The sequence below is a fragment of the Streptomyces sp. LBL genome (assembly GCF_029893585.1).
In the GTDB taxonomy this organism is placed as follows: domain Bacteria; phylum Actinomycetota; class Actinomycetes; order Streptomycetales; family Streptomycetaceae; genus Streptomyces.
Genome location: NZ_JARXYX010000009.1, coordinates 115344 through 171422, shown reverse-complemented (window position 1 = coordinate 171422; position 56079 = coordinate 115344). Strand labels below are relative to the sequence as shown.

At 70.7% G+C, this 56079-nt stretch carries 54 protein-coding genes (2 of these 54 running past the window's edge); 28 read left to right on the top strand and 26 right to left on the bottom strand.

Annotated features, from left to right (window positions below; translation table 11 throughout):
* From M2271_RS13560 to M2271_RS13540, 5 genes are all read left to right on the top strand, one after another.
* Nucleotides 1-305: the 3' end of an ABC transporter permease gene (locus tag M2271_RS13560; RefSeq protein WP_280887420.1), read on the top strand. It extends 823 nt beyond the left edge of the window; the window shows 305 of its 1128 coding nt (coding positions 824-1128); its start codon lies beyond the left edge, outside the window; the stop codon is at nt 303-305.
* Complete coding sequence (locus tag M2271_RS13555) at nt 305-1591, top strand: ABC transporter permease (RefSeq protein ID WP_280887419.1); 1287 nt, start codon at nt 305-307, stop codon at nt 1589-1591. Before M2271_RS13560 ends, M2271_RS13555 begins: the two co-directional genes overlap by 1 nt.
* Entirely contained in the window at nt 1588-1980 is a 393-nt protein-coding gene (locus tag M2271_RS13550; RefSeq protein ID WP_280887418.1) for a cytidine deaminase, read from the top strand. The genes M2271_RS13555 and M2271_RS13550 overlap by 4 nt, the downstream gene beginning before the upstream one ends.
* Before the next feature lie 78 nt (nt 1981-2058).
* Entirely contained in the window at nt 2059-3342 is a 1284-nt protein-coding gene (locus M2271_RS13545) for a thymidine phosphorylase (RefSeq protein ID WP_280887501.1), read from the top strand.
* A gap of 94 nt (nt 3343-3436) precedes the next feature.
* Complete coding sequence (locus M2271_RS13540) at nt 3437-4021, top strand: Uma2 family endonuclease (protein ID WP_280887417.1); 585 nt, start codon at nt 3437-3439, stop codon at nt 4019-4021.
* A gap of 1 nt (nt 4022) precedes the next feature.
* Here M2271_RS13540 and M2271_RS13535 read toward each other — a convergent pair whose 3' ends face one another.
* On the bottom strand, nt 4023-4946 hold the full coding sequence (locus M2271_RS13535) for an AEC family transporter (protein ID WP_280887416.1): 924 nt from the start codon (nt 4944-4946) through the stop codon (nt 4023-4025).
* A 154-nt stretch (nt 4947-5100) separates the two neighbouring features.
* Between M2271_RS13535 and M2271_RS13530 the strand changes: the two genes are divergently transcribed.
* Nucleotides 5101-5487, top strand: coding sequence for an STAS domain-containing protein (locus tag M2271_RS13530; protein ID WP_280887500.1), 387 nt, complete (start codon nt 5101-5103; stop codon nt 5485-5487).
* Here M2271_RS13530 and M2271_RS13525 read toward each other — a convergent pair.
* Together M2271_RS13525 and M2271_RS13520 are read right to left on the bottom strand one after the other, a co-directional pair.
* Nucleotides 5371-6387, bottom strand: coding sequence for a sigma-70 family RNA polymerase sigma factor (locus tag M2271_RS13525; RefSeq protein ID WP_280887415.1), 1017 nt, complete (start codon nt 6385-6387; stop codon nt 5371-5373). The two genes, M2271_RS13530 and M2271_RS13525, sit on opposite strands and share 117 nt — an antisense overlap.
* Nucleotides 6388-6538: 151 nt before the next feature.
* Nucleotides 6539-7819: an MFS transporter gene (locus M2271_RS13520; RefSeq protein ID WP_280887414.1), complete on the bottom strand. Its 1281-nt coding sequence runs from the start codon at nt 7817-7819 to the stop codon at nt 6539-6541.
* 63 nt (nt 7820-7882) lie between these two features.
* Here M2271_RS13520 and M2271_RS13515 point away from each other — a divergent pair, with 63 nt between their 5' ends.
* Entirely contained in the window at nt 7883-8845 is a 963-nt protein-coding gene (locus M2271_RS13515) for a LysR family transcriptional regulator (protein WP_280887413.1), read from the top strand.
* A gap of 318 nt (nt 8846-9163) precedes the next feature.
* Here M2271_RS13515 and M2271_RS13510 read toward each other — a convergent pair whose 3' ends face one another.
* Nucleotides 9164-9925 carry a prolyl oligopeptidase family serine peptidase gene (locus tag M2271_RS13510; RefSeq protein ID WP_280887412.1) on the bottom strand — a complete coding sequence of 254 codons (762 nt, stop codon included), beginning with the start codon at nt 9923-9925 and terminating at the stop codon, nt 9164-9166.
* Nucleotides 9926-10112: 187 nt separating this feature from the next.
* Here M2271_RS13510 and M2271_RS13505 point away from each other — a divergent pair, with 187 nt between their 5' ends.
* Both M2271_RS13505 and M2271_RS13500 read left to right on the top strand, forming a co-directional pair.
* On the top strand, nt 10113-11309 hold the full coding sequence (locus tag M2271_RS13505; protein ID WP_280887411.1) for an adenosine deaminase: 1197 nt from the start codon (nt 10113-10115) through the stop codon (nt 11307-11309).
* Nucleotides 11310-11448: 139 nt separating this feature from the next.
* On the top strand, nt 11449-11793 hold the full coding sequence (locus M2271_RS13500; protein WP_280887410.1) for an ATP-binding protein: 345 nt from the start codon (nt 11449-11451) through the stop codon (nt 11791-11793).
* Nucleotides 11794-11872: 79 nt separating this feature from the next.
* Here M2271_RS13500 and M2271_RS13495 read toward each other — a convergent pair whose 3' ends face one another.
* From M2271_RS13495 to afsQ1, 5 genes are all read right to left on the bottom strand, one after another.
* Complete coding sequence (locus tag M2271_RS13495; RefSeq protein ID WP_280887409.1) at nt 11873-12076, bottom strand: PspC domain-containing protein; 204 nt, start codon at nt 12074-12076, stop codon at nt 11873-11875.
* A gap of 93 nt (nt 12077-12169) precedes the next feature.
* Nucleotides 12170-12721: a VanZ family protein gene (locus M2271_RS13490; RefSeq protein ID WP_280887408.1), complete on the bottom strand. Its 552-nt coding sequence runs from the start codon at nt 12719-12721 to the stop codon at nt 12170-12172.
* A 179-nt stretch (nt 12722-12900) separates the two neighbouring features.
* Complete coding sequence (locus M2271_RS13485) at nt 12901-13503, bottom strand: hypothetical protein (RefSeq protein ID WP_280887407.1); 603 nt, start codon at nt 13501-13503, stop codon at nt 12901-12903.
* Nucleotides 13503-15092, bottom strand: a complete 1590-nt coding sequence (locus M2271_RS13480) for a HAMP domain-containing sensor histidine kinase (protein ID WP_280887406.1) — start codon at nt 15090-15092, stop codon at nt 13503-13505. Before M2271_RS13480 ends, M2271_RS13485 begins: the two co-directional genes overlap by 1 nt.
* Entirely contained in the window at nt 15089-15766 is a 678-nt protein-coding gene (gene afsQ1, locus M2271_RS13475) for a two-component system response regulator AfsQ1 (protein WP_280887405.1), read from the bottom strand. Before afsQ1 ends, M2271_RS13480 begins: the two co-directional genes overlap by 4 nt.
* Before the next feature lie 271 nt (nt 15767-16037).
* On the opposite strand from afsQ1, the gene M2271_RS13470 reads away from it, so the two are divergent.
* The gene (locus tag M2271_RS13470; protein ID WP_280887404.1) at nt 16038-16781 is read left to right on the top strand and encodes a SigE family RNA polymerase sigma factor; all 744 of its coding nucleotides are present in this window, start codon (nt 16038-16040) and stop codon (nt 16779-16781) included.
* A 230-nt stretch (nt 16782-17011) separates the two neighbouring features.
* On the opposite strand, the gene M2271_RS13465 is transcribed toward M2271_RS13470, so the two are convergent.
* Nucleotides 17012-17647, bottom strand: a complete 636-nt coding sequence (locus tag M2271_RS13465; protein ID WP_280887403.1) for a uridine kinase — start codon at nt 17645-17647, stop codon at nt 17012-17014.
* A gap of 127 nt (nt 17648-17774) precedes the next feature.
* On the opposite strand from M2271_RS13465, the gene M2271_RS13460 reads away from it, so the two are divergent.
* Nucleotides 17775-18179, top strand: coding sequence for a hypothetical protein (locus M2271_RS13460; protein ID WP_280887402.1), 405 nt, complete (start codon nt 17775-17777; stop codon nt 18177-18179).
* A gap of 162 nt (nt 18180-18341) precedes the next feature.
* Here the strand turns inward: M2271_RS13460 and M2271_RS13455 are convergent, their stop codons facing one another.
* The 3 genes from M2271_RS13455 to deoC are packed head-to-tail and all read right to left on the bottom strand — an operon-like array spanning nt 18342 to nt 21662.
* Nucleotides 18342-19241: an aldehyde dehydrogenase family protein gene (locus M2271_RS13455; protein WP_280887401.1), complete on the bottom strand. Its 900-nt coding sequence runs from the start codon at nt 19239-19241 to the stop codon at nt 18342-18344.
* Entirely contained in the window at nt 19234-20694 is a 1461-nt protein-coding gene (locus M2271_RS13450) for an aldehyde dehydrogenase family protein (RefSeq protein WP_280887400.1), read from the bottom strand. Before M2271_RS13450 ends, M2271_RS13455 begins: the two co-directional genes overlap by 8 nt.
* A 5-nt stretch (nt 20695-20699) precedes the next feature.
* On the bottom strand, nt 20700-21662 hold the full coding sequence (gene deoC, locus M2271_RS13445; protein WP_280887499.1) for a deoxyribose-phosphate aldolase: 963 nt from the start codon (nt 21660-21662) through the stop codon (nt 20700-20702).
* 278 nt (nt 21663-21940) lie between these two features.
* Between deoC and M2271_RS13440 the strand changes: the two genes are divergently transcribed.
* Nucleotides 21941-22645: a PH domain-containing protein gene (locus M2271_RS13440; RefSeq protein WP_280887399.1), complete on the top strand. Its 705-nt coding sequence runs from the start codon at nt 21941-21943 to the stop codon at nt 22643-22645.
* Between the two features lie 15 nt (nt 22646-22660).
* Here M2271_RS13440 and M2271_RS13435 read toward each other — a convergent pair whose 3' ends face one another.
* The 3 genes from M2271_RS13435 to M2271_RS13425 form a co-directional block, all read right to left on the bottom strand.
* Nucleotides 22661-24292 (bottom strand): phospho-sugar mutase, encoded by a 1632-nt coding sequence (locus M2271_RS13435; RefSeq protein WP_280887498.1) that lies wholly within the window; start codon nt 24290-24292, stop codon nt 22661-22663.
* A gap of 162 nt (nt 24293-24454) precedes the next feature.
* Nucleotides 24455-25291, bottom strand: coding sequence for a purine-nucleoside phosphorylase (locus tag M2271_RS13430; protein WP_280887398.1), 837 nt, complete (start codon nt 25289-25291; stop codon nt 24455-24457).
* 94 nt (nt 25292-25385) lie between these two features.
* A complete protein-coding gene (locus M2271_RS13425; RefSeq protein ID WP_280887397.1) occupies nt 25386-25823 on the bottom strand; it encodes a gamma-glutamylcyclotransferase in 438 nt (145 codons plus the stop codon).
* A gap of 107 nt (nt 25824-25930) precedes the next feature.
* On the opposite strand from M2271_RS13425, the gene M2271_RS13420 reads away from it, so the two are divergent.
* A complete protein-coding gene (locus M2271_RS13420) occupies nt 25931-27379 on the top strand; it encodes an NAD(P)H-quinone dehydrogenase (protein WP_280887396.1) in 1449 nt (482 codons plus the stop codon).
* Nucleotides 27380-27556: 177 nt separating this feature from the next.
* The gene (locus M2271_RS13415) at nt 27557-28519 is read left to right on the top strand and encodes a DeoR/GlpR family DNA-binding transcription regulator (RefSeq protein WP_280887395.1); all 963 of its coding nucleotides are present in this window, start codon (nt 27557-27559) and stop codon (nt 28517-28519) included.
* 383 nt (nt 28520-28902) lie between these two features.
* Here the strand turns inward: M2271_RS13415 and M2271_RS13410 are convergent, their stop codons facing one another.
* Entirely contained in the window at nt 28903-30675 is a 1773-nt protein-coding gene (locus M2271_RS13410; RefSeq protein WP_280887394.1) for a biotin carboxylase N-terminal domain-containing protein, read from the bottom strand.
* Between the two features lie 340 nt (nt 30676-31015).
* Between M2271_RS13410 and M2271_RS13405 the strand changes: the two genes are divergently transcribed.
* Nucleotides 31016-31567, top strand: coding sequence for a hypothetical protein (locus M2271_RS13405; RefSeq protein WP_280887393.1), 552 nt, complete (start codon nt 31016-31018; stop codon nt 31565-31567).
* Here M2271_RS13405 and M2271_RS13400 read toward each other — a convergent pair whose 3' ends face one another.
* The 4 genes from M2271_RS13400 to M2271_RS13385 form a co-directional block, all read right to left on the bottom strand.
* Complete coding sequence (locus M2271_RS13400) at nt 31568-32188, bottom strand: nucleoside triphosphate pyrophosphatase (RefSeq protein ID WP_280887392.1); 621 nt, start codon at nt 32186-32188, stop codon at nt 31568-31570.
* Between the two features lie 30 nt (nt 32189-32218).
* A complete protein-coding gene (locus M2271_RS13395; protein WP_107056570.1) occupies nt 32219-32347 on the bottom strand; it encodes a hypothetical protein in 129 nt (42 codons plus the stop codon).
* Nucleotides 32348-32841: 494 nt separating this feature from the next.
* The gene (locus M2271_RS13390) at nt 32842-33051 is read right to left on the bottom strand and encodes an acyl-CoA carboxylase epsilon subunit (protein WP_280887391.1); all 210 of its coding nucleotides are present in this window, start codon (nt 33049-33051) and stop codon (nt 32842-32844) included.
* 16 nt (nt 33052-33067) lie between these two features.
* Complete coding sequence (locus tag M2271_RS13385; protein WP_280887390.1) at nt 33068-34678, bottom strand: acyl-CoA carboxylase subunit beta; 1611 nt, start codon at nt 34676-34678, stop codon at nt 33068-33070.
* 110 nt (nt 34679-34788) lie between these two features.
* Between M2271_RS13385 and M2271_RS13380 the strand changes: the two genes are divergently transcribed.
* Both M2271_RS13380 and M2271_RS13375 read left to right on the top strand, forming a co-directional pair.
* Nucleotides 34789-35661 carry a biotin--[acetyl-CoA-carboxylase] ligase gene (locus M2271_RS13380; protein WP_280887389.1) on the top strand — a complete coding sequence of 291 codons (873 nt, stop codon included), beginning with the start codon at nt 34789-34791 and terminating at the stop codon, nt 35659-35661.
* Nucleotides 35662-36009: 348 nt separating this feature from the next.
* A complete protein-coding gene (locus tag M2271_RS13375; protein ID WP_280887388.1) occupies nt 36010-37125 on the top strand; it encodes an adenylate/guanylate cyclase domain-containing protein in 1116 nt (371 codons plus the stop codon).
* Between the two features lie 164 nt (nt 37126-37289).
* Here the strand turns inward: M2271_RS13375 and M2271_RS13370 are convergent, their stop codons facing one another.
* Nucleotides 37290-38018 carry a hypothetical protein gene (locus M2271_RS13370; RefSeq protein ID WP_280887387.1) on the bottom strand — a complete coding sequence of 243 codons (729 nt, stop codon included), beginning with the start codon at nt 38016-38018 and terminating at the stop codon, nt 37290-37292.
* A gap of 222 nt (nt 38019-38240) precedes the next feature.
* Here M2271_RS13370 and M2271_RS13365 point away from each other — a divergent pair, with 222 nt between their 5' ends.
* The 3 genes from M2271_RS13365 (at nt 38241) to hutH (ending at nt 42229) form a co-directional block, all read left to right on the top strand.
* Nucleotides 38241-39041, top strand: coding sequence for an enoyl-CoA hydratase-related protein (locus M2271_RS13365; RefSeq protein ID WP_280887386.1), 801 nt, complete (start codon nt 38241-38243; stop codon nt 39039-39041).
* Nucleotides 39042-39302: 261 nt separating this feature from the next.
* A complete protein-coding gene (locus tag M2271_RS13360; protein WP_280887385.1) occupies nt 39303-40448 on the top strand; it encodes a GGDEF domain-containing protein in 1146 nt (381 codons plus the stop codon).
* Between the two features lie 242 nt (nt 40449-40690).
* The gene (hutH, locus tag M2271_RS13355; protein WP_280887497.1) at nt 40691-42229 is read left to right on the top strand and encodes a histidine ammonia-lyase; all 1539 of its coding nucleotides are present in this window, start codon (nt 40691-40693) and stop codon (nt 42227-42229) included.
* 174 nt (nt 42230-42403) lie between these two features.
* Here hutH and M2271_RS13350 read toward each other — a convergent pair whose 3' ends face one another.
* Nucleotides 42404-42697, bottom strand: a complete 294-nt coding sequence (locus tag M2271_RS13350; protein ID WP_280887496.1) for a hypothetical protein — start codon at nt 42695-42697, stop codon at nt 42404-42406.
* Between the two features lie 130 nt (nt 42698-42827).
* Here M2271_RS13350 and M2271_RS13345 point away from each other — a divergent pair, with 130 nt between their 5' ends.
* From M2271_RS13345 to M2271_RS13325, 5 genes are all read left to right on the top strand, one after another.
* A complete protein-coding gene (locus M2271_RS13345; RefSeq protein WP_280887384.1) occupies nt 42828-43175 on the top strand; it encodes a hypothetical protein in 348 nt (115 codons plus the stop codon).
* Nucleotides 43176-43419: 244 nt separating this feature from the next.
* On the top strand, nt 43420-44673 hold the full coding sequence (locus M2271_RS13340) for an Ig-like domain-containing protein (RefSeq protein ID WP_280887383.1): 1254 nt from the start codon (nt 43420-43422) through the stop codon (nt 44671-44673).
* A gap of 380 nt (nt 44674-45053) precedes the next feature.
* Nucleotides 45054-48353, top strand: a complete 3300-nt coding sequence (locus tag M2271_RS13335; RefSeq protein ID WP_280887382.1) for a S8 family serine peptidase — start codon at nt 45054-45056, stop codon at nt 48351-48353.
* Nucleotides 48354-48531: 178 nt separating this feature from the next.
* The gene (locus M2271_RS13330) at nt 48532-49302 is read left to right on the top strand and encodes an antibiotic biosynthesis monooxygenase (protein WP_280887381.1); all 771 of its coding nucleotides are present in this window, start codon (nt 48532-48534) and stop codon (nt 49300-49302) included.
* Nucleotides 49303-49487: 185 nt separating this feature from the next.
* A complete protein-coding gene (locus M2271_RS13325) occupies nt 49488-49907 on the top strand; it encodes a hypothetical protein (protein WP_280887380.1) in 420 nt (139 codons plus the stop codon).
* 68 nt (nt 49908-49975) lie between these two features.
* On the opposite strand, the gene M2271_RS13320 is transcribed toward M2271_RS13325, so the two are convergent.
* Nucleotides 49976-50926, bottom strand: coding sequence for a helix-turn-helix transcriptional regulator (locus M2271_RS13320; RefSeq protein WP_280887379.1), 951 nt, complete (start codon nt 50924-50926; stop codon nt 49976-49978).
* Nucleotides 50927-51168: 242 nt separating this feature from the next.
* On the opposite strand from M2271_RS13320, the gene M2271_RS13315 reads away from it, so the two are divergent.
* Nucleotides 51169-52212, top strand: a complete 1044-nt coding sequence (locus M2271_RS13315) for an NAD(P)-dependent alcohol dehydrogenase (RefSeq protein ID WP_280887378.1) — start codon at nt 51169-51171, stop codon at nt 52210-52212.
* A 175-nt stretch (nt 52213-52387) separates the two neighbouring features.
* Here M2271_RS13315 and M2271_RS13310 read toward each other — a convergent pair whose 3' ends face one another.
* On the bottom strand, nt 52388-53014 hold the full coding sequence (locus M2271_RS13310) for a DUF4291 domain-containing protein (protein WP_280887377.1): 627 nt from the start codon (nt 53012-53014) through the stop codon (nt 52388-52390).
* A gap of 308 nt (nt 53015-53322) precedes the next feature.
* Here M2271_RS13310 and M2271_RS13305 point away from each other — a divergent pair, with 308 nt between their 5' ends.
* Nucleotides 53323-54015 carry a hypothetical protein gene (locus tag M2271_RS13305; RefSeq protein WP_280887376.1) on the top strand — a complete coding sequence of 231 codons (693 nt, stop codon included), beginning with the start codon at nt 53323-53325 and terminating at the stop codon, nt 54013-54015.
* 212 nt (nt 54016-54227) lie between these two features.
* Nucleotides 54228-54680, top strand: a complete 453-nt coding sequence (locus M2271_RS13300) for a DUF5707 domain-containing protein (protein ID WP_280887375.1) — start codon at nt 54228-54230, stop codon at nt 54678-54680.
* A gap of 210 nt (nt 54681-54890) precedes the next feature.
* Here the strand turns inward: M2271_RS13300 and M2271_RS13295 are convergent, their stop codons facing one another.
* On the bottom strand, nt 54891-56079 hold the 3' portion of the coding sequence (locus M2271_RS13295) for an alginate lyase family protein (protein WP_280887374.1). 14 nt of this gene lie beyond the right edge of the window; only the last 1189 of its 1203 coding nucleotides appear in the window; its start codon lies off the right edge, out of view; it ends in the stop codon at nt 54891-54893.

Sequence of the window (56079 nt, the reverse complement as noted above, 5' to 3'; positions counted from 1 at the left end):
GCAACGACTTCCCGGCGGGTATCGGCTTCACCGGCATCGCCATCGCGCTGCTCGGCCGCAACAGTCCGATCGGCATCGCGCTCGGCGCCCTCCTCTGGGGCTTCCTGGAACGCACCACCAACCACCTGGAGTTCCAGGGCTACGACAAGGAGATCCTCGGCGTCATCCAGGGCGTCATCGTCCTGTGCGTCGTGATCGCCTACGAGGTCGTACGCCGCTACGGTCTCAAGCGCCAGCAGCAGCGGGTCGGTGCCGAACTCGCCGCCCAGGCCGCCGCCCCGACCCAGAAGCAGGAGGTGGCGTGATGACTGCCACGATGACCGACACACCGCCCCCCGCGGCGCCCAAGGTGGACACCGGGCGTCCGGCCTCGGGCCGCTCCCTCGGCCGGCTCCTCATGATCGTCGCGGGCGCGCTGATCCTGGTGGCCGCGGTCCGCGTCATCACCGGCGCCGACCAGCTCACCTCCGACGGACAGATCGGCGCCGCGCTGGGCCTGGCCGTGCCCATCGGCCTGGCGGGCCTGGCCGGGCTGTGGTCCGAGCGGGCCGGCGTGGTCAACATCGGCCTCGAGGGCATGATGATCCTCGGCACCTTCGGGGCCGGCTGGATCGGCTGGCAGTCCAGCCCCTGGCTCGGCCTGCTGTGCGGCGTCGGCTTCGGCGTCCTCGGCGGTCTGGTGCACGCCGTCGCGACCGTCACGTTCGGCGTCGACCACATCGTCTCCGGTGTCGCGGTCAACCTGCTCGCGCTCGGCGCCACCCAGTACCTCGCCAAGCTCGTCTTCTCGAAGGGCGACGCGGCGGGCGCGGGCGGCAACCCCAAGCAGTCCCCGCCCGCGGACTCGCTGCCCACCATCGACGTGCCCGGACTCTCCGACGCCCTCCAGTCGGTCGAGAAGCACCACTGGTTCCTGCTCTCCGACCTCGCGGGCATCCTCGGTGGCCTGGTCACCAACCTGTCCGTCGTGACGATCCTGGCCGCCGCCCTGTTCGTCGGGAGCTGGTGGCTGTTGTGGCGCACCCCGTTCGGTCTGCGGCTGCGCTCCTGCGGCGAGAACCCGATCGCCGCGGAGTCGCTGGGCGTCAACGTCTACAAGTACAAGTACCTGGCCGTGGTCGTCTCCGGCGGCCTCGCCGGCCTCGGCGGCGCCTTCCTCGCGCTGGTCACCTCGCACATCTACCAGGAGGGCCAGACCGGCGGACGCGGCTACATCGGCCTCGCCGCGATGATCTTCGGCAACTGGCGGCCCGGCGGCCTGGCGATGGGCGCCGGCCTGTTCGGCTTCTCCGACGCGCTGCAACTGCGCAACGGCGGCGAGACCGTGCACGCGCTGCTGCTCCTGCTGGTCGTCCTGCTCGCCGTCCTCGCCGCCTGGAAGCTGTACCGGAAGGCACATTGGCAGGGCGCGATCAGCCTCTTCGTCGCCGCGCTCGTCCTGGTCTGGTACCTCTTCACGGACGAGGTGCCGAGCGACTTCGTGGGCGCCACCCCGTACGTCGTCACACTGCTGGTGCTGTCGCTGTCGGCGCAGCGGCTGCGGATGCCCAAGGCGGACGGCATGCGGTACCGGAAGGGACAGGGTAAATGACCGACGTCGACTGGCAGCGGCTGCGTGCGGTGGCCCGGGACGCGATGTCCCGGGCGTACGCCCCGTACTCCCGTTATCCGGTCGGTGTGGCCGCCCTCGTCGACGACGGGCGGACCGTGTCGGGCTGCAACGTCGAGAACGCCTCCTACGGCCTCAGCCTCTGCGCCGAGTGCGGACTGGTCTCGGAGCTGCAGAACACCGGCGGCGGCCGGCTGACCCACTTCACGTGCGTCGACCGGCACGGCGAGATCCTCGTCCCGTGCGGCCGCTGCCGCCAGCTGCTGTACGAGTTCGGCGGACCCGACCTGCTGCTGGAGACCCCGGCGGGGGTCCTGCCCCTGTCCCGGATGCTGCCGCAGGCCTTCGGGCCGGGCCATCTCGACAGGTGACTTTCGTGCGGCCCCTCCGCGTCGCCGCTCAGGGGCCGCGTACTTTTTTGAACGTCCGGAAGGAAAGCCATGGCGCTGTTGTCGATGGATGCCGTCTCCGTCATCCGCACCAAGCGGGACCGGGGTGAGCTCAGCGACGAGCAGATCGACTGGGTCATCGACGCGTACACCCGCGGGGAGGTCGCCGACGAACAGATGTCCGCGCTCGCCATGGCGATCCTGCTCAACGGCATGAACCGCCGGGAGATCGCCCGCTGGACGGCCGCGATGATCGCCTCCGGCGAACGCATGGACTTCTCGTCCCTGTCCCGCCCGACGGCCGACAAGCACTCCACCGGCGGCGTCGGCGACAAGATCACCCTCCCGCTGGCCCCGCTGGTCGCCGCCTGCGGCGCGGCGGTCCCGCAGCTCTCGGGCCGCGGCCTCGGCCACACCGGCGGCACCCTGGACAAACTGGAGTCGATCCCGGGCTGGCGGGCGCTGCTCTCGAACGAGGAGATGCTGTCCGTACTCGACGGGACGGGCGCGGTGATCTGCGCGGCGGGCGACGGCCTGGCCCCGGCGGACAAGAAGCTGTACGCGCTCCGGGACGTCACCGGCACGGTCGAGGCGATCCCCCTGATCGCCTCCTCGATCATGTCGAAGAAGATCGCGGAGGGCACGGGCTCGCTGGTCCTGGACGTGAAGGTCGGCACCGGCGCCTTCATGAAGACCCTGGACGACGCCCGCGAACTGGCCGCCACGATGGTCGGCCTCGGCACCGACCACGGCGTGAGGACGGTCGCGCTCCTGACGGACATGTCCACGCCCCTGGGCCTGACGGCGGGCAACGCCCTGGAGGTCCGCGAGTCGCTGGAGGTCCTGGCCGGCGGCGGCCCCGCGGACGTGCTGGAACTGACGCTGGCCCTGGCCCGCGAGATGCTCGACGCGGCGGGCATCCGGGACGTCGACCCGGCCAAGGCCCTGGCCGACGGCTCCGCGATGGACGTCTGGCGCCGCATGATCACGGCCCAGGGCGGCGACCCGGACGCGCCGTTGCCGACGTCGAACGAACAGCACGTGATCAAGGCGGACGCCTCGGGCGTCCTGACCCGCCTCGACGCCTACGGCGTCGGCGTCGCCGCCTGGCGTCTGGGCGCGGGGCGTGCTCGCAAGGAGGACGCGGTGCAGGCGGGCGCGGGTGTGGAGATGCACGCCAAGCCGGGCGACACGGTGACCGAGGGCCAGCCCCTGCTGACCCTGCACACGGACACGCCGGAGCGCTTCGAGTACGCGCTGCAGGCGGTGGAGGGTTCGTACGATGTCGGGGTGACGGGGGCCGGGTTCTCGGCGTCGCCGGTGGTGCTGGAACGTATCTCCTGACCTGCGGTTTCCCCATTCGGGTGAACGGGATCGGTGGACCGCTGCCGGTCCCGTTCGGCATGCTGGAATCGGTGACGACCGATTGGAGACCGCCGTGAGCGCACTCACCGTCAGCCACGACCCTGAGCAGAGCTGGGACGACCTCGTCCGGTTCTGGGAGGAGATGGAGTGGCCTGAGGGTAGCAAGGTGGAGATCATCGAGGGGATCATCACCGTGTCACCTGCTCCCGCGCCCCGCCACAACGTGATCGCGGAACGCATTCAGCGCCGCCTGTACTCGGTGATCCCCGAAGACTGGGGGGTCTACCAGACCCAGGCCATCGCCGTTCCGTCGCGGCTGGGCATGTTCATCCCGGACATCCTCGTTGCTCCAGTCCACGCGTGCGCCGAGGCGGACACCTATCTGCCGGCCGCCCTCGCAGAATTGGTCGTGGAGGTCACCTCCAGGAAGAACGCACGCCACGACCGCGTGAGCAAGCCGGCCGCATATGCCTCCGCAGGCATCCCGCTCTACCTTCTTGTTGACCGCTGGGCGCCAGAAGGTCCTACCGCGACTCTGTTCGGAGAACCGCGGGGAGATGTCTACCGCCCGCTGGTCATCGCCAAGTTCGGCGAGCCCCTTGCTCTTCCCGCGCCCTTCGACCTCGTCATCGACACCAGCGAGTTCCCGGAGAACTGACTCACCCGAGCAGCGCCGCCACCACCACCAGCACCGGCACCGACAACACCGTCGACACCAGGATCGAGTCCCGGGCCAGCCGCTCGCCCACCCCGTAGCTCGACGCGTACGTGTACAGGTTCTGTGCGGCGGGCAGCGCCGACGTGACCACCACGTCGAGGAGTTGGGCCCCGTGCAGGTCGAAGACCCCCGCCGCCAGCGCCCAGGCCGCCACCGGCTGGCCCACCGTCTTCAGCAGGACCGAGAGCAGCACGAGCGGCCGGTCCGGCCCCCGGCCCGGCATCGTGCTGCCGCACAGGGAGATGCCGAAGGCGAGCAGGACCGCCGGGACGGACATGTTGCCGATCAGGGTCACGGGGTCCATGACGGGCGCGGGGACGCGCAGGCCGGACGCCGAGACGGCGACTCCGGCGAGGGAGCCCAGCGCGATCGGATTGCGCAGCGGGGTGAGCAGGCGCCGCCACAGCGGACCCTCCTCGCCGTCCCGGCCCGACATGTCCAGGATCGTCAGCGCGACCGGCGTGAGCAGGAGCAGCTGGAACAGCAGGACCGGCGCCACCAGCGAGGCGTCGCCCAGGACGTACACCGCGATCGGGATGCCGAGGTTGCCCGAGTTGACGTAACCGGAGCACAGCGCGCCGATCGTCGTACGGCCCACACCCCAGCCCCGTACGACCCCCACCGCGACGAAGATCCCCGCAGCCGCGGCCGTGCTCAGCGCGGTCACCAGCAGCCGGCTGGAGAAGATCACCGACAGGTCCGCACGGGCCAGCGTGGTGAACAGCAGGGCCGGTGACGCCACGTGGAAGGCCAGCTTGGTCAGTACCTCGCGGCCGTGGACGCCGAGGTGACCGGCCCGGCCGATGACGTATCCGACGCCGATCACGACCGCGATGACCGCGAAACCCGTCAGCACTCCCTGCACGGCACCTCCTCAGGGGGGAGAAGGCCGTGCGGTATCCGGGGCGGTGCCGATCGTTGGGGCATACAGCTAACCCTCCGGGGAAGGAGGGCCGCAGGTCAATGTGATCTTGCTGGGTGGGCAACCGGCCGCCCACGCCACCGGGCCGCGGGCCGCGATGAGTTACGTCCGCCCGCCCGGTCTACCGATCGTGGACGCCATGACACCCGCCGTACTCGTGCTGACCGGCCCCGTCACTCAAGACGAGGTGACCGGGCTGTGCGACGACGTGCGGATGCTGCTGGAGAGTACCGGCGCCGGGTGTGTGGTGTGTGATGTCGCGGGTCTGGGGCCGCCGGGGCTCGGGGCCGTCGACCTGCTGGCCCGGCTGGAGCTCGCCGCCAAGCGGGCCGGGGGCCGGATCCGGCTGCGTGACCCCCATCCCGGCCTACGCGCCCTCCTCGACCTGGTCGGTCTCCGCATCGAGGTGGAGGGGCAGCCCGAACAGCGGGAACCAGCGCTGCGTGTCGAGGAAGCAGTGGAACCCGGTGATCCGGCCCTCTGAGATCTCGAGGACCTGGACCGCCCAGGGAGCGAAGCCGCCCTTCTCCGGGTCCGGCTTGTACTGGGCGAACCCGGGCAGTCCGTTGACCTGGACCGGCGTCAGACGCGAACCCGCGCAGGGGGCGCCGAGTGTCGTCATGAAGTCGGTGATGTCCCGGTGGCCGGTCAGCCACAGGTCGAACGGCGGCATCGTCATGACGGCGTCCTCGTGCAGCAGAGCCGTCAGCGCCGCCATGTCGTAGCCCTCGAACGCCGCCACATAGCGCTCCAGGAGCTTTTGCTGCTCCTCGTCCAGCGGGTCGGACACGGCGGCGTCGGCGCCGTGCTGCTCCCGCTCGGCGAGCGTCGCACGGGCCCGTTGCAGCGCGCTGTTGACCGACGCGACCGAGGTGTCGAGCAACTCGGCGACCTCGCTCGCCCGCCAGGCCAGCACCTCGCGCAGGATCAGCACCGCGCGCTGCTTGGGCGGCAGCTGCTGCAGGGCGGCCATGAACGCGAGCCGCACGGACTCCTTGGCGACGGCCGCCTCTGCCGGGTCCTCGACGGTCGGGAGTATGCGGGCGTCGGGCATCGGTTCCAGCCAGGTGTGGTCCGGGCGGGGGGACAGGGCGGCCTGGGCGAGCGGGGTGGCCTCCGTGAGGTCCATGGGCCGGGCGCGCTTGTTGCCGGCGGTCAGCATGTCCAGGCAGACGTTCGTCGCGATGCGGTAGAGCCAGGAGCGGAGGCTGGCGCGGCCCTCGAACTTCGCGTAGCTGCGCCAGGCCCGGACCATGGTGTCCTGGACCGCGTCCTCGGCCTCGAAGGAGGAGCCCAGCATGCGGTAGCAGTAGCCGGTCAGCTCTTTCCGGTGCTGTTCCAGTGTGACGTCGAGGTCTGTCGTCGTCGCCGTGCCGTCGGTCATTGTCGCCCACTCACCCCTGTGGCCGTTCCGTGCGCACCGTTGCGCCCCAGTACTCCGGAAGCTATCGCACGCCACTGACAATGGCCTGGGGAGTGGGAAATGGCCAGGCCGGAGGGGGTGCGGGCCGCGTGACTCCAGGGGCGCGACCCGGTCAGTGCGCCGCCACCGGCCCCCGCCGCGCAGCGACCCGCGCCGCCCGCGACCCGACCACCGTGATCGTCACGACGCCCAGCACCGCCAGCAGACCCACGCCCACCGTCCCGGCCCAGCCCTCCGCGTGGAAGGCCATCGCTCCCACCGTGCTCCCCGTGCTCGACCCGATGTAGTACGCCGACTGGTACAGCGCCGACGCCTGCGCCCGCCCCTTCGTCGCCGTCTTGCTGACCGCAGACGAGGCGACCGCGTGCCCTGCGAAGAAGCCCGCGGTGATCAGGACCAGGCCCAGCAGGACCAGCGGCAGCGAATCCGCCAGGGAAAGCAGCAGACCCGCTGCCGTCGTACCGCCACCCGCGTACAGCGCCCCCCGGCGGCCCAGTCGGCCCACCAGCCGGCTGGCCGTCGACGCCGACACCGTGCCCACCAGGTAGACGAGGAAGACCGAGCCGACGATGCCCTGGGGGAGGCCGAAAGGGGCCTCGGCCAGGCGGTAGCCGATGACCGTGTAGACGCCGCCGAACACCGTCATGAACAGCGCGCCGATCGCGTACAGCCGACGCAGCAGCGGGTTGGCGAGGTGGTCGCGGATCGTGCCGGCCAGGACCCGGGGCCGCAGTGAGCCCGCCACGAAGTGCTTCGGTGCCGGCAGCAGCGCCCGGAAGGCCACCGCGCACGCCACCGCGATCACGCCGATCACCGCGACCGCGACCCGCCAGCCCCACTCCTGCGCGACCCAGCCGGTGATGACCCGGCCGCTCATCCCGCCGACACTGTTGCCCGCGACGAACAGGCCGATCGCGGTGACCAGCGCCTTGGGGGTGACCTCCTCCGCGAGGTAGGCCGTCGCCGAGGCCGGAAGCCCGGCCAGCGCCGCACCCTGGACCGCGCGCAGCACGACCAGCGCGGTCAGCGACGGCGCGAAGGGCACGAGCAGCCCGACGGTCACCGCGACGGCCAGCGAGGCCGTCATGATCGTACGGCGTCCGAAGCGTTCCGAGAGGGCGCTCATCGGAAGGACGAACAGCGCCAGTCCGCCGGTCGCGGCCGCCACCGTCCAGCTCGCCTCGCTCGCCGCCACCCCGAACTCGCCGGAGATCAGCGGCAGCAGGGCCTGGGTGGAATACAGCAGCGCGAAGGTCGCCACGCCCGCGAGGAAGAGGGCGAAGCTCATCCGGCGGTAGCCGGGGCCGCCCGGGGTCACACGGGAGTCGACGACAGGGGGGACAGAGGATGCGGCGACCACGACGGTGGGCGCCCCGGTACTGGCGGGAGACATGCCTCGAAGCTACGTACGTCCCTGGTCATCCGTCCAATGCATGGAATCGCCATAATCGTTCCCATGATGCATCAGCAGAGGTCACAGGCTCGTCTGTCACCGTCCAGTGACACAGAAGACAGGGCGGACATGTCGAGGCTGCTCGCCCCGCGCCTCGCCTACTTCGCCGGCGTCGCCCGTACCGAGCACGTCACCCGGGCCGCCCAGGAGATGCAGGTCCCCCAGTCGACCCTGTCCCGCGCGATGGTCCGCCTCGAACAGGACCTGGGCGTCGACCTGTTCGCCCGCCGCGGCCGCACGCTCTCGCTCACCCCGGCCGGCCGCACCTTCCTCGCCTCCGTCGAACGCGCCCTCGCCGAGATCGAGCGCGCCGCCGACGAGGTCCGCGCCGACGCCGACCCGGCCACCGGCAAGGTCGCCTTCGGCTTCCTGCACACCATGGGCGCCGAGACCGTACCGGGCCTCATCCACGCCTTCCGCGCCGACCACCCACGCGTCCGCTTCAGCCTCGTCCAGAACTACGGCGAGGCGATGCTGGAAAAGCTCCGGGCCGGCGAACTGGATCTCTGCCTGACCTCCCCGGTCCCGGACGCCCCCGACCTGGTGGCCCGCCGCCTCGACGAACAGAAACTCCGCCTCGTCGTCCCCGCCGACCATCGCCTCGCCACCCGCAGGCGGGTCCGGCTGGTGGAGGCCGCCGACGAGGTCTTCGTGACCCTCGAACCCGGCTACGGGCTGCGCCGGATCACCGACGACCTCTGCCAGGAGGCGGGTTTCAGGCCCCGGGTGGCCTTCGAGGGCGAGGAGGCGGAAACCCTGAGGGGCCTCGTCGCGGCGGGTCTGGGGGTGGCGCTCCTGCCCCCGCCGGCCTTCCCCCGCCCCGGAGTGGTGGAGCTCACGGTCACGGCCCCCCGAGCGGCCCGGGAAATCGGCGTGGCCTGGCTCGACGGCCATCCGGACACCCCACCGGTGGCCGCCTTCAAGAAGTTCCTGCTCTCCCGCCGCGACAACCTCCTCCCCACCTGAGGGGCAGCCGCCGCAGGGCGCGAGGCGGTGTCGACGGGTGGCTCTGCGGTGTGGCCGCGAACGGCGCCCGCAAGCTCAGCCGACCCAGGGGCCGAGGCGGTGTCGACGGGTGGCTCTGCGGTGTGGCCGCGAACGGCGCCCGCAAGCTCAGCCGACCCAGGGGCGCGAGGCTGTGTCGACGGGTGGTTCTGCGGTGTGGCCGCGAACGGCGCCCGCAAGCTCAGCCGACCCAGGGGCCGAGGCTGTGTCGACGGGTGGTTCTGCGGTGTGGCCGCGACCAGCCCCCACAAACCCGCGCGCCGCCACCGGGCCGCAGGATCAACGGTGAAGGGACCGCCCGAAGCCGGAGGCGAGAGGCATCCGCAGGCCCAGCGGAGGCGGAGCCGCCAGCGCGTCCTCCACCGGCCGGGACAACGGCCTCCCGAACAACGCCCCCATCACGAAGTCCTCGGCCAGCGCGTGCACTTCGTCCCGGTACTGATGCAACCCGTGTCCGTCGGAGTGCACTTCGAACCGGCACACTTCCCGGTTCGCCTTCTTCGCCCGCGCCGCCAGCCGGAACGACAGCTCCGGATCCGTACGTTCGTCGTTCGTGCCGTGCACGATCAACACCCGCCGCCCGGCGAGCTGTTTCACCGGTTCGGAGGGAGCCGCCACGTCCTCCTCAGGCAGCCAGGGTGCCAGTGCGACCACGGAGTTGACGGCTTCGTGTCCGCCCGCGTGCAGTGCCGCCCGTGCGCCCATGTCGAAGCCGGTGAGGCACACGGGGACGTCGCCGTACCGTCGTAGGGCCTCTTCGGTCGCCCAGGTCGCGTCGTGGGCCAGATGTGCCGCGCTGCCGTTCCAGCCGCGGTAGCGGTAGTGGACGACGTGGGTCGCGAGGCCCGCGCCGAGGCCCGCGCGGGTGATCCGGCGGCCCAGCGCCCGTAAGGACGCGGACGCCATCAGGGGGGAGGGTCTGCGATGGGAGACCTCGTCGCCGGCGGGGAGCAGCAGCACCACTCCACTCACCGCCGTCGGCTCCGGACCGAGCGCCCGCCCCAGCCGGGCCGTGCGCACCGGCGTCGCTTGCTGTGCCATGACAGAACAGTGTCAGAAGCATCGGTGTACGGCACTGGTCCGGGCGGTCACCGTTACGTATCGACAGGCGGTCACCTTGACGTATCTACGAGGGGGGGCGCCGCCAGGTATCGACGGGCGGTCACCGTTACGTATCGACGGATTCGTACCCCCGGCGATCTACGCGCGTAGGAGTTAGAGTGCGGACATGACGAGCCAGATTGACCGGATGGGGAACACCCCGAGCGCGGACCAGATCCGCCGGGCGCCCAAGGTTCTGCTGCACGACCATCTCGACGGTGGGCTGCGTCCCGGCACCGTGGTCGACCTCGCGCGGGAGACCGTCCCCCACGGCCATGGAGGCGCCGGAGGCGCCCCCGCCGTCCAACTCCCCGAGACCGACCCGGACAAGCTCGGCGTCTGGTTCCGGGAGGCCGCCGACTCCGGTTCCCTGGAACGGTACTTGGAGACCTTCTCGCACACCGTCGGTGTGATGCAGACCCGGGACGCGCTGGTCCGGGTCGCCGCCGAGTGTGCCGAGGACCTGGCCGCGGACGGGGTCGTCTACGCCGAGGTGCGTTATGCGCCGGAGCAGCACCTGAACGGAGGACTCAGCCTCGAGGAGGTCGTCGAAGCCGTCAACGAGGGCTTCCGGGAAGGGGAGCGGCTCGCCCGCGCGAACGGCAGGCGGATCCGGGTCGGTGCCCTGCTCACCGCCATGCGCCACGCGGCCCGTTCCCTGGAGATCGCCGAACTCGCCAACCGTTACCGGGACCTGGGGGTCGTCGGCTTCGACATCGCGGGCGCGGAGGCCGGTTACCCGCCCACCCGGCACCTCGACGCCTTCGAGTACCTCAAGCGGGAGAACAACCACTTCACCATCCACGCCGGCGAGGCCTTCGGTCTGCCGTCCATCTGGCAGGCCCTGCAGTGGTGCGGCGCCGACCGGCTCGGGCATGGCGTGCGCATCATCGACGACATCCAGGTCCACGAGGACGGCACGGTCAAGCTCGGGCGGCTCGCCTCCTATGTCCGGGACAAGCGGATCCCGCTGGAGCTGTGCCCCAGTTCCAACCTCCAGACCGGGGCGGCGGCCTCGTACGCCGAGCATCCGATCGGACTGCTGCGCCGGCTGCACTTCCGGGCCACGGTGAACACCGACAACCGCTTGATGTCCGGTACCAGCATGAGCCGGGAATTCGAGCATCTTGTCGAGGCCTTCGGTTACACGCTCGACGACATGCAGTGGTTCTCCGTCAATGCGATGAAATCAGCGTTCATTCCTTTCGATGAAAGACTGGCGATGATCAATGACGTCATCAAGCCCGGATATGCCGAGCTGAAATCCGAATGGCTGTTCCAGCAGACCGCCTCCACCAGCGGTTCCACGCCCGAAGAGGGCTGACTTCCAGGAGTGCGGGGATACGGAACGAGGGCGGGCTTTCACCATCCGTCCGTGTTTCGATGTTTGCGGCGGAGCGCTCGACATGTTTACGGTCGTGGACCGCTCACATCCCTGTAACACCATTTCGAGGACGCATTTCATGAAGCAGTCTGCTGCCAAGACCCTCGGTGTCGCCGCTCTCGGTGTCGCCTTCGCCGCCACCGCTGCGGGCGCCGCGAACGCCGCTCCGGCCGTTCCGGACGCCACGCAGGCGCTGGGCGCCGTCACCAAGGCGCTGCCGCCCCAGAACGTCGCCAAGGCGCTGCCGGACGCCGGTGAGGCGCTGGGTCAGGCGCGGCCCGCGCTCGCCGCCGTGCAGCCGGTCGCCGGGAAGGCCCCCGTCGACGGTCCGGCCGGCGCGGTCACCGGCCTGCTCGGCGGTCTGCCCGCCGGCAAGGGCCTGCCCACGCAGGGCCTGCCGGTGAGCGGCCTTCCGCTCGGCTGACCCGCACCGCCTGCGAACGCGCCGGTGGGGCGCACCCTTGGACACGGGGTGCGCCCCACCGGCGTACGTGCTGACACGGTCACCAGGCCGTGCGCGCGGCCTTCTCCTCGGACGGGAACAGGATCCACAACGCGATGTAGAGCAGGAACTGCGGGCCCGGCAGCAGGCAGGAGAGTACGAAGATGACGCGCATCGTCGTCGCGGAGGTGCCGAAGCGCCGTGCCAGCGCGGCACACACTCCGCCGATCATGCGGTCGTTGGTGGGGCGGGCGAGGCGGGACATTGCGGCTCCTTCGTGAGCGTCTGCCAGAGGCGTTCCGAGTGACCGCCTCGTCTGACATCAAAGCTACGCGGACGAAGGGGATGAAGCGTCGCTCTATGGGGCGATCCCGACCCTGGGAATCGTCGGGGTCCGACCCTGAGAAGGATCCTCCTGGCGGACGGAGCCGTGCTCGGCGCGCTCGTTCCTGCGGCGGATCCAGGCGCGGGCCGCCGGCACCAGGAGCGCGTGGGTCAGCGCCACGCCCACCGTGTTCAGGAGCAGCGAGTCGATGTCGACGCGCTGCCCGGGAGCCCCGGTCTGCAGCAGCTCGATGCCCAGCGAGATCAGGGCGCCTGCGGCGGTCGTACGGACGAGGGACGCGAGCGGGAAGACCGCGCTCCTGCCGTGCACCAGCGGGAGCAGCACCCCCAGCGGGGCGAGCAGCCCGAGCCCTCCGGCGACCCGCCGGGCGGCCTCCGGCCAGCCCAGCGCCAGATCGGACCGGATGCCGGCCCCTGGATGCAGATTGGGTGGCATCACCCAGGGCACGTCCAGCGGGCGCAGCGTGTACCAGGCGACGAACGCGAGATGTGCGACAAGGAGGACACCCCCTGCCACACGGACGCTGATCGCGGCGCTGCCGCCGATGGAGCCTTGACGCTGCACGTCCCCCTAGACGCGGCCTCCGGCACGATCGGTTCCGGGTTACCCGGAGGTACATGCATGAGGCCTCCGCCACATGGGTACCTCAGCCGCCCGCCAGCCGCCAGCCGCCAGCCGCCAGCCGCCAGCCGCCAGCCGCCCGCCGCCCGCCAGCCGTCAGCCATCGACCGAGCCGTCAGCCGTCAGCCGCCCGTCACCTCGGTCGACGGCGGCTCCGTGCTGCCCGGCCGGGTGCGGACCTCGTCCGTGCACGCGTAACGGCGCGGTGGCCGGCGGTCCGGGCCGCCGAGGACGACCGAGCCGTCGCCCTCCGCCGCCGCCGAGTCGGAGAACGTGCACACGAGCTGGGCGAGGGCGTAGGAGGTGAGGTCGCCGGGCGGGCTGCTCAGCCTGAGGGCGTCCGCAGGGTCCTTGGGACGCGGTCCGCCCACCGTCATGCCGCCGCGCACGCCCGTGGTGTAGCCGGCCTCCTTCTCCGCGGACGACGGCGTCGCCGCGAGCTCGTCCAGCAGCCCCTGGGCCACCAGCACCCGCCGCGCGGAGTCCGCCGTACCGTCCGGGACCCGCACGGTCCGGTCGACGGCCACCAGGGACGAGCCGCACAGCAGGAACACCTGCACCGGCAGCCCGCGCGAGGCCTGGGTGGAGACGTCCGGTTCGGACAGCGAACACCGCACCCGGGACGGCGCGGGCCCGAAGTCGGTCGGCACCTCCGTGGCCCGGATCCCGCATCCGGCGAGCAGCAGGGCCAGCGCGGGCAGCGCCAGCGCTCGGCGTACGTTCATCAGGCGCCCCCCTCGGCCTTCTCGCCCTCGTCGGTCTCCTCCATGAGCGGCGACGAGTCCCGGGGCAGCCACAGCGTGAACACCGCGCCACCCTCGGGGGAGTTGGCGGCGGTGATCCCGCCGCCGTGGATGTGGGCGTTCTCCAGCGCGATGGACAGACCGAGGCCGCTGCCCTCGGAACGCGGCCGGGAGGCACTGGCCTTGTAGAACCGGTCGAAGACGTGCGGCAGAACGTCCTCGGGGATGCCGGGCCCGTGGTCCCGCACCTCGATGACGACCTTCGCGCCGTCCTCGACCTTCGTGCCGTCCTCGTCCGTCTCCCGCACCGCGACCCGCACCGGCGAACCGCCGTGCTTGAGCGCGTTGCCGACCAGGTTCGCCAGGATCACGTCCAGGCGGCGCGGGTCGAGCTGGGCGTGGATGCCGCGCTCGGCGTCCAGTTCCACCGCGTCCAGCCAGGCCCGCGCGTCGATGCACGCGGTGATCTGGTCGGCGACGTCGACGTCGTCCAGAACCAGCCGGGCGGTGCCCGCGTCGAAGCGGGTGACCTCCATGAGGTTCTCGACGAGGTCGTTCAGCCGCCGCGTCTGGCTCACCACGAGCCGTACGGCGGGCTCGATCATCGGGTCGATGGACCCGGACTCCGCCTCCAGCTCCTCCTCCAGCACCTCCGTCACGGCGGTGATCGCGGTCAGCGGCGTCCGCAGTTCATGGCTCATGTCGGCCACGAACCGCCGGGACGCGTCGTCGCGGGCGGCCATGTCGGCCACCCGTTTCTCCAGCGCCTCGGCCGCGTTGTTGAACGTCCGGGACAGATCGGCGAGTTCGTCCGTCCCCGTCACCCTGAGACGGGTGTCCAGCCGTCCCTCGCCGAGCCGGCGCGCGGCGACTCCGAGCCGCTGCATGGGCTTCAGTACGGTCGAGGCGGCGGCCTGCGCGAGCAGCGCGGAGCCGATCAGCGCGAGCCCCGTGGCGATACCCAGCGACCAGGCCAGCGAGTTGAGGTCCTTCGCCTCCGGCTCCAGCGACTTGAGTATGTAGCCGGTGGGCCCGCCGCCGATCGCCTTCGTACCCGCCACGAGATACGGCGTGCCGTGGACCACCACCCGCTGCCAATACAGGTGGTACGCGTACTTGTTGGCGGAGTTGACCGGCTGCTGCCTGTTCACCGCCTCGCGCAGCGACTCGGGCACGTCCCGCACGGTGAAGCCGTCCAGGGCACCGGAGTTGCCGTACACCGTTGTGCCGCTCGTGTCCTTGGCGACCAGCAGCACACTGAAGCTCTGGCTGCTGTTGGCCATCTGGCCCGCGGTGCGCTGCAGTTCGTCCTGCGAGGGGTTTTCGGGCAGCGCTCCCGCCCGGTTCTGCATCTCCTGCTCGAAGCCCCGCAGCACCGCGTCCTGGGTACGGGTGAGCACGGCCTCGCGGTTGAGCCAGTACGCGATCCCGGACACGGACACCGCGGCGGTCAGCGCCACCAGCGCGAACACGACGACCAGCCGCAGCCGCAGACTGGTGAACCGCAGCCTCGACCACACTGTCCTGCGATCCGCGGCCCAGCCCCGGATCCCCCCGTGCGCTCGGGTCACTGAGGAGAGTCCAGCCGGTAGCCGACCCCGCGGACCGTACGGATCAGCGTCGGGGACGACGGAACGTCCTCGACCTTGGCGCGCAGCCGCTGCACACAGGCGTCCACCAGCCGTGAGTCGCCCAGGTAGTCGTGCTCCCACACCAGCCGCAGCAACTGCTGCCGCGACAGCGCCTGGCCCGGCCGCCGGCTCAGCTCCAGCAGCAGCCTCAGCTCGGTCGGGGTGAGCTGGAGGTCCTCGCCGTTCTTCGTCACGGTCATGGCCGCACGGTCGATGACCAGCGAACCGAACGACGCCGCGTCGTTCGCCTCCCGCTCCCCGCGCCGCAGCACGGCCCGGATCCGGGCGTCCAGCACCCGTCCCTGCACCGGCTTGACCACATAGTCGTCGGCGCCGGACTCCAGGCCGACGACCACGTCGATGTCGTCGCTGCGCGCGGTCAGCAGGATGATCGGCAGCTGGTCCGTGCGCCGGATACGCCGGCACACCTCGAACCCGTCGATGCCGGGCAGCATCACGTCCAGCACGATCAGATCCGGCCGCTGCTCACGCAGCAGGTTCAGGCCCTCCTCGCCGGTGGCAGCGGTGGCAACCCGATGTCCCTGGCGTGTCAGAGACAGCTCCAGGGCGGTACGGATGGCGTCGTCGTCCTCGATCAGCAACAGGGAAGGCACGGGCTCATTCTGGCCCATGGCGGGGTGGGGCTGCGACACCAGTAGGGATACCGGCCGCCACCTCTCCGTCGGCTGTACGTCCGTGGGCTCGTGGTGCTCCTGTCCACGGGGAGTCACGCCACCCCCGGGAGTGCCCTCCGAGGGGGCCTGTGACAGGTCTGTGACAGTCGGCGGACACGGTCATGAAGTGGCCCCGGCAAGCTTCTCGGCACAGGCAAGGAAGCACGACGCAAGACCGGAACACCGGGAAGTCCACGGCGGGAGGCGCGAGATGAACACGCTGTACGGCAACAGCACCAGCGCGGTGATCACGCGTCTGCACGACGTGAACGGGGGCCGGGGTTCCGAGAAGGCCGGCGCCGCGAGCGGCCGGGGGACCGCTCGTGGCACCGGGCGTCAGCACACCGCGTACATGTCGGTGGTCGACGCTCACACGGGGGAAACACACGGGGGAACCGCGTACGGGGAGGGCTCGGGGGAGCGTCGCTCGCTGTCGGAGGTGGAGTTCACCGCCTACGTCCAGGAGCGCCGCGCCTCCCTGTACGCAACCGCCTACCACCTGACCGGCGACCGCTTCGAGGCCGAGGACCTGCTGCAGAGCGCGCTGTTCTCGACGTACCGGGCGTGGGAACGGATCAGTGACAAGGCGGCGGTCGGCGGATACCTCCGCCGCACCATGACCAATCTGCACATCAGCGCGTGGCGCCGCCGCAAGCTGAACGAGTACCCGACCGAGGAACTGCCGGAGACGCCCGGCGACACGGACGCGATGCGCGGCACCGAACTGCGCGCCGTCCTGTGGCAGGCGCTCGCCCGCCTCCCCGAAGTCCAGCGCACCATGCTGGTCCTGCGCTACTACGAGGGCCGCACGGACCCGGAGATCGCGGAGATCCTCGACATCAGTGTCGGCACGGTGAAGTCCAGCATCTGGCGGTCGCTCCGCCGGCTGCGCGAGGACGAGGTCCTCAGCTTCGGCCGTGACGAGCAGAACGCCTTCGGGGAGCTTGTCGCCTGAGGGTTCGGGGAGCAGTGAATACGGGGGAGCAGTAACAGGGGGAGCAACGGGGTCACGGGGGACCGAGGGGGGAAACACGGGGGAGCACGGGGGAGCACGGGGGAACAGGGAGCGGGACTGGAGGGCCGGGGGGTCCGTCCAGTCCCGCTTCTCCTGTTGCCGGGTGCGTTCGGGCGCGCTTGCACGGACGTGAGCTCGGACGTGCTTGCCCGGGCGTCCGAACTCCGCGGTCAGGGCGTCGGTGCCGTTGCCGGGCTGCGGCCCACCGCCGCCCGGGCGAGACGGCTCAGGGCCTCGTCCCGGTCGCAGCGGTGGGTGCCCAGGGCGACCTGGCGGGCGATGATCGAACGCTCCCGGCGCATCAGCCGCCAGCCGCGGCGCAGCAGGAACGGCACCGACTTGCGGCCCTCCCTGAGGTCCCGCAGGAAGCGCCGGCGGAAGGTCTTCACCGGTCCGCGGCTCAGGCACAACGCGTCGGCCAGGACGCCCAGTTCACGGCAGCGGGGCACGATCTCGGCGGCGAAGATGCCCTCCGCGATGAACAGCGGGGTCCGCCCCACGTCGACCGACTCCTCGCCGGTACGGGCGCTCAGCGCGATGTCGTAGACCGGGACCTTCGTACGACCCGTGCGGCACAGGTCCAGGATCGCGGCGGTCGCGGTGTCCGCGTCCCACGAGTCCGGGTGGTCCCAGTCGATGTCGGAACTCCCCGCCACCAGGGGCAGCGTCGGGTCGTCGCCCTCTTTGTAGAAGTCGTCGAGGCGCAGTACGTGAAGCCCGGAGCGGGCGGCGACGAGGGACTTGCCCGAGCCCGAGGGGCCGCAGAGCAGCACGACACGGGCGGACGGAGGCGGAAGAGTGCTCACGGGACACCAGTTTGACGCATCCCGTACGCCCTGCCGACCCCGCAGGTCGGCTTTGAAGCGTGCGTCACACCTCAACTACCCTTCGTGTCAACCTGATTACCCTGTGCTGGAGAAGGTGGCAGAAGCGATGGCCCGACACATGTCCTCCCAGAACCCGACCGCCCGGCGCGCCTTGACGGTCCTCGCGACCGCCGGCGTGGCCCTGGGAGCAGGTGGGGCGACGGCCGCCGCGGACAGCGAGCCGGCCGCCGGCGCGAGGCGCTCCGGCTCCGCATCGCTCAGCCGCGTCGACCCGCAGGCCGCTCTCCAGGTCCCCGCCGGCACGGTCGGCTACGCCACCGGACCGGTGGCCGACCTCAAGCCCAACCCGCTCGCCGGCACCGGCGTCGACCCCCTCGACAACGGCGTCGGCACCCAGCTGGGCGACTTCAAGCCGCTCACCTCGCAGGCGCTGACCCGGCCGGTCGCGCAGGCGCGGTCGATCGGGAGCGTGCCTGCGGTGGGGGCCGCGACGAAGCTGCTGGGCGGCTGAGCGCCGTCCGCGCGAAGGGGGCCGCGGCGCCGCGGCCCCCTTCGCTGTCCGGTCGCGGCTCAGGCCGTTCGGCCGAGATGGGTGACCAGGATGTGGATCACTTCGTCGTCGATGACGTAGAGCGGTGGGGCGCGGCCCCCGCACTCCGCGATGTCGGCCCTGTCAGTACGCCGAACCCGACGCGCCCAGCGAACCCGTCGGGTGCCACACCGTCTTCGTCTCCAGGAACGCCGTCAGGCGGTCGATGCCGGGAGTTGCCGACCAGTCGTCCACAGGGTGTGGACGCAGGACGCGCTTGAGGTTGTCGGCCGCCGCGATCTCCAGTTCCTTGGCCAGGATCTCGTCGGCGCCCGCCAGGTCGATCGCGTTGACGTCCTGGTGTGCGGCCAGCGGGGTGGCGATCTCGGCCGTACGGCCCGACAGGAGGTTGACGACACCGCCGGGCACGTCGGAGGTGGCCAGCACCTCGCCCAGGGACAGGGCCGGGAGCGGGGACCTCTCGCTCGCGATCACGATCGCGGTGTTACCGGTGGCGATCACCGGGGCGAGGACCGAGACCAGGCCCAGGAACGACGACTTCTGCGGGGCCAGGACCGCGACCACGCCCGTCGGTTCGGGGGAGGACAGGTTGAAGAAGGGGCCCGCGACCGGGTTGCCGCCGCCGATCACCTGGGCGATCTTGTCGGTCCAGCCCGCGTACCAGACCCAGCGGTCGATGGTCGCCTCCACCTGGTCGGCGGCCCTGGCCTTCGACAGGCCCTCGGCGTCGGCGACCTCGTGCACGAACTGCGCCCTGCGGCCCTCCAGCATCTCCGCGACGCGGTAGAGGACCTGGCCCCGGTTGTACGCGGTCGCGCCGGACCAGGCGCCGAACGCCTTACGGGCCGCCACCACGGCGTCCCGGGCGTCCTTGCGGGAGGAGAGGGGCGCGTTCGCCAGCCACTTGCCCTTTGCGTCGGTCACCTCGTACACCCGGCCGCTCTCGGAACGCGGGAACTTCCCGCCGACGTACAGCTTGTAGGTCTTGAAGACGCTCAGACGCTCGTTGGTGCGGTCAGACATCGAGGTACGCCTCCAGGCCGTGGCGGCCGCCCTCGCGGCCGAAGCCCGACTCCTTGTACCCGCCGAACGGCGAGGTCGGGTCGAACTTGTTGAACGTGTTGGACCAGATCACGCCCGCGCGGAGCTTGTTCGCCACCGCGAGGATGCGGGAGCCCTTCTCCGTCCAGATGCCCGCCGAGAGGCCGTACGGAGTGTTGTTGGCCTTGGCGACGGCCTCGTCCGGGGTACGGAAGGTGAGGACGGACAGCACCGGGCCGAAGATCTCGTCGCGGGCGATGGTGTGCGCCTGGGTGACGTTCGTGAAGAGCGTCGGGGCGAACCAGTAGCCGGAGGACGGGAGTTCGCAGGCCGGGGACCAGCGCTCGGCACCCTCCGCCTCGCCCTGCTCGACGAGCGAGGTGATGCGGGTGAGCTGCTCCTGCGAGTTGATCGCGCCGATGTCCGTGTTCTTGTCGAGCGGGTCGCCGAGGCGGAGGGTCGACAGGCGGCGCTTGAGGGAGTCCAGCAGTTCGTCCTGGATCGACTCCTGGACCAGGAGACGGGAGCCCGCGCAGCAGACCTGGCCCTGGTTGAAGAAGATGCCGTTCACGATGCCCTCGACGGCCTGGTCGATGGGGGCGTCGTCGAAGACGATGTTGGCACCCTTGCCGCCGAGTTCGAGGGTGAGCTTCTTTCGGGTGCCGGCGACGGTCCTCGCGATCTCCTTGCCGACGGCCGTGGAGCCGGTGAAGGCGACCTTGTCGACGTCCGGGTGCGCGACGAGCGCGGCGCCCGCGTCGCCGTAACCCGGAAGGATGTTGACGACCCCCTTGGGGAGGCCCGCCTGGCGGCAGATGTCCGCGAAGAAGAGCGCGGAGAGCGGGGTCGTCTCGGCGGGCTTGAGGACGACCGTGTTGCCGGTCGCCAGGGCCGGGGCGATCTTCCACGCCAGCATCAGGAGGGGGAAGTTCCAGGGGATGACCTGGCCCGCGACGCCGAGGGGCCTGGGGTTCGCGCCGAAGCCGGCGTGGGTGAGCTTGTCGGCCCAGCCCGCGTAGTAGAAGAAGTGCGCGGCGACCAGGGGCAGGTCGGTGTCGCGGGTCTCCTTGATGGGCTTGCCGTTGTCCAGGGTCTCCAGGACGGCCAGTTCGCGGCTGCGCTCCTGGATGATCCTGGCGATGCGGAAGAGGTACTTCGCGCGCTCGGAGCCCGGGAGGACCGACCACTTCTCGAAGGCCCTGCGGGCCGCTCCGACCGCTCGGTCGACGTCCTCGGCGCCCGCCTGGGCGACCTCGGAGAGGACCTCCTCGGTGGACGGCGAGACCGTCTTGAAGACCTTGCCGTCGGCCGCCTCCGTGAACTCGCCGTCGATGAACAGGCCGTAGGAGGGCGCGATGTCGACGACCGCGCGGGACTCGGGGGCCGGGGCGTACGCGAACGCGGGCGACCGGCCGGTGATGTTTTCCGTGGTCATGGTGATCAGTCCACCGTCACGTAGTCGGGGCCGGAGTAGCGGCCGGTGGCCAGCTTCTGACGCTGCATCAGCAGGTCGTTCAGGAGTGAGGAGGCGCCGAAGCGGAACCAGTGGTTGTCCAGCCAGTCCTCGCCGGCGGTCTCGTTGACCAGGACGAGGAACTTGATCGCGTCCTTGGAGGTACGGATGCCGCCGGCCGGCTTCACGCCCACCTGTACCCCGGTCCGGGCGCGGAAGTCACGGACCGCCTCCAGCATGAGCAGGGTGTTCGCGGGCGTGGCGTTCACCGCCACCTTGCCGGTCGACGTCTTGATGAAGTCCGCCCCGGCCAGCATCCCGAGCCAGCTCGCGCGACGGATGTTGTCGTACGTCGACAGCTCGCCCGTCTCGAAGATGACCTTGAGGCGGGCGTCGGTGCCGCAGACCTCCTTCACGGCGACGATCTCGTCGTGGACCTTCAGGTACCTGCCCGCGAGGAACGCGCCGCGGTCGATGACCATGTCGATCTCGTCGGCACCCGCCGCGACGGCCTCGCGGACGTCGGCCAGCTTCACGGTGAGCGGGGCGCGGCCCGCCGGGAAGGCGGTGGCCACCGAGGCGACCTTGACGTCGGAGCCGGCGACGGCCTCCTTGGCGGTGGCCGCCATGTCGGGGTAGACGCAGAGCGCCGCGGTCGACGGGGTCGTCCGGTCGGTCGGGTCGGGGCGGACCGCCTTGGCGCCCAGCGCCCGGACCTTGCCCGGGGTGTCCGCGCCTTCCAAGGTCGTCAGGTCGACCATCGAGATGGCGAGGTCGATGGCGTACGCCTTCGCGGTCGTCTTGATGGAACGGGTGCCGAGCGAGGCGGCGCGCGCCTCCAGGCCGACCGCGTCGACGCCGGGCAGTCCGTGCAGGAAGCGCCGCAGCGAGCTGTCGGACGCGGTGGCGTCGCCGAGAGCGTGAGCTGTGTTCGGTGCAGTGGTGGGCATGGTCACCAGACGAGCATATCTACGCGCGTAGCGGCTGTACAGCCTGCTGTGCGTATCCGTGCGGCGCCGAGGGACGGATACGTACGGTCTGGAACGCCCGACCATCTGACGGCCTGGACGGCCTGGCGTACGCATCTGTACGGCCTGGACGTCGGGGCGTGCGTATCAGGTGCTCGTCGTGGATCTGGTGTTCTTCGTGCGAGGGCGGCACGGTGTGCGGGGGCTGCGGGGTGGCACCGTGTGCGGGGGGTGCCGGGGTGTCGGGCAGAATCGGGACCATGACGACCCCGGAGCCCCAGTCACCCGCGCCGCAACCGCCGGTCCCCGAGAACAAGGACCGCGTCCAGCGGTCCCATGCGGGCATTGCCGGCGGTGTTCTGCTGCTCGGCATCGCCGGCTGGCTCGGCATCGACGCGATCGTCGCGGGGGAGGGCAGCACGCCGTGGCGGGCGTTGGCCGCGTTGCTGTTCCTGGTACCGCTGGTGATCGCCTTCACGCTGCGGCCCGCGGTGTACGTGGGGGACGACCGGCTCCGCATCCGCAACCCGTTCCGGATCATCCTGCTGCCCTGGGGGCAGGTCGAGGCGATGCGCTCCGGCTACTCGAACGAGGTCTTCACCAAGGCCGGCGCGAAGTTCCAGCTGTGGGCCGTTCCTGTCTCGCTGCGGGCCCGCAACAAGGCGGCACGGCGGTCGGCCCGCCAGACCGCGCAGGGGGGCGGGAGTGGCGTCGGGGGTGGTGGCCGAGGCGGGCTCGGCGGTGGGCTCGGGGCGCGCGGTGGGTTGTCCGGGGCGCGCGGGGCGGTGTCGGACGGGCCCGTGCGGGCGGAGAGCGATCAGGTCATGGACGACCTGCGCCAGGTGCTGGAGGCGAGGGGGGCGGCGAAGTCGGCGCAGGGCGAGGTTGTCGTGCGGTGGGCCTACGAGATCCTGGCGCCGGCGGCCGCGGGCGCGGTGCTTCTGGCGATCTTGATGGCCATCTGACGCATCGGGTGGCTGTCAGATGCCTGCTGCTGTGGACAGGTCCCGCTTGATCCTCGCGAGGAGGTCCGTCGCCTTCGCGTGCGCGGCGGGGAGATCGGCGTGCGTCGCGACCGGGACGACGACCTCCAGGTAGCACTTCAGCTTCGGCTCCGTGCCGCTGGGACGGACGATGACGCGGGCGCCGTCGAGGGTGTAACGCAGACCGTCGGTGGGCGGGAGCCTGTCCGTGCCCTCGGTGAGGTCCTCGGCGCGGGTGATGGGGAGGCCGGCCAGTCGGGTCGGGGGCTGCTCGCGCAGGCGCCGCATCGCGTCGGCGATGAGGGACAGGTCCTCCACGCGCACCGAGAGCTGGTCCGTGGCGTGCAGGCCGTGTTCGACCGCGATGTCGTCCAGGAGGTCGAGGAGGGTGCGGCCCTCCTCCTTGAGCGTCGATGCGAGTTCCGTGATCAGGAGGGCGGCCGTGATGCCGTCCTTGTCGCGTACGCCGTCCGGGTCCACGCAGTAGCCGAGGGCCTCCTCGTAGCCGTAGCGCAGGCCCTCCACGCGGGCGATCCACTTGAAGCCGGTGAGGGTCTCCTCGTACGGGAGGCCTGCCTTCTCGGCGATACGGCCGAGGAGGGAGGAGGAGACGATCGACTCGGCGAAGGTGCCGTGCGCTCCGCGGGCGACCAGGTGGGTGGCGAGGAGGGCGCCCACCTCGTCGCCGCGGAGCATGCGCCAGCCGGTGGTGTCCGCGACCGCGACCGCGCAGCGGTCCGCGTCCGGGTCGTTGGCGATGATCAGGTCGGGGTTCGTCTCGCGGGCCTTCGCGAAGGCCAGGTCCATAGCGCCGGGCTCTTCCGGGTTGGGGAAGGCGACGGTGGGGAAGTCCGGGTCGGGGTCGGCCTGCTCGGTGACGAGGGCGGGCGGCGGGAAGCCCGCGCGGGCGAAGGCGGCGAGGAGCACGTTTTTTCCGACGCCGTGCAGTGCCGTGTACACCGTGCGGGCGGTCCGGGGGGAGCCGGGGGCGAGGACGGCGTCCGTGCGGGCGAGGTAGGCGTCGAGGACGCTGTCGTCGAGGGTCTCCCAGCCGGTGTCGGGGCGGGGGACGTCGTTCAGGCTGTGGATCGCGTCGATCTCTGCGGCGATCTCGGCGTCGGCGGGCGGGACGATCTGGGAACCGCCGCCGAAGTACACCTTGTAGCCGTTGTCGCGGGGCGGGTTGTGGCTGGCGGTGACCTCCACGCCGGCGACCGCGCCGAGGTGTCTGATGGCGTACGCCAGGACGGGGGTGGGCAGCGGGCGGGGGAGTACGGCCGCACGCAGGCCCGCGCCGGTCATGACGGCGGCGGTGTCCTGGGCGAAGTCGGCGGACTTGTGGCGGGCGTCGTAGCCGATGACGACGAGGCCGTTCTGGTGGCCCTTGGCGTTGAGGTACGCGGCGAGGCCGGCGGCGGCGCGGATGACGACCGCGCGGTTCATGCGCATCGGGCCGGCGCCGAGTCCGCCTCGCAGGCCCGCGGTGCCGAACTGGAGGGTGCCGCTGAAGCGCGCGCTGAGCTCGGCGACGTCCTCGGCGTCGATGAGCTCGGCGAGTTCGTCACGGGTCTCCGTGTCGGGGTCCTCGGCCAGCCATGCCTTGGCTCGTGCGATGAGATCGTCGTGCAGCACGGTCGGTCCACCTCTCGTTGTCGGTCGTGCGGGGCGGACACCCCCGCCCCGCCCAGTCCCCTTCCTGCCGCGGGCGCTTGCGGCCACGGTGTCCCTTCGCGTGGGTGGGCGGCTGCGCGGTCGCGTTTCCTGCTTGCAGGGAGGGTGCCCCGCGGGGGCTTACAGGCGGTTCAGTACCTGGGCCAGCAGGGAACCCATCCGGGTCGCGCTGTCGCGGCCGGCTTGCAGGACCTCCTCGTGGTTCAGCGGCTCGCCTGTCATGCCGGCGGCGAGGTTCGTCACCAGGGAGATGCCCAGGACCTCGGCGCCCGCCTCACGCGCTGCGATGGCCTCCAGGACCGTGGACATGCCCACCAGGTCCGCGCCGATGACGCGGGCCATGCGGATCTCGGCCGGAGTCTCGTAGTGCGGGCCGGGGAACTGGGCGTAGACGCCTTCCTCCATCGTGGGGTCGACCTCCTTGCACAGGGTGCGCAGGCGCGGTGAGTAGAGGTCGGTGAGGTCGACGAAGTTGGCGCCGATGATGGGGCTGGTCGCGGTGAGGTTGATGTGGTCGCTGATCAGGACCGGCTGGCCGGGGCGCATGCCCTCGCGCAGGCCGCCGCAGCCGTTGGTCAGGACGATCGTCTTGCTCCCGGCCGCGACGGCCGTGCGGACGCCGTGCGCCACGGCGGCCACGCCCCGGCCCTCGTAGTAGTGCGTGCGGCCCAGGAAGACCAGGGCGCGTTTGGCGCCGACGGTGTACGAGCGGATCTTGCCTCCGTGGCCCTCCACCGCCGGCGGCGGGAAGCCGGGCAGCTCGGTGACCGGGAACTCGGCGTCGGGAGCGCCCAGGGCGTCCACGGCCGGTGCCCAGCCGGAGCCCATCACGAGGGCGACGTCGTGGGTCTCGGCGCCGGTCAGTTCGCGCAGGCGCGCGGCGGCGGCGTCGGCGGCGGCCCTGGGGTCGTTCGGGGCGGCGCCCGGGATGTCGTCCGGAAGAAGAGATGCGTTCACGCGGATGAGGGTAGCCGGTTTGGGCCTACGCGCGTAGATGAGAGAGGTGACGGGAGGGGGATCGTTGTCTTGTCGTTTCCGGGGGAGGGCGCGGTCAGCAGGGGCGTTTGCGGAGTTCCATGACGTAGTCGTGCGGGGCGCCCGCGGATTCCGCCGCGTCGGCGACCTCGCCCAGATAGCGGGCCGAGGGGAGGCCCCCCTCGTAGGCGTTGAGGACGTACGTCCAGGCCGGCTCCTGGCCGTCGAGGGTGTGGACACGCACCCGCATACGGCGGTAGATGTCGAGGCCCACGCCCTCCCAGCGGTCCATCGAGTCCTCGTCCAGGGGCGCGAGCTCGTAGAGGGCGACGAAGACCTGGGCGTCGGGGGCCTCGACGAGGGTGGCGAGGGCGCCCTCCCAGCCCATGTGCTCGCCGCCGAAGGTCAGCCTCCAGCCGTTGAGCCAGCCCGTCGCGCGCAGCGGCGAGTGCGGGGCGCGGCGGGTCATCAGCCGCGCGTCGAGGTTGCCGGCGTACGCGGCGTAGAGCGACATGGGTCGAGGGTACGGCAGGGGGCTGCGGGAGCCTCGGTCGTCCCATACCTACCGGTGGTAGCCCCGGAGGGGCCCCGGGGCCACGGCTTGGCAGGGTGTGCGGGACAATGGAGTACGTGACTCGGATCGTGATCATCGGTGGCGGACCCGGCGGATACGAGGCGGCCCTGGTGGCCGCCCAACTCGGCGCGGAGGTGACCGTCGTCGACTGCGACGGTCTGGGCGGGGCGTCGGTGCTGACCGACTGCGTGCCGTCGAAGACCCTTATCGCCACGGCCGAGGTGATGACCACCTTCGACTCGTCGTACGAGGAACTGGGGATCATCGTCGCCGACGACACCCCACCTCTGGAACGGGCCGCCCGGGTGGTGGGGGTCGATCTGGGGAAGGTCAACCGCCGCGTGAAGCGGCTGGCGCTGGCCCAGTCGCACGACATCACGGCCTCGGTGACGCGCGCCGGCGCCCGGGTGCTGCGGGGGCGTGGGCGGCTGGAGGGCATGCAGGGGTCCGACGGGTCGCGGAAGGTCGTGGTGCGGGCCGCCGACGGGAGCGAGGAGACGCTCGCCGCGGACGCGGTGCTCATCGCCACCGGTGCTCATCCCCGTGAGCTGCCCGATGCCCAGCCCGACGGGGAGCGGATTCTGAACTGGACGCAGGTGTACGACCTGACCGAGCTTCCGGAGGAGCTCATCGTGGTCGGGTCCGGTGTCACCGGTGCCGAGTTCGCCGGTGCCTACCAGGCGCTCGGGGCGAAGGTCACGCTGGTGTCCTCGCGGGACCGGGTGCTGCCGGGCGAGGACCCGGACGCCGCGGTCGTGCTGGAGGACGTCTTCCGGCGGCGCGGCATGAACGTCATGGCGCGCTCCCGGGCCGAGTCCGCCAAGCGGGTCGGCGACCGGGTCGAGGTCACGCTGGCCGACGGGCGGGTCATCAGTGGCTCGCACTGTCTGATGGCCGTCGGCGCCATTCCGAACAGTGCCGGGATGGGGCTGGGGGAGGCCGGGGTCAGGCTGCGGGAGTCGGGCCACATCTGGACCGACAAGGTGTCGCGGACCTCGGCTCCGGGTGTGTACGCCGCGGGTGACGTGACCGGGATCTTCGCGCTCGCCTCGGTGGCGGCGATGCAGGGGCGTATAGCCATGTACCACTTCCTCGGCGACGCGGTGGCCCCGCTGAACCTGAAGACCGTCTCGTCGAACGTCTTCACCGACCCCGAGATCGCCACCGTCGGCTACAGCCAGTCCGACGTCGACGCCGGGAAGATCGACGCCCGGGTGGTGAAGCTGCCGCTGCTGCGCAACCCGCGCGCGAAGATGCAGGGCATCCGGGACGGCTTCGTCAAGATCTTCTGCCGGCCCGGCACCGGGATCGTGGTGGGCGGTGTCGTCGTGGCACCGAAGGCCTCGGAACTCATCCATCCCATCTCGATCGCGGTCGACAACAATCTGACGGTCGAGCAGATCGCGAACGCTTTCACCGTGTACCCCTCCCTTTCGGGCTCGATCGCCGAGGTGGCCCGGCAGCTGCACACCCGGAAGTCCGGCGACGAGGTCTGAGGCCTGTTCGACGGCCGAAAGCGATTCCTCGCTGGTCGCGGGGAGTTGTCGAGCATGCGTGCGGCATAGGCGGGAGGAATAGGCCCTATACCACCCCCCGCCCTGCTGTGCGAACAACTTCCGCTATTCTGCGCAAACTGCTGAAACCAGACGGTCGTTGGGGTTACTGTCAGTTTCGTGTTCGCTGCAGAACGTCGCCAATTGATCCTCGAAATGGTGCGAGCGAACGGGGCCGTGTCGCTCCGTGAGCTCGCCCGCGTCGTCCAGACCTCCGAAGTGACCGTACGGCGGGACGTGCGCGCACTGGAGGCAGAAGGACTCCTCGACCGCCGGCATGGCGGTGCGGTATTGCCGGGCGGGTTCACGCGGGAGTCCGGCTTTCCGCAGAAATCTCATCTCGCGACCGCCGAGAAGACGGCCATCGCCGATCTCGCCGCGAGCTTCGTCCAGGAGGGCGAGGCCATCGTGGTCGGGGCGGGGACCACCACCCAGGAGCTGGCCCGTCGGCTCGCACGGGTGTCCGGGCTGACCGTCGTCACCAATTCCCTGTTGGTGGCCCAGGCGTTGGCCCACGCCAACCGGGTGGAAGTCGTGATGACCGGCGGGACGCTCCGCGGTTCGAACTACGCCCTCGTCGGCTCCGGTGCCGAACAGTCCCTCCAGGGGCTCAGGGTGTCGCGGGCCTTCCTCTCCGGGAGCGGGCTGACCGCCGAGCGTGGGATGTCCACCTCCAACATGCTGTCGGCGTCCGTGGACCGGGCGTTGGTGCAGGCCGCAGCCGAGGTCGTCGTCCTCGCCGACCACACCAAGCTCGGCACCGACACCATGTTCCAGACCGTGCCGACCGAGCTCATCACCCGCCTCGTGACGGACGAACCGCCCGCCCACGACGACCGTGCGGCCACCGAGCTCCAGGCCCTCGCCGATCAGGGGGTGCAGATCGCCGTGGCCGGGGCGTCGGAGAACCCGGGGGGTGATCAGGTCCCGGCGCGTCGGCAACAGCGTCGGGACGTGCCCCTTCCGGGCCCGCGCCGCGGTCAGGTCCCCGGCGGTGGGCCGGGGCTTCGCACGACCACGGCCCACGGCGAGCAGCCTCCCGGCGGGGAACGGCCACGGGTGGCCGACCTGCGCCGCCGATAGCGCCCACCGTGGCTGCCGATAGCGCCGACCTCGGTCGCTGACAGCGGCCGACCTTCGCCGACGATGGTGCCGGGCGCCGCGACGGGGTGAACATCACCTGTCGCGGTACCAGCGGACGCGCGGACGCGCGGACGTACGGTCGGGGGTCGTGCGGTCGGGGGTCGTGTGCCGGACTCGGGCGCAGGGGCGGGTCGGGCCTCGCGCGCTTCGGGCGTTCGAGCGCTGCGGTGAGCGTGGGGCGGGGCGGACGGGCCGGTCCTTGTCGTCCTCTCGTGGGACCTGCACGGCACCGTCTGGGGCGGGACGAGAACGAGGCGCCCGGCGGACCGTCACTGCGGTCCGCCGGGCGCCTCGGGATGTCGTACGGGAGAAGGTCCCGTGGGTCAGTCCTTGATCTCGCAGATCGTGGCGCCGGACGTGACGGAGGAGCCGACCTCGGCGGACAGGCCCTTGATGGTGCCGGAGCGGTGGGCGTTCAGCGGCTGTTCCATCTTCATCGCCTCGAGGACGACGACCAGGTCGCCCTCCTTGACCTCCTGGCCCTCCTCGACGGCGACCTTGACGATGGTGCCCTGCATCGGGGAGGCGAGGGTGTCGCCGGAGGCCACGGGGCCGGACTTCCTGGCCGCGCGGCGCTTGGGCTTGGCCCCGGCGGCGAGGCCGGTGCGGGCCAGTGACATGCCGAGCGAGACCGGGAGGGAGACCTCCAGGCGCTTGCCGCCGACCTCGACGATGACCGTCTCGCGGTCCGCCTCCTCCTCCGCCTCGGTGTCGGCCGGGGCGGTGAAGGGCTTGATCTCGTTGACGAACTCGGTCTCGATCCAGCGGGTGTGGACCGTGAACGGGGCGCTGGAGCCGGTCAGCTCGGGGGCGAACGCCGGGTCCCTGACGACCGCGCGGTGGAACGGGATGGCCGTCGCCATGCCCTCGACGGTGAACTCGTCGAGCGCCCGCGCGGCGCGCTGGAGGGCCTGCGCACGGGTGGCGCCGGTGACGATCAGCTTGGCCAGCAGGGAGTCCCAGGCCGGACCGATCACACTGCCGGACTCGACACCCGCGTCCAGACGGACACCCGGACCGGACGGCGGGGCGAACGTGGTGACCGTGCCGGGGGCCGGGAGGAAGTTACGGCCCGGGTCCTCGCCGTTGATGCGGAACTCGAAGGAGTGACCGCGCAGCTCCGGGTCGCCGTAGCCGAGCTCCTCGCCGTCGGCGATGCGGAACATCTCGCGTACGAGGTCGATGCCGGCGACCTCCTCGGTGACCGGGTGCTCGACCTGGAGGCGGGTGTTGACCTCCAGGAAGGAGATCGTGCCGTCCATCCCGACGAGGAACTCCACGGTGCCGGCGCCGACGTAGCCGGCCTCCTTGAGGATGGCCTTCGAAGAGGAGTACAGCTGGGCCACCTGCTCCTCGGAGAGGAACGGCGCGGGCGCCTCCTCCACCAGCTTCTGGTGGCGGCGCTGGAGGGAGCAGTCACGCGTCGACACGACGACCACGTTGCCGTGCTGGTCGGCCAGGCACTGGGTCTCCACGTGCCGCGGTTTGTCCAGGTAGCGCTCGACGAAGCACTCACCCCGGCCGAAGGCCGCGACCGCCTCGCGGACGGCCGAGTCGTACAGTTCGGGCACCTCTTCGAGGGTCCGGGCCACCTTCAGACCGCGACCGCCACCGCCGAAGGCGGCCTTGATCGCGATGGGCAGACCGTGCTCCTCGGCGAAGGCGACGACCTCGTCGGCACCGTTCACCGGGTCGGGCGTGCCGGCCACCAGGGGGGCGCCGGCACGCTGGGCGATGTGGCGGGCGGCGACCTTGTCGCCCAGGTCGCGGATGGCCTGCGGGGGCGGGCCGATCCAGATCAGGCCCGCGTCCAGGACCGCCTGCGCGAACTCGGCGTTCTCGGACAGGAAGCCGTAGCCGGGATGGATGGCGTCGGCGCCGGACTCACGCGCGGCGTTCAACACCTTCTCGATGTCGAGGTAGCTGGTCGCGGGAGTCTCACCGCCCAGAGCGAACGCCTCATCCGCGGCGCGGACATGCAGAGCGTCCCGGTCCGGGTCGGCGTAGACGGCGACGCTCGCGATCCCGGCGTCCCGGCAGGCCCGGGCAACGCGGACAGCGATTTCGCCACGGTTGGCGATGAGCACCTTGCGCACGATTGAGGCTCCCTCCTTGAAACAAGCCGAGTTTAGGGACTGCCGACACGGCACTTCGACCCGTCCCCTGTGGTGAGCTTGCCCACACGGAGCGTGATGCGAGGCTCGCTCGACCCGCGAAATCCCTTGTCACACATCGGAACGCGGGGCTTCCCCCGGAAACCCTAGCCCTGTTGTGTGGTCAAGGTCTCTGTAGTGGCGTGCTGCGGCCCACGTCGATTCTTTGTGGAGTCCCTACGAATGGCCCAATGATTCTTTGCCTGCCGCCGGAGTCTTGTCCCGGGGTTTACCGATTAGTAGCGTTCCCGATGTCTCGAACGTACGTGAGGTCACAGCAGCCATGCTCGGACCGCAGTCGAAGGTGGGTGAACCGGTGGCGATGCGCAGGCTCGTGGCGTGGACCGTGGCGGTCGTGCTCTTCGTGGAGGCGCTCGGCGTCGCCGCGCTGAACTGGCTCCTCGGGATCGTCGTCGACCGGCAGCACATGTCCCTGGCCGGACTCGACCCGGACATGATGTCCTCGTCCTCGAAGATCGGCGGGATCGTCTTCGGCCTCTGCTTCGCCCTGTGCGGCCTGGTCGCGCTGCTGGTCGGCCTGCGTGACCGCGCGCCCGTCGGCTTCGGCCGCGTCCTGCTGATCAGCGCGGCCGTGGTGCACGGGCTGCTGGGCGCGCTCTCGTGGGGGCTGGCGGGCCCACTCGCGTTCCTGTTCATGGTGCTGGTGCTGGCCCTGATCGTGCTGCTGCTGATGACGTACGACAGCCCGGGCGAGCCCGCGCCCGACGACGCGCCGCCGCCATCCGGTATGTCGCCGGACGGCACGTCTGCGGATGGCGGCAGGGGCAGCGGCGGCTCGCCGGTCATACCGCCGCCGGCCCCCAGCACGCCCTGATCACTTCTCCCGCGGCGTCCACAGCTCGGTGATCCCGACGCCCAGTTCGGCCAGCAGGCGGCGTACGAGGGGCAGGCTGATGCCGATCACGTTGCCGTGGTCGCCCTCGATGCCGTCGACGAACGGGGCCGAGCGGCCGTCCAGGGTGAACGCCCCGGCCACGTACAGGGGTTCGCCCGAGGCGACGTACGCGGCGATCTCGTCGTCGGTCGGTTCGCCGAAGCGGACGACGGTGGAGGCGGTGGCGGAGGCGTACCGGCCGCTGCTCGTGTCGTAGACACAGTGGCCGGTCTGGAGCGTCCCGGCGCGTCCGCGCATCGACTTCCAACGGGCCGTCGCCTCCTCGGCGTCGGCGGGTTTGCCGAGGGCCTGGCCGTCCAGGTCGAGCACCGAGTCGCAGCCGATCACCAGGGCGCCCTTGACCTCGGGTTTCGCCGACACGACGGAGGCCTTCGCCTCGGCCAGGGCGAGGGCCAGCTCGGCGGGGGTCGGCGCGGTGACCGCGTCCTCGTCGACGCCGCTCACGATCACCTCGGGGTCGAGTCCGGCCTGGCGCAACAGTCCGAGCCGGGCGGGGGACTGGGAGGCGAGGACGAGTCGGCGGCGCGGCTGATCAGTCATGCGTTCAGACTATCGGCGCGGGGCCGGGGCTCAGCTCAGTCCGATCACGATCATCGCGAGCACCATGGCCAGCGCCATGAGAACGCCCAGCCGCCGCAGCATGTCCTGCGTGTCACGCAGTTCCTTGGGCGGCTCGTTCTCGGGGTCGGACCACAGCATGGTTTCCAGCGTGCGGCGATCCGCTGGAGGGCGCCTGAGTACGCGTACTCAACTTGTCCGGTCCCACTCGTCCGGCTCGGCTTGCCCGGTCCCACTCGTCCGGCCCAACTCGTCCGGCTCGCCTTGCCCGGCCCCATTGTCCGGCCCGCAGTCGGTTCGTTTTCGGCTGCGGGCCGGCGCGGCCGATGCGGCCGGCGGGGGCCGGTGGAGGCCGGTGGAGGCCCACGCGGGCCAGTGGGGGCCAGTGGGGGCCAGTGGGGCCCGGTCGCGCCCACGCGGCGGGGACGTATGTCGACCACAGCCCCGCGCCCGCCTCTGGCGGGTGACGTCTAGTGCCGCGGCAGGCAATGTTTGCCCGAGAAGGAGCGGCGTCTGGTGCGTGCTATCGGCGTGCCGGGCGGAAGCCCTCGTACTGGATGTACTTGGGCTTTCGCCCGGTGCGGCGAGAGTGCGTGCCAGGCGTCGCGACGGGGCGAACATTGCCTGCCGCGGCACTAGCCCGGCCAGTACGTGCGCGTCCAGGCCGTGGGTCCCGGCTGCGGCAGCCGGTGGGCCGCGATGCGGGACGGGTCGGACCACGCGTCCCGCGGGGCGGGCGCGCCGGACGGCACGGTGGCTGCCGCCGCGGCGCGCGCTCGGACCACCGCCAGTGCGGCGGCCAGCTCCTCCGGGGTCGGGTTGCCCCGTACGACCTTGATGTTCATGACGGCTCCCGGCGGGCTAGAGGGGGATGTTGCCGTGCTTCTTGGGCGGCAGCGACTCGCGCTTCGTGCGCAGCTGACGCAGGCCCCGTACGACATGCCGGCGGGTGTCCGACGGCATGATCACGGAGTCGACGTAGCCTCGCTCGGCCGCGATGTAGGGGTTGAGGAGGGCGTCCTCGTACTCCTGGATGAGCCGGGCCCGGGTCGCCTCCAGGTCGCCGGCGGTCACCGCCTCGGCGATGGTGCGCCGGTGCAGGATGTTGACCGCGCCCTGGGCGCCCATCACCGCGATCTGGGCGGTGGGCCAGGCGAGGTTGAGGTCGGCGCCCAGGTGCTTGGAGCCCATGACGTCGTAGGCGCCGCCGAAGGCCTTGCGGGTGATGACGGTGATCAGCGGGACCGTGGCCTCGGCGTAGGCGTAGATCAGCTTGGCGCCGCGGCGGATGATGCCGTCGTGCTCCTGGTCGACGCCGGGCAGGAATCCGGGCACGTCGACGAAGGTGATCACCGGGATGTTGAAGGCGTCGCAGGTCCGCACGAAGCGGGCCGCCTTCTCGCCGGCCTTGATGTCGAGGCAGCCCGCGAACTGCATCGGCTGGTTGGCGACGATGCCGACGGGGTGGCCCTCGACCCGGCCGTACCCGGTGAGGATGTTCGGCGCGTACAGCGCCTGGGTCTCGAAGAACTCGGCGTCGTCCAGGATGTGCTCGATCACCGTGTGCATGTCGTACGGCTGGTTCGCGCTGTCCGGGACGACCGTGTCCAGCTCGCGGTCCTCGTCGGTGACGGTGAGGTCCGCCTCCTCGGCGAAGACCGGGGCCTCGCTGAGGTTGTTGGACGGCAGGTACGACAGCAGCTGCTTGATGTACTCGACCGCGTCCTTCTCGTCCCCGGCCATGTGGTGGGCCACGCCGGAGGTCGAGTTGTGGGTGCGGGCGCCGCCGAGCTCCTCCATCCCGACGTCCTCGCCGGTGACCGTCTTGATGACGTCCGGGCCGGTGATGAACATGTGCGAGGTCTGGTCGACCATGACCGTGAAGTCGGTGATCGCGGGGGAGTAGACCGCGCCGCCCGCGCACGGGCCGACGACCAGGCTGATCTGCGGGATCACCCCGGACGCGTGGGTGTTGCGGCGGAAGATCTCACCGTACGCGCCGAGGGAGGCGACGCCCTCCTGGATGCGGGCACCGCCGGAGTCGTTGATGCCGATGACGGGACAGCCGGTCTTCAGCGCGAAGTCCATCACCTTGACGATCTTCTGACCGTAGACCTCGCCCAGCGCCCCGCCGAAGACGGTGAAGTCCTGGGAGAACACCGCGACCGGACGGCCGTCGACGGTGCCGTAACCGGTCACGACGCCGTCCCCGTACGGGCGGTTGGTGTCCAGGCCGAAGTTGGTGGAGCGGTGCCGGGCGAACTCGTCGAGCTCGACGAAGGACCCCTCGTCGAGCAGCAGGTCGATCCGCTCACGGGCCGTCAACTTGCCCTTGGCGTGCTGCTTCTCGACGGCGCGTGCGGAGCCGGCGTGCGTCGCTTCCTCGATACGGCGCTGGAGATCCGCGAGCTTGCCCGCGGTGGTGTGGATGTCGATCCCTGGGATCTCTTGACGCTCTTCCGGCTCGGACATCGGGATAGGGCTCCCTGCCTGCTCAAAAGGGGGGACGAATACTCATCCGTAGAGTAGTGGGGTGCCCCTCGTTCGGCAGTGCGGCGTTTGCCACACCTAGGGTGGCTTGCATGACGCCGCAAGATGCTTCAGACGCGAACGACAGCAGGTGGTCCGATCTGGACCGGCCGCCCCTCAATGGTGCCGCGCTGCGCCGGGGGCTGGTGCGGGAGGGCGAGCACGCGGGCCTCTACCGTGACGTCGTCGTCGTACAGAGCACCGGGTCCACCAACTCCGACCTCGTGGCGCTGGCCGCCGCGGGGGACGCGGACGAGGGTGCCGTCCTGGTCGCCGAGGAACAGACCGCGGGGCGCGGCCGTCTGGAACGCCAGTGGACCGCGCCGGCCCGCTCGGGCCTGTTCTTCTCCGTCCTGTTGAAGCCGACCGATGTGCCGGTGGCCCGCTGGGGCTGGCTGCCGCTGCTGACCGGGGTGGCGGTGGCGACGGGACTGTCGCGGGCGGCCGGCGTCGATACGGCCCTGAAGTGGCCGAACGACCTGCTGGTGACCGTGGGCGGCGAGGAACGCAAGGCCGGCGGGATCCTGGCGGAGCGGGCCGGGGACGGGGTCGTCGTCGGCGTCGGCATCAACGTCACCCTGCGCGCGGCGGAGCTGCCCGTGCCCCGGGCGGGGTCGCTGGCCCTGGCCGGAGCCGTGAGCACGGACCGGGACACGCTGCTGCGGGGCGTCCTGCGGTCCCTGGAGGAGTGGTACGGGCGCTGGCGGGCGGCCGGCGGCGACCCGACGGTCAGCGGTCTCCAGGAGACATACGCGGCCGGCTGCGCGACGCTGGGACGGACGGTACGGGCGGAGTTGCCGGGGGACCGGTCGATCGTGGGGGAGGCGGTCGCCGTCGACGGGGACGGCAGGCTGGTGATCGCCACGGACGAGGGCGTGCAGGAGCCGGTGGGGGCGGGGGACATCGTGCACCTGAGACCGGCGTGAGCCGGTCGGCTCAGCCCGTCGTGGGAGTTCTCCCGGCCGTTCCGGTCCCCCGGTCCTCCCGGTCCTCCCGGCCGTCCCGCTCGATCGGAGCCGAGATCGGAGCAGTTCGAGGACAAGGCACGGCAAGGCACGGCAAGGCAGGACAGGGCAGGACAGGGCCGAGGCAGGGGTCCCGGGGCGGCAGCCCCCGGCGAGGCCCGGTCCACACCACCACCGGTCCCTCACCGGTAACGGCGCCAGCACCAGCAAGGTACCGTCGGCCACATCGAACGGAGTGAGCTGGCGCACACCTGCCGTAAAGTGAAGGCCGGTCGAACCTGACCGCGGCAGATCGGAAGGGCAGCAGGCGTGACCGTCGACGACACGGGCTCCGGTGCGGACGGGGCGGACCCCCACGCCACCGACCCCGGCGACAACCCGCTCGCCCTCCGCCTCGAACAGCTGATCCTCGGCGCCGAGCGGCGCTACACCCCCTTCCAGGCGGCCCGCAGCGCGGGCGTCTCCATGGAGCTGGCCTCCCGTTTCTGGCGGGCCATGGGTTTCGCCGACATCGGCCAGGCCAGGGCGCTCACCGAGGCGGACGTTCTCGCCCTGCGCCGGCTCGCCGGTCTCGTCGAGGCCGGACTGCTGAGCGAGGCGATGGCCGTGCAGGTGGCCCGGTCCACCGGCCAGACCACGGCCCGGCTGGCCGAGTGGCAGATGGACTCCTTCCTGGAAGGGCTGACCGAGCCGCCCGAGCCGGGGATGACGCGCACCGAGGTGACATACCCCATCGTCGAGCTGCTCCTGCCGGAGCTGGAGGAGTTCCTCGTCTACGTCTGGCGCCGCCAGCTCGCCGCCTCGGCCGGCCGGGTCGTCCAGGCCGCCGACGACGAGGAGATGGTCGACCGGCGCCTGGCCGTCGGCTTCGCCGACCTCGTCGGGTTCACGCGGCTGACCCGTCGGATGGAGGAGGAGGAACTCGGCGAACTTGTCGAGGCCTTCGAGACCACCGCCGCCGACCTGGTCGCCGCGCACGGCGGACGGCTCGTCAAGACACTCGGCGACGAGGTGCTGTACGCCGCCGACGACGCGGGTGTGGCCGCCGAGATCGCGCTGCGCCTGGTCGAGACGATGGCCAACGACGAGACCATGCCCGAGCTGCGCGTCGGCATCGCTTTCGGCACGGTGACCACCCGTATGGGCGATGTCTTCGGTACGACGGTCAACCTTGCCTCCCGGCTGACGTCGATAGCTCCCCGTGACGCCGTCCTCGTCGACAGCGCCCTCGCGGAGGAGCTGATCCGCACCGGAGAGGCGCCAGCCTCCGAGGCGGCGGCGGCTGAGGCCGAGGCCGCCGCCGAGAAGGAGGACGAGGAGCCGCCGACGTACCACTTCGGGCTGCAGCCGATGTGGCAGCGGCCGGTCCGCGGGCTCGGCGTGGTCGAACCGTGGCTGCTGACCCGCCGGAACCGGGAGTCGTAGCGGCGGACCCGGGGGTCCCGGCGGACCCGGGGGTCCTCGACCCACCGGGAGCGGGGTCGTAAGGGCGGAGGCGGTGGCCTTCTGCAGGGGCCGGGAGTCGTGGCGGAGGCCGTGCGCCCTTTTCAGGGGCCGGGAGTCGTGGCGGCGGAGGCCGTGCGCCCTGCTCAGTGCCCCGGCTGACCCAGCCGGTCCACGCACAGGCCGATGACCGGCACGCACAGGTCCGGATGGCGGGTCCGGCCGGGCGGCTGGGGCGCCGGCGTCCGCGTCGGTGCGGCCGAGGTCCGGTTCGGTGCGGAAGTCGGGGTCGGGGACGGGCGCGGGGCGGTGGTTCCGGTGGGCGTCGAGGGCCGGGGCGTGGAGGTGGGCGCCTGGGCGCCCGGCGGGTTCGGGACGTGAGGGACGGTCGTGATGTCGGGCGTCGGCCCCGTCGGTGACGCGGTCGTGGACGCCGCCGGGGCGAGGAGCACATCCGGGAGCGGGCTCGCGGCGGCCCCGCCCAGCGCCGCGGTCGCCGACGGGCTCACCTCGGGTACGGCCCCGGCGGTACGGGCGGCGCCGACCGGCCCCACCGTCCCGGCGGCGTCGGTCGCCCGCTCCGTGCCGGTGACGGGGCCCGGGCCGCCCGCGCGGGGACCCGCCTCCGCGGTGCCGAGACCGGCGACCCCCGCATCGGGCGACAGCCGTACGAGGCTCAGCACACCGGCGGCCAGGGCCAGGCCTCCCGCGGCGAGCAGCGCCTTGCGGGGGCGCGGCCTGCGGTGACGTCCGCGACGGCCGCGGAGACGGAGGCCGGGACCGGTGTCATCGGTGCCGCCGCCGTACGACTCGGGTGACGCGGTCGCGGCTCCTGGCGCGGCGGCCGGCTCGGCCTGCGTGTCCGTCGTCGTCATCGCGCTCCCTCCGCATGCCCTCGCGCCCCCGACGCGCCGTGGCGGACGCACGGTATGCGCTGCCGCGGGCGGTGCGGTGGGGGTTGTGCGGGATGTTCACTCGAACGGGGTGTCGGGCGCGGCGGAGGGAACCGGCCCCTGCCCTTTCCCGTTCCCGGCCCGGCCTGCGATGATCGGAGCACGACGCGTTAACCGTCGTTAACCATCGGTCGGGAGGGTGTCATGAGCGAAGAGCGGTTCGGGGAGTTCGTGCTGTTACGACGGCACGAGCGGGGGCATGTCGCGGAGCTGGCTCTGGACCGGCCCAAGGCCATGAACGCGGTGTCGACCCAGATGGCCCGGTCCGTCGCGGCAGCCTGTACGGAGCTGGGCGGGAACAGGGACGTCCGCGTGGTCGTGTTGACCTCGACCCATGAGCGGGCCTTCTGTGTCGGCGCCGACCTCAAGGAGCGCAACTCCTTCTCCGACGCCGACCTGGTACGGCAACGGCCGGTGACCCGGGGCGCGTACACCGGCGTCCTGGAACTGCCCGTCCCGACGATCGCGGCGGTCCACGGCTTCGCCCTGGGCGGCGGCTTCGAGTTGGCCCTGGCCTGCGACCTGATCGTGGCGGACCGTACGGCCGTGGTGGGGTTGCCGGAGGTGTCGGTCGGGGTGATCCCCGGGGGCGGTGGTACCCAGCTGCTGCCGCGGCGGGTCGGGGCGGCCCGGGCGGCCGAACTGATCTTCACGGCACGGCGGGTGGAGGCCGGGGAGGCGGCGGGGCTGGGCCTCGTGGACGTGCTGGTGGAGGAGGGCCGGGACCGGGAGGATGCCTTGGCCCTGGCCGCTCGGATCGCCGGGAACTCGCCGGTGGGGTTGCGCGCGGCGAAGCGGGCGCTGCGGCTCGGACACGGGATGGATCTGCGGGCCGGGTTGGAGGTCGAGGACGCGGCATGGCGGTCGGTGGCGTTCTCGGGCGACCGGGCGGAGGGAGTCGCCGCGTTCAACGAGAAGCGGACGCCTGTGTGGCCGGGGGAGTAGGTGCGGGTGCGGGTCCCGGTCCCGGTCCCGGTCCTGGGCTGGCCCTGGCCCCGGTGTCGGTCCTGGGCTCGCCCCGGTACCGGGTCTGTGCCGGTGTCTCGGGGTGGAGTCCCCCGCGGCGGCCGTTTCGCTCCGGGTACTGGACAGGTGCTCCCGCAGCAGCCGTTTCACTTCGCGTGCTGGACAGGTGCCCCGCGGCCCGGGTCACCCCTGCGGCGCAGTAAGTGACCGGTTCGTCCGGAACCTCCCTAGCCTGGAGCGATGGGTGAGGACAGTCGGCTCGCGGGCATCGTCGCGTTGGCGCAGGGCATGGCCGCGTCCCGCAGTTCGCGGGATGTGTGGCGGGCCGCCGCCGGTGGGGCGTGCCGTGCGCTCGGGGGGAGTTTCGCCGCGCTGTCCGTGTGGGAGCGGGAGCTGGGGCGGCTCAGGGTCCTCGTGAACGTGGGCGAGAGAGCCGAGGACGAGGAGGAGTTCCCGGACGGCGAGGCCTACCCGGTGCACCAGTTCGCCGAGATCACCGAGTTCCTGCACGAACGGTGGGCCGGGGGCGGCGAGCCCAACGCCTGGGTGGAGACCGCGGAGGGGCCCGCCGCCGGACACCGGCCCGGTTACGTCCACCAGCGCGTCGCCGCCCTGCGCAGACGGGGACGTGGCTGCTGCGTGGTCGCGCCGATCGTGCTGCACATGCGGGCCTGGGGCGAGCTGTACGTCGCCCGCCCGGTCGGCGCCCCCGTCTTCGACCGCGCCGACGCCGACTTCGCCACCGTCCTGGCCTCCGTCATCTCCGCCGGGATCGCCCAGACCGAGCGGCTGGAGGAGGTGCGGAAACTGGCGTTCACCGACGCCCTCACCGGTCTCGCCAACCGCCGCGCCGTCGACGCCCACCTGGACAAGGCCGTCGAGCGGCACCGTACTGAAGGTGTCGTCGTCAGTCTCGTCGTCTGTGACATCAACGGGCTCAAGCGGGTCAACGACACCCGCGGGCACGCCGTCGGCGACCGGCTGCTGGAGCGGTTCGGGTCGGTGCTGTCGCTGTGCGGCGCCATGGTGCCCGGTGCGCTCGCCGCCCGCCTCGGCGGGGACGAGTTCTGTCTGCTCGCCGTCGGACCGCCGGCCGACGACGTGGTCAGGGCGGCCGACGAACTCTGCCGCCGGGCCGCCGGAATGGAGCTGGGGGAGGGGGTCGCCTGCGGGGTCGCGTCCACCGAGGACCCCATCGGGCCGGTGCACTCCGCCCGCCGGCTGTTCCGGCTCGCGGACGCGGCCCAGTACCGGGCCAAGGCCGAGCGGGCGACCCGGCCGGTCGTCGCCGGGCGACAGGGCCCCGACGATCCGGTCGTACGGCTGGCCGACGAGCCCTCCGCCGAGCCGACCGCCGAACGTCGCCGGTTCAGAGGACGGCAGTGAGGCGGCGCTGAAGGGGCCGCGCCGAGGGGGCCGCACTACCGCACTGAGAGGGCGGCGCTGGGAGGGCACGGCGGCGGCACGGCGGCGGCACGGCGGCGGTACTGAGGCCGCAGTGGAGGGGTGTTGAGGGGGTACTGGAGCGGTACTGAGGCCGCGCGGTGCGGTGACGCATAGGTAAGGGGCAAACCCCGCCCCCACTGGTGACATTCTCGAATTCAATGCGTACGCTCCTGAATATGGATATGCACACTGTGGTGGTGGGGACGTCCGGGGTGACGGCGTCCGACGTGCTCGCCGTGGCGCGTGACAGTGCCCGGGTCGAGCTCTCCGAGGAGGCGGTCGCGGCCCTCGCCGCCGCCCGCGGGATCGTGGACGCGCTCGCGGCCAAGCCCGAACCCGTGTACGGCGTGAGCACCGGCTTCGGCGCTCTGGCGACCCGGCACATCAGCCAGGAACTGCGGGCCCAGCTGCAGCGCAACATCGTCCGCTCGCACGCCGCGGGCATGGGGCCGCGGGTCGAGCGCGAGGTCGTCCGCGCCCTGATGTTCCTGCGGCTGAAGACCCTCTGCTCCGGACGCACCGGCGTCCGCCCCGAGGTCGCGCAGACCATGGCCGACGTCCTCAACGCCGGCATCACCCCGGTCGTCCACGAGTACGGCTCCCTCGGCTGCTCCGGTGACCTGGCCCCGCTGTCCCACTGCGCCCTGACGCTCCTGGGCGAGGGCGACGCGGAAGGCCCGGACGGTGTCGTACGGCCCGCCGGCGAGCTCCTGGCCGAGCACGGCATCGGCCCGGTCGAGCTGCGCGAGAAGGAGGGACTCGCCCTCCTCAACGGCACCGACGGCATGCTCGGCATGCTGGTCATGGCCCTCGCCGACCTGGACACGCTCTACAAGTCCGCCGACATCACCGCGGCCCTCAGCCTTGAGGCACTCCTCGGCACCGACAAGGTCCTCGCCCCCGAACTGCACGCCATCCGCCCGCACCCCGGGCAGGGCGCCTCCGCCGCCAACATGCTGGCCGTACTGGCGGGTTCGGAGCTCACCGGACACCACCAGGACGACGCGCCCCGCGTCCAGGACGCCTACTCCGTGCGCTGCGCCCCGCAGGTCGCCGGCGCCGGCCGGGACACCGTGACCCACGCCCGCATGGTCGCCGACCGCGAACTGGCCTCGGCGGTGGACAACCCCGTGGTGCTACCCGACGGGCGCGTCGAGTCCAACGGCAACTTCCACGGCGCCCCTGTGGCCTACGTCCTCGACTTCCTCGCGATCGCGGCCGCCGACCTCGCCTCCATCGCCGAGCGCCGCACCGACCGGCTGCTCGACAAGAACCGCAGCCACGGCCTCCCGCCGTTCCTCGCGGACGACCCGGGCGTCGACTCGGGGCTGATGATCGCCCAGTACACGCAGGCCGCGTTGGTCAGCGAGATGAAGCGGCTCGCCGTACCGGCCTCGGCGGACTCGATCCCGTCCTCCGCGATGCAGGAGGACCACGTCTCCATGGGCTGGTCGGCCGCCCGCAAGCTGCGCACCGCCGTCGACAACCTCACCCGGGTCATCGCCGTCGAGCTGTACGCCGCCACCCGCGCCGTCGAGCTGCGCGAGGGGCTGAACCCGGCGCCGGCGTCCCAGGCGGTCATCGAGGCCGTACGCAAGGCTGGGGTGCGGGGCCCCGGCCCGGACCGGTTCCTGGCGCCCGACCTGGCCGCGGCGGACACGTTCGTGCGCGAGGGGCGGCTGGTCGCGGCGGCGGAAACCGTCACCGGACCGCTGCGGTAGCCGGGCCGCTCCGGTCACCGGGCCGCTGCGGTAGCCGGCAGACTCCTGTGCCCCGCCGCATCCGGTGATGAGGGCGAGCGCCGGCACGCCCACGGTAGCCGTGGCGCCTGCGCGCCCTCGATGATCTCTTCATGAGCGGGCCGTGAAGGCCTCGTCAAGAAAACGTCAAGCCAATCAAAACTCAAGGCGTTCCCGACGTACCGAATACACCACGAATCCGGCACCCAGGGCGAGGGACATCGTGCCGCCGACGACATACGGAGTGGTGTCGAGGCTGCCGGTGTCGGCGAGTTGGGTGGCGTCCCCGGTCGTGGACGAGGTCTGGGTCGTGGCCCTGGCTTGCGTTGTGACCTGGGAGGTCGGGGTCGCCGAGGGCTCCGTTCTCGCCGGGCGGTCGTCTGTCGCGTTCGCGGACGGGACGAACCAGAGGGCACCCAGCAGGGTCCCCGCGGCGGTGGCGGTCAGCAATGATCGGCGAGCGTATGACACGGAATATCGATCCCCTTGTGGCGCTGGCGAATTGGCCGTGTGGGGCGATGTTAGTGAAAGGCGCGGGTCACGGGAAAGTCACGGGGGGATCGGGTCGTACTCTCCGAGCATGAGCACTCCAGAGACATCACGTTTTGTACGGCTTCGCGTGGAACTCGTCCTTGAGGTGGACGACACGGGCGCCGTCACCGAGGCCGCGCTGGCGCGGATCTCGGACGACACCGACATGCCGGCCGAGGAGCGGGCGCACGCCGAGAGCGCTGTGACGGAAGACACCGCGGAGGCCCTTGCCTATCTCGTGGATCCGTTCGACCTGGTCAGGGAGGTGCCGGGAGTGGAACTCGCCCAGGCCTCCTGGTCCGGCGAGCAGACCGAGTACGACCCCGATTCGCCGGACTGGGACCTCGACGAGGATGATGTCGACGAGGATGATGAAGAGGAAAAGGCGGCAGGCTGAACGCGCTTGGGGGAAAACGTGGCCCCGGGTGGCAACCGCCGCCCGGGGTTTCGTCGTCTCAAGGGGCGCACGGACCGACACCCGCACCACCTGCCGCGGCAGACGTGGTGTGCCCCACACATACGAGGAATGTGGAACGGGACGAACCGGTCGTAGCGTTGAAGTTTCATTGACGGGGACTCTCGGGGTTTTTTACGGGGACTCTCGGGGTTCTGGGGAATCGGCAACGATGGAGAAGCGTGTGATGACGGTCAGCAAGCGGAACAGGGGCCTCACGGTCGCGTCCGCACTGCTCGGCGGAGTGCTGGTGCTCTCGGCGTGTTCCAGCGGCGGCGACGACGCCTCCGCGAGCGACGGCGGGAACGGCACCTCCCAGTCCAAGGTCGACGAGGCGGCGGCCAAGAAGGCCTCCGAAGCCCAGATCACCCTCACGCCCAAGGACGGCTCGGACAACGCGTCCATCAACAACTCCGCCGCCGTCACCGTGAGCAAGGGCTCGCTCACCGACGTGTCGATGAAGACCACCGACGGCACCGAGGTCAGCGGCCAGATATCCGCGGACAAGACCAGCTGGAAACCCAGTGGCCAGCTGGAGCGGTCCACCACCTACAAGCTGACGGCGGAGGCGAAGGACTCGAAGGGCCGTGTCGCCCACGAGAACGCCTCGTTCACCACGGTCTCCCCGGCCAACAGCTTCATAGGCTCCTTCACGCCGGACGACGGCACCACCGTCGGTGTGGGCATGCCCGTGTCGATCAACTTCGACAAGGCGATCACCAACAAGGCGGCCGTCCAGAAGGGCATCACCGTCTCCACCACCAGCGGCCAGGAAGTCGTCTGCCACTGGTTCAACGCCAACCGCATGGACTGCCGGCCCGACGAGTACTGGAAGGGGAACTCCACCGTCACGCTGAAGCTCGCGCTCGACGGTGTCGAGGGCGCCTCCGGTGTCTTCGGCGTCCAGCAGAAGACGGTCACCTTCAAGATCGGCCGCAACCAGGTCACGTACGTCGACGCGAAGACCAAGCAGATGAAGGTCACGCAGGACGGAAAGACCGTCAGGAAGATCCCGATCTCCGCCGGTTCGCCCGAGAACAAGACCTACGAAGGCATCATGGTGATGCAGGAGAAGTTCAAGGAGACGCGCATGAACGGCGCGACCGTGGGCTTCACCGACGACGACGGCAAGGGCGAGTACGACATCAAGGACGTGCCGCACGCCATCCGCCTGACCAGCTCCGGCACCTTCGTGCACGGCAACTACTGGGGCGCCAAGTCCATCTTCGGCAGCGTGAACACCAGCCACGGCTGTGTGGGTCTGTCGGACACCAAGGGCGCCAACGACCCGAACACCCCGGGTGCGTGGTTCTACAACAGCTCGATGGTCGGTGACGTCGTGATCGTCCAGAACACCGGCGACAAGACGGTCGCGCCGGACAACGGCCTCAACGGCTGGAACCTCAGCTGGGCCGACTGGAAGGCCGGTTCCGCGGTCTGACCCTTTCGCGGTCCACAGCTTTTCCGATGCCGCCCTTCGGGGCGGCATCGGTGTTTTCCGGTCCGGTCGGCATGCAGCCGGGCCGCCTCTTCGGGGGGACATCTTCGCGCCACGATGCAGGGAGACGCACCGACTCCCTGAACGCCCTTTCGCCGTACGGGAGTTCAGCAGGCGCATTTCTTGTGGCCGAGGACGTTCGCCTACCCGGCGATCGTGTAACAGACCCTTCCTGTCGGGTTCCTGTGTATTGAGGTGCCTGATCATCCCCCGGCATACTGCGTGTTCGGGGGGTGTACGCGCATGCGTGCGAGATTGCCCCCGCCCGGGTGAATCGGGGAATTCGCCCGGAACTTCCGCAAGGGGGAAACTTGCACAGACAAATGAAAAGAGTGGGCGCGGCCTCTGTCGCCACGGCGGCCGCCGTCGCCCTCGCCGCGGGCATGACCAGCCCGGCGTCGGCGAAGCCCGAGCAGCGTGCGAACGGCGCTGCCCAGCTCTCGTCCCACCACCGCATCACCCTCATCACGGGTGACCGTGTCTCCGTCGACGCCTTGGGCCGTGTCGTCGCCCTGGACCGGGCGAAGGGGCGCGAGCACATACCCGTCCAGATCCGCAAGGTCGACGGGCACACGCTGGTGATCCCGGCCGACGCCGCCCGGCTGGTCTCCACCGGCAAGCTCGACCAGCGGCTCTTCGACATCACCGAGCTCGACAGGTCGGCGACCCGCGCCTCCCAGAAGAACGGCCTGAAGGTCATCGTCGGCTACCAGGGAGCCGCGACCGCCGCCAAGGCCGACGTCCGGGACGCGGGCACTCTGCGCCGCACCCTGAAGACGCTGAACGCGGACGCCGTGCAGACCTCGCACGAGGACGCGCCCGAGCTGTGGGACGCGGTCACCAACGGGGACAGGGCGGCCGCCGGGGTCGCGCACGTCTGGCTCGACGGGGTCCGCAAGGCCACCCTCGACAAGTCCGTGCCGCAGATCGGCGCCCCCAAGGCATGGGCGGCCGGCTACAACGGCAAGGGTGTCAAGATCGCCGTCCTGGACACGGGCGTCGACGCGACCCACCCGGACCTGAAGAACCAGGTCATCGAGGCCAAGAACTTCTCCTCGGCCGCCGACGCCACCGACCACTTCGGCCACGGCACCCATGTCGCGTCCATCGCGGCGGGCACCGGCGCCAAGTCCGGCGGGAAGTACACGGGCGTGGCGCCCGGCGCGCAGATCCTCAGCGGCAAGGTCCTCGACGACACCGGCTCAGGCGACGACTCCGGCATCCTCGCCGGCATGGAGTGGGCGGCCGCGCAGGGCGCCGACGTCGTCAACCTCAGCCTCGGCGGCACGGACACACCCGAGGTCGACCCGCTGGAGGCGGCGGTCAACAAGCTGTCCGCCGAAAAGGGCGTCCTCTTCGCGATCGCGGCCGGCAACTCCGGCCCGGAGTCGGTCGGTTCGCCGGGCAGCGCGGACGCCGCGCTCACGGTCGGCGCCGTCGACGACAAGGACCAGCTCGCCGAGTTCTCCTCGACCGGCCCGCGGCTCGGCGACGGGGCGATCAAGCCGGACGTCACCGCCCCGGGCGTGGACATCACGGCCGCGTCCGCCAAGGGCAGCGTGATCGAGCAGGAGGTCGGCGAGAAGCCGGCCGGCTACCTGACCATCTCGGGTACGTCGATGGCGACCCCGCATGTGGCGGGCGCCGCGGCGATCCTCAAGCAGGAGCACCCGGACTGGACGTACGCCGAACTGAAGGGCGCGTTGACCGCGTCCACCAAGGGCGGCAAGTACACCCCGTTCCAGCAGGGCTCGGGCCGGATCCAGGTCGACAGGGCCATCAAGCAGACCGTGATCGCCGACCCGGTGTCGGTGAGCTTCGGCACGCAGCAGTGGCCGCACACCGACGACAAGACGGTCACCAAGCAGCTGACGTACCGCAACCTCGGCCGGCAGGACGTCACGCTGACCCTTGGCACGACCGCCACCGACCCCAAGGGCCAGGCGGCTCCGGCGGGCTTCGTCAAGCTCGCCGCGACCAAGGTGACCGTCCCGGCGGGCGGCAAGGCGTCCGTGGACGTCACCGTCAACACCAAGCTGGGCGGCACGCTCGACGGCACGTACTCCGCGTACGTGACGGCGACCGGTGACGGCCAGAGCGTCCGTACGGCTGCGGCGGTGCAGCGTGAGGTGGAGTCGTACGATGTGACGCTCAAGCACATCGGCCGGGACGGAAAGCCGACGGACGCTTACGAAACTGTGCTCCTCGGCTACGCCGGCCTCGGCAACGGCGGGTACTACGAGGTCCCGCCGACCGCCTCCGGCACCACCACCATGCGGCTGCCCAAGGGCACCTACCTGCTGGACGCCTGGATCGCGAAGGACCTCGTCACCTTCGAGGGCGGACTCGACTGGCTGGTCCAGCCGAAGCTGAGCCTCACCAAGAACATCACGCTGACGATCGACGCCCGCAAGACCGAGGGCGCCGACATCACCGTGCCGGACACGCAGGCCAAGCAGACCGGCGCGGCCAGCGACTACTTCTACGAGCCCGCGGGCATCGGCATCGGCTTCGGCATCGACACCTTCGCCAACCTGCGCATGGCCCACCTGGGCCCGGAGGCCGCCACCGGTCTGACGCAGTCCTGGAACGGCCAGTGGACCAAGGGCGCGAACACCGAGTACGACGTGGCCACCACCGCCAAGGTCAAGACGATCCAGGGCAAGAAGGTCCGTCACTTCAAGGCGGCCGAGCTCGCCACGGTGAAGAACAACCTGGGTGCCTCCGCCCCCGGCAAGACCGGCGGACTGACCAGCCAGGGGATGTTCCCCGAGGACTCCATCCTCGGCCTCCCGGTGGCGCAGAAGCTGCGGGGCGCTCGCACGCTGTACCTGTCGACCTCCGACAAGATCCAGTGGAGCTTCGACTTCGAGCAGTACGGCGGCAAGGACGCAAACGGTCTCACAGTCCCGGACGCGTTCTACACACTGGGCAACCCGCAGACCTTCAAGGCGGGCCAGAAGTACACGAAGACCTTCAACACGGCGGTCTTCGGCCCGCACCTGAACACGGACTACGGGCTCTTCCGCGAGGGCAACGAGATCTACGGGCTCGTGCCGCTGTTCGCCGACGGGGCCGGGCACGCCGGTTCCTCGGACTTCACCGCGGTCGCCACCTCGCTGTACCGCAACGGCACCAAGGTCGGCACCAACGCCGACCCGCTGTTCGGCGGAGGGATCTTCAAGGTCCCGGCCGGTGACGCCGAGTACAAGCTGACCACGTCGGTCAAACGGAGCGTCAAGGTCGCGGCCGCCTCCACCCGGATCGACGCGAGCTGGACCTTCCGCTCGAAGAAGCCGGCCGGTGTGAACGGGGTCCAGCTGCCGGCCTCCACGGTCCGCTTCAACGCCGCGACGGGCCTGGACAGCCGCGTCGAGGCCAACAAGACGGCGATGTTCCCGGTCACCCTCGAGGGCGCGGCCAAGGGCTCCAACCTGAAGTCCCTGACGGTGTACGTGTCGTACGACTACGGCCAGACCTGGAAGAAGCTTCAGGTCAAGAACGGCAAGATCACCGCGAAGAACCCGGCGAGGGGGAAGGCCATCTCCTTCCACGCCAAGATCACCGACAAGAAGGGCAACAAGTCGACGATCTCGATCTACAACGCGTACTACGGGAAGTAGCCGCACGTAGTGGTACATGACGGCTCGTGGTAGTTCGTAGTAGTTCGTAGTAGTTCGTAGTAGTTAGCGGTAGTTCGTAGTGGTGCGACGAGGTGGTCGTACGACGCCGAATAGGCCGTGAGCGAAAGGCCTGCCGGGGACGCAGCTTCCGGCAGGCCTTTCGTGTTTCTGTGGGCGCATGACGACTCAGACGGTCGAATACATCCGGTACCGCATCCCCGAAGAACAGTCGGCGGAATTCCTGGCCGCCTACTCCCGCGCCGCGGCCCAGCTGTCGGCGGCACCGCAGTGCGTCGACTACGAACTGGCGCGCTGCGAGGAGGACTTCGAGCACTACATCCTGCGCATCACGTGGACCTCGACCGAGGACCATGTCGAAGGCTTCCGGAAGTCCGAGCTGTTTCCCGGCTTCCTCGCCGAGATCCGGCCGTACATCCCGAGCATCCAGGAAATGCGGCACTACAAGCCGACCTCGGTCCACGGCACCGGCTCCGCGCTTCCCACCCTCTACGAATGGGCGGGCGGTGCGGAGGCCTTCGCCCGGCTGACGTCGGTCTTCTACGACAAGGTCCTCCGGGACGACCTGTTGGCGCCGGTGTTCGAGGGCCTCGCCCCCGAGCACGCCCAGCACGTGGCCCTGTGGCTCGCCGAGGTCTTCGGCGGCCCGCCCGGCTACTCCGAGACCCAGGGCGGCCACGGCCACATGGTCGCCAAGCACATGGGCCGGGGCATCACCGAGGTCCAGCGCCGCCGCTGGGTCAACCTGATCCAGGACGCGGCGGACGAGGCGGATCTCCCCACCGACGCCGAGTTCCGCTCGGCCTTTCTCGCCTATGTGGAGTGGGGCACGCGGCTGGCGGTCCACTTCTCGGGCCCGGAGGCGAAGCCGCCGGCGGAGCAGCCGATGCCGCGGTGGCACTGGGGGGCGGCACCGCCGTACCGAGGCTGACCGGCGGGTGACCAGCGTGCGGGTCGCACGACTCACCGGCCGGTCTCACGCCCCCCGTGCCGGTCTCACGCCCCCCGTGCCGGTCTCACGCCCCCCGTGCCGGTCGCACCCTGACACCTCACAGGATGTGCCCGCCTCCGTTCGGTGCCAGGGTCGGGGCCCATCGGCAATCGAACGGAGGACCCATGCAGACGTCAGGACTCCTCAGGTCCCGGGCCCGGTCCGCGTCCGTCGCGGGGGCGGCCGCGGTGCTGCTCGCCGGCGCCGGACTGCTCGCCGCCTCACCCGCGCAGGCCGCCCCGCGTCCCTGCCCCGGCGCCGGCCCGGGCGACCCGGCCCGCTGCGCCCAGGTCGTCGGCATCGACCCGGGTTCGGCCCTGGTGATGCGCACCGCACCCCGCTACAGCGCCGGCCCGGTGGCCCGTTACGGCAACGGCCAGTGGCTGGAGGTCGAGTGCTGGACCACCGGCGACCCGGACGCGGACGGTCACGGCTACCGCTACTGGATGCGCGTGTCCACGGCAAGCGCCTCGGGCTTCGTCAACGACTGGTACCTGGACACCGGCGGCCCGAGCACCTGGAAGCCGCTCCTGCCGCAGTGCTGAACGGCACGTTTTGAACGGCGCGTCCTGAACCGGCGCGTCCTGAACCGGCGGCTCACCGCACGGCGCCGTCAGGCCGACGGCGCCGACGTCCCCGTCCCCGCCGACGTCCCCGCCGACGTCCCCGTCCCCGCTCGTGTCGCGTCCGTGCCCCAGCTGGCCAGGAGGTGCAGGGCTTCCGCGGACGGTGAACCCGGCTCCGCGTGGTACGTCACCAGTGACTGCTCGTGGTCGGCCATCATGCTGAACGACTCGAAGTTGAGGTCGAGTTCGCCGACGAGCGGATGCCGCAGCCGCTTTATCCCGTGGCTCTTCTCCTTGACGTCATGAGTGGCCCACAGTTGCCGGAACTCCTTGCTTTTCACGGAGAGTTCGCCCACCAGCGCGGACAGCCGCGGATCGTCCGGCTGGAAGCCGGCGTCCATGCGCAGCGCGCAGACGATGTCGATCGCCTTCTGCTCCCAGTCCACGAACAGATCGCGGTACTCGGGACGAAGGAACACCAGTCGCGCCCAGTTCCGCTCCGCCGGCGGCAGCTCCGCCCAGTCGCCGAAGACCGCCGCGGCCATCCGGTTCCACACCAGGATGTCCGAGTGCCGCCCCACGACGTAGGCCGGCACGCCGTCCATCGAGTCCAGCAGCGTCCGCAGCGCGCCTCGCACCTGCTGGGTACGGGCGGCCGGCTTCTTCTTGTTCTGCTTCGGCTTCGCCAGATGCGTGAGGTGGGAGTGCTCGGCGTCGGTCAGCCGCAGCGCGCGGGCGATGGAGTCGAGGACCTCCGCCGACACGTTGCGTCCGTTGCCCTGCTCCAGGCGTGTGTAGTACGCCACAGACACCCCGGCCAGCTGCGCCAGCTCCTCGCGGCGCAGCCCCGGCACCCGCCGGTGCCGTCCGAAGTCCGGTAGCCCCACATCCTCCGGCTTCAGCCGGGCCCGCCGGGTGTGCAGGAACTCGCTGAGCTCGGCACGCCGGTCCAGCGCGCCGCCGGCGGGCTCCGGCGCAGATTCGGGGTATTCGTCCATGTCTCAAGTATTCACGGTCGTACGTACACCAGCCTGACCCCGCCAGTGGTACGAACAGCGAACGTAGGCTGAACCATGACCTGGGTGAAGGCCGGACATTCGGGCATGCTGGGCTTGTGCCCGGTCGGAAGAAGACATCGGAAGTCCCAAAAGACATCGGAAGTCCCAAAAGACATCAGAAGTCGGAAAAGACACGGGAAGATGACGGCCGGGCCCACAACCCTCGCTAGGAGAACCACCGCATGACCACTGTTGCCGCGTACGCCGCATCCGCCGCCAAGGCTCCGCTGGAGCGCACCACCATCGAGCGCCGCGCGGTCCGCGAGTTCGATGTGCTGATCGACATCAAGTTCGCCGGTATCTGTCACTCCGACATCCACCAGGCCAGGGAGGGCTGGGGCGAGGCGATCTTCCCGATGGTCCCCGGCCACGAGATCGCGGGCGTCGTCTCCGAGGTCGGTCCCGGCGTCACCAAGTTCCAGGTCGGCGACCGCGTGGGCGTCGGCTGTCTCGTCGACTCCTGCCGTGAGTGCGACAACTGCAAGGCCGGCCTGGAGCAGCACTGCACCGGCGGCGGCTCGGTCGGCACGTACAACGCCATCGGCAAGGACGGCGAGCCCACCTACGGCGGCTACTCCGAGAAGGTCGTCGTCGACGAGAACTTCGTCGTCCGCGTCCCCGAGGGCCTGGCCCTCGACGAGGCCGCCCCGCTCCTCTGCGCCGGCATCACCACGTACTCCCCGCTCAAGCAGTGGGGTGCGGGTCCCGGCAAGAAGGTCGCCGTGATCGGCCTGGGCGGCCTCGGCCACATGGGCGTCAAGATCGCGCACGCGCTGGGTGCCGAGGTCACCGTCCTCTCCCAGTCCCTGCGCAAGAAGGACGACGGCCTGAAGCTGGGCGCCGACCACTACTACGCCACCAGCGACCCGAAGACGTTCGAGGAGCTCGCCGGCACCTTCGACCTCATCGTCTCCACGGTCTCGGCGCCGCTGGACTTCGGCGCGTACCTGAGCCTGCTCAAGACGGGCGGCGCCCTGGTGAACGTGGGCGCCCCGGAGGAGCCCGTCGCCCTCAACCTGTTCTCCCTCATCGGCGGCAACAAGACCCTCGCCGGTTCGGCGATCGGCGGCATCGCCGAGACCCAGGAGATGCTGGACTTCTGCGCCGCCCACAAGATCGGCGCGGAGATCGAACTGATCGGCGCGTCCGAGATAAACGAGGCGTACGAGCGGGTACTCGCGAGCGATGTGCGGTACCGGTTCGTGATCGACACGGCGACCATCTGAGCGTCCGCTGACAGGCCCCGGTGGGTGACCGACGCTGTTCGGTGATCCGCGGGGCCTTCCGCGTGCCGCCGTACGCCGCCGCCCCCTGTCGTCAGCCCTCTGTCGTCGGCCCTCTGTCGTCGACCGGATCACGTTCCGACGACGGAGGCTTCGACCGGCGGCCCGTGCGGATGCCTCATACGGGCTCTTCGCCGTGAACCTGCTTGCTGAGCAGGGAAGTTCGCGCAGCCATCCAGGGGTAGGGGCGTTCCTCGGGCAGCAGCCGGGCGGCGGAGTCCAGGTCACCGTCGCTGACGAGGGCATGGATCTCGTGGGCGAGCGGGGTCACGTCGCTGATGGAGACCGTCCACTCGTCCGCGTAGCGACGTACGGCCTCACCGGAGAGCCCGAGTTGCAGGGAGCGGTACGGCAGGGGCCGCAGCCGCAGATCACGCTCGGGGTCCCACTGGATCCGGGCCGGTGAGCGTTTCAACCGGCGTTGCCAGGAACTGCGGTCGGCATGCAGTCCAGGGACGTAACTCGACAGGCACGCGTTGCCCAGCGCCCACTCGAAGCCCTCGCGAGTGATCTCGACGGCGAGCACGGTCTCCTGCAGCGGCTTCGTGCCCCAGCCGCAGCGGTACATCATCCACAGGAACGACGGTTTGATCCACGTCATCCTGTCCCGCTTCCACGCGGCGGGGAAACGGCCCTCGCGGACGGCGGGCCGGCCGATTTCCGGGGAGTACGCCTGGTAGACGGTGATCGTCGATTCCGCGTAGGCCGCACGAATCCTGTGTTTTTCGCGGTGCGGTTCTTCCATGGCGTACAGCGTGGGGCCGGCCGGCGGAGACGGGCCACTGATTTTCGCCTGCCGCTCGCTACGACGCAGACCTCCGGTGCCGGAGCCCCCTCCCTTCGACGGCACACCGCAACGCCCGTCAGCCTCAAAACCCGTCCCGCATCCCCAGTTGACGATCTAGTCTTCTGGCGAATGCTCTGAGCCGGGGTGGAGGGCTCGAGTGAAGCCTTTGAGCCGGCGGAGACCTGAGCTGCGCGCGCTCGACGAACAAACGGGTGGAGAAAACAGTGGTTCGCCCCTCACGGGTCGGTATAGCTATTGCCATGCTCATGGCGTTCTTGCCGCTCGCCGCCTGCGGGTCCGGGCAGGGCTCCCGGGCAGGCGCGGCGTCGGAAGAGCGCAGGACGTCCGGTGTGCAGGACAAGCCGTTGAGCAAGGCGGACCTGGAGCGGGCGGCGGTCACGGCCACGGATCTCGACGGTTACGACGTCAACCCGGTCCTGACCGCCACCTTTGCGTCCCGCAGGACGGCGGACCCCGCCGAATGCACGCCCGTCGTTCAGGCACTGGGCGGAAGCAGCGGCTTCACAGCCGCCGCTCGCACCGGTCGGGTGATCTTCTCGAAGAAGCACGGCCCCGGAGCAACCGTGATCCTTTCGTCCCACGGCGCCGGGGATGCCGCGCGGGTGATCGACGCGTTCCGCACGGCCGCCAAGCGGTGCGAGACCTTCAAGGACATCCGGGCGGACTTCCGCTACGACGAGGCCGAACTCCAGCCCGACCCCGGCTACGGCGACGAATCCGTGTCCCTGCGGCTCACACAGCTCGCGGCGGACAGCGAGGACGAGGAGCCCGTCCGGGTTCCCTATGCGGTGGTCGCCGTTCGACAGGGGGCGACGGTCGCCATGTTCTACGCGTTCGACCTCCCCCGAGGGCCAGGGGGTAAGGGCCCGGCTGTCGTACCGGAAGCGATCATCAGGACACAGCTGGCCAGGCTCGGCAAGCCGCAGCTTTCCCAATGATCGTGGTCAAGCGCGGGTGGGGAGGTCTGCGCGGTGTCACGGGTGGGGAGGGTCGCGGGGCGTGACGGGGAAGAGGGTGTGACCCAGTGGGCTTACTCAGGCTGGGTTGAGTACGTGCGCTCATGTCCGGCAGCCCCTGCGCGGCGAGTATTGGTGAAGCGGCGCAGTTGAGGCGCCGGAACGATCCAGCTGAGACACCTACGGAGAATCTCATGTCCCGACGTATTGGTCTGTCCGTGGCCGCCGGCGTAGTCGTCCTCGGTGGCGCCGGTGCCTTCGCTCTCGCCTACGCCGGGGAGCAGCCTCCGGCGCTGGCGCACAGTACTGCCCGCTACACCGCTCCCGAGAACGACCGCGACGGCTCGTTGACCTTCGTCACCGATGTCACGGCGTCCTCCGGTGTCAAGAGCGTGAAGGTGCTGGCATGGCCGGAGAAGTCGCCCTTCGCCAAGAAGGAGCTGACCGCCAACGACATGGCCGCCGTGGACCCGGCCGTCTGCAAGCCCTCCGGGGAGGACACCGCGCGCTGCACCTACACCGCCAAGGTCACCGGTTCCGATGCGGAGTCGTCCCCGCGCGGTGTCTGGCACGTCGCTGTCCTGGCCACCGCGCAGGACGGCAGCACGACCCTGGACCGCGAGGCGGCCGGCTTCACCGTCAGGTGACCCTGACGGTGAACGTCAGGTGACCCGGACGCGCACGTGATCCAGGGCGAGTACGTGATCCCAGGGCAAGTACGTGATTCAGGGCGAGTGCGTGATTCAGGGCGAGTGCGGGCGACGACGCGCGCCCGCCCGCACTTCCCTGGCTTGTTCTTCTTGTTCTTCTTGTTCTTCGACGCTGAGCTGGGCAGGCGGGGGCCGGGTCGACGATGGTCAGTTGGGGTTGTCCGCGTGCGTGAGGGTCGTCCAGGCGTTGAAGTAGTTGTCCGTGCCGGAGGGCCGGTGTGCCTCGGTGTACTTCTGGGTGTTGGCCATGCTGATGCCGAGGCGGTTGTGGAGAGCGTTCAGGCCGACCTCCGTGACCCGGTCGAGGCCCTTGCTGACCGAGCCGCCGCACAACCAGGAAGGTACGGCGGTGCCGTTCTCGTAGGAGGTGTGGAAGCCCAGTGTGTAGCGCAGCCGGTCCTGGATCTTCGGATAGAGGTCCTGGCCCTGGATGCGGCTGGTTTCCGCGATGTCCGCTATGGAGGCGATGCCCCAGCCGGTGTGCCCGAAGTCGCGGCACGTCTCCTGGGCGAGGCCGTCGGCGAACGTGGTCTGGCCCTGCCAGTACTTGATGATCTCGGCGCTGGTGTCGATGCTGCTGCCGGCCGGCGGCTTGGGCAGGTCGCCGTCACCGGTCAGGTAGACATACGCGGGGACGCGTGCGAGGTAGGTGCTGACCGCCTTGTCGTAGCTGGTGCGGTCCTCGAGGAAGACCGAGATGCCGATCGCCGCCTCGGTCATGACCAGTTCCCAGTTGCCGTTCTTGGTCGCTGCGCCGTTGATCACCTCGGGCAGGTACACGGTGCGAAGCATGGTGGCGAAGCGGTTGGCGCCCGTCCAGCCGCCGTCGTACGTGTACTTGATGATCTCGGCGGCGCGCGGCCAGGTCGATCCGGCCCAGCCGGTCTGCAGGGGGGCGTTGCTGTTGGTGTGGTCGGTGATGGTCGCGGACCAGGCGTCCATGATCTCGATCGACTTCTTGGCGTATCTGCTGTCCCGGGTGAAGTACCAGGCGAGCGCGTCGGTGTAGGCCGCGATGGCGTCCTGACGTTCGTCGGTGCAGCCGTAGTTGGGGTTGGACGACGATCCGCACTCCACGACGGCTCGCGGTTTGGCGGTACGTGACAGCGAGGCGTAGGAGCTGGACATCATGCCGTCGTACGCGGCCTTCCACGGCTGCTGGCCGGCCTGAACCTTTGACCGGGCGTAGTCGAGTTGGGCCCGGCTCACGAGTACGCCGGGGTGGGTGAAGGCGGTCGGTGCGGCGGTCGGAGCGGCCGTCGCCTGTGGGGCCGGGCCGGTGAGCTGAAGACTCAGCAGGCCGGCCATCAGGGCCAGGACACTCAACAGGGCGGTT

Bases quoted from the DNA above. Each gene is read 5' to 3' on its own strand.
- M2271_RS13305 (WP_280887376.1), top strand. From the start codon at position 53,323: ATGGCGTTCTTGCCGCTCGCCGCCTGCGGGTCCGGGCAGGGCTCCCGG.
- M2271_RS13440 (WP_280887399.1), top strand. From the start codon at position 21,941: ATGACGACCCCGGAGCCCCAGTCACCCGCGCCGCAACCGCCGGTCCCC.
- M2271_RS13515 (WP_280887413.1), top strand. From the start codon at position 7,883: ATGATGCATCAGCAGAGGTCACAGGCTCGTCTGTCACCGTCCAGTGAC.
- M2271_RS13340 (WP_280887383.1), top strand. From the start codon at position 43,420: ATGACGGTCAGCAAGCGGAACAGGGGCCTCACGGTCGCGTCCGCACTG.
- M2271_RS13315 (WP_280887378.1), top strand. From the start codon at position 51,169: ATGACCACTGTTGCCGCGTACGCCGCATCCGCCGCCAAGGCTCCGCTG.
- M2271_RS13425 (WP_280887397.1), bottom strand. From the start codon at position 25,823: ATGTCGCTCTACGCCGCGTACGCCGGCAACCTCGACGCGCGGCTGATG.
- deoC (WP_280887499.1), bottom strand. From the start codon at position 21,662: ATGCCCACCACTGCACCGAACACAGCTCACGCTCTCGGCGACGCCACC.
- M2271_RS13555 (WP_280887419.1), top strand. From the start codon at position 305: ATGACTGCCACGATGACCGACACACCGCCCCCCGCGGCGCCCAAGGTG.
- M2271_RS13365 (WP_280887386.1), top strand. From the start codon at position 38,241: ATGAGCGAAGAGCGGTTCGGGGAGTTCGTGCTGTTACGACGGCACGAG.
- M2271_RS13505 (WP_280887411.1), top strand. From the start codon at position 10,113: ATGACGAGCCAGATTGACCGGATGGGGAACACCCCGAGCGCGGACCAG.
- M2271_RS13320 (WP_280887379.1), bottom strand. From the start codon at position 50,926: ATGGACGAATACCCCGAATCTGCGCCGGAGCCCGCCGGCGGCGCGCTG.
- M2271_RS13300 (WP_280887375.1), top strand. From the start codon at position 54,228: ATGTCCCGACGTATTGGTCTGTCCGTGGCCGCCGGCGTAGTCGTCCTC.
- M2271_RS13510 (WP_280887412.1), bottom strand. From the start codon at position 9,925: ATGGCACAGCAAGCGACGCCGGTGCGCACGGCCCGGCTGGGGCGGGCG.
- M2271_RS13345 (WP_280887384.1), top strand. From the start codon at position 42,828: ATGAGCACTCCAGAGACATCACGTTTTGTACGGCTTCGCGTGGAACTC.
- M2271_RS13360 (WP_280887385.1), top strand. From the start codon at position 39,303: ATGGGTGAGGACAGTCGGCTCGCGGGCATCGTCGCGTTGGCGCAGGGC.
- M2271_RS13310 (WP_280887377.1), bottom strand. From the start codon at position 53,014: ATGGAAGAACCGCACCGCGAAAAACACAGGATTCGTGCGGCCTACGCG.
- M2271_RS13500 (WP_280887410.1), top strand. From the start codon at position 11,449: ATGAAGCAGTCTGCTGCCAAGACCCTCGGTGTCGCCGCTCTCGGTGTC.
- M2271_RS13370 (WP_280887387.1), bottom strand. From the start codon at position 38,018: ATGACGACGACGGACACGCAGGCCGAGCCGGCCGCCGCGCCAGGAGCC.
- M2271_RS13380 (WP_280887389.1), top strand. From the start codon at position 34,789: ATGACGCCGCAAGATGCTTCAGACGCGAACGACAGCAGGTGGTCCGAT.
- M2271_RS13335 (WP_280887382.1), top strand. From the start codon at position 45,054: ATGAAAAGAGTGGGCGCGGCCTCTGTCGCCACGGCGGCCGCCGTCGCC.
- M2271_RS13495 (WP_280887409.1), bottom strand. From the start codon at position 12,076: ATGTCCCGCCTCGCCCGCCCCACCAACGACCGCATGATCGGCGGAGTG.
- M2271_RS13385 (WP_280887390.1), bottom strand. From the start codon at position 34,678: ATGTCCGAGCCGGAAGAGCGTCAAGAGATCCCAGGGATCGACATCCAC.
- M2271_RS13330 (WP_280887381.1), top strand. From the start codon at position 48,532: ATGACGACTCAGACGGTCGAATACATCCGGTACCGCATCCCCGAAGAA.
- M2271_RS13525 (WP_280887415.1), bottom strand. From the start codon at position 6,387: ATGACCGACGGCACGGCGACGACGACAGACCTCGACGTCACACTGGAA.
- M2271_RS13460 (WP_280887402.1), top strand. From the start codon at position 17,775: ATGGCCCGACACATGTCCTCCCAGAACCCGACCGCCCGGCGCGCCTTG.
- M2271_RS13325 (WP_280887380.1), top strand. From the start codon at position 49,488: ATGCAGACGTCAGGACTCCTCAGGTCCCGGGCCCGGTCCGCGTCCGTC.
- M2271_RS13405 (WP_280887393.1), top strand. From the start codon at position 31,016: ATGCTCGGACCGCAGTCGAAGGTGGGTGAACCGGTGGCGATGCGCAGG.
- M2271_RS13455 (WP_280887401.1), bottom strand. From the start codon at position 19,241: ATGTCTGACCGCACCAACGAGCGTCTGAGCGTCTTCAAGACCTACAAG.
- M2271_RS13450 (WP_280887400.1), bottom strand. From the start codon at position 20,694: ATGACCACGGAAAACATCACCGGCCGGTCGCCCGCGTTCGCGTACGCC.
- M2271_RS13400 (WP_280887392.1), bottom strand. From the start codon at position 32,188: ATGACTGATCAGCCGCGCCGCCGACTCGTCCTCGCCTCCCAGTCCCCC.
- M2271_RS13390 (WP_280887391.1), bottom strand. From the start codon at position 33,051: ATGAACATCAAGGTCGTACGGGGCAACCCGACCCCGGAGGAGCTGGCC.
- M2271_RS13485 (WP_280887407.1), bottom strand. From the start codon at position 13,503: ATGAACGTACGCCGAGCGCTGGCGCTGCCCGCGCTGGCCCTGCTGCTC.
- M2271_RS13420 (WP_280887396.1), top strand. From the start codon at position 25,931: ATGGAGTACGTGACTCGGATCGTGATCATCGGTGGCGGACCCGGCGGA.
- M2271_RS13550 (WP_280887418.1), top strand. From the start codon at position 1,588: ATGACCGACGTCGACTGGCAGCGGCTGCGTGCGGTGGCCCGGGACGCG.
- M2271_RS13520 (WP_280887414.1), bottom strand. From the start codon at position 7,819: ATGTCTCCCGCCAGTACCGGGGCGCCCACCGTCGTGGTCGCCGCATCC.
- hutH (WP_280887497.1), top strand. From the start codon at position 40,691: ATGCACACTGTGGTGGTGGGGACGTCCGGGGTGACGGCGTCCGACGTG.
- M2271_RS13395 (WP_107056570.1), bottom strand. From the start codon at position 32,347: ATGCTGTGGTCCGACCCCGAGAACGAGCCGCCCAAGGAACTGCGTGAC.
- M2271_RS13530 (WP_280887500.1), top strand. From the start codon at position 5,101: ATGAGTTACGTCCGCCCGCCCGGTCTACCGATCGTGGACGCCATGACA.
- M2271_RS13470 (WP_280887404.1), top strand. From the start codon at position 16,038: ATGAACACGCTGTACGGCAACAGCACCAGCGCGGTGATCACGCGTCTG.